This is a genomic window from Streptomyces sp. NPDC049040 (assembly GCF_043197715.1).
Classification (GTDB): Bacteria; Actinomycetota; Actinomycetes; order Streptomycetales; family Streptomycetaceae; genus Actinacidiphila.
Genome location: NZ_JBICTO010000004.1, coordinates 637,431 through 689,583, shown reverse-complemented (window position 1 = coordinate 689,583; position 52,153 = coordinate 637,431). Strand labels below are relative to the sequence as shown.

The following is a 52,153-nucleotide window of genomic DNA, read 5'->3' as shown; positions in this document are numbered from 1 at the left end:
ACGCTCCCGCTCCTCCAACAACCCCATCACCGACGGCACCCGGCACCTCCACCGAAGAGACGACACGACACGTCACTCCTGCCGCCGAACCACCGACATCACACCTGACCAGCGGAAACGCAGCGAGCACCATCGGAAAGACAACAGCTTCTGACGGTATGGGGCAGGCCGGCTCTGCGCCGTGCTCGGCAGAAGGTGCGGTCTGCGGACCACGAGGTCGGGGCGGAGGCGGCGTGGGGACGGGGATCGTGGTCGGGCCGGGTCTAGCTTGACTCTGTCGGTGATCTTGGAGTTGCCCGGTACGGCAGCATGGTCAACGGGCATGCTCGGGTGGTTCTGATGACTGGTCCAGCTGTCGAGGTACCCGTTGTCCCTGCGTCCCCGGTGGGTGCCGGATAATCATCCGGCCTGGTCAGGCCGCGTGGTGGTACTCGTGGAGGGTTCCTCCGAGTCGATCTCGCCGGGCGAGGAAGGCGGGCGGCCCTGGACGGACTTCAAATTCTATATCCGCAAAGACGGGGAGGATAAGTTCAAGCGTCAATCTCGACGAGCCGGACTGGATAGAGCTGCGGAGAGCGGCGGGTCAGATCAAGTGAGGCGAAAGGGGTCACGCCAGGCGAAAGGAGAACCCGTGATCGACGAGGAGGCGCTGCTCAGGGCACATTACCCGGACCTGGTCCCGGCCGGCGGGCTGGTGGCGGCCATGGCCGGCCTGGCCCGGGTGACCGGCGTGCCGCTGTCCAGCGTCGTGCCCGGCGGGCAGTCGTCAGGGGTCCGCTCGGCAACGGTGCGCAGCCCTACCGGCTACTTCGCCGTGTATCTGGACACCGAGGAGCGCGACTTCGTCGTGGTGTTCTGGGACCGGGGAGTCAAGATGGGCGGCGGCGCCACGGCGGATCTGGACGAGGTGGTCAGAGCTGCGTCCGCCTGGCAGCAGGGGCTGCCGCTGCGCGAGATGAAGGCGCGCGCCGGCTTCGTGTACTACGACGAGCTGGGCGAGGCGCACGAGGCGGGGGCGGCGCAGGCGGTTGCCGTCAAGTGGCGGATGCTGCGGGAGGGCCCGCAGGAGGACATCGGGGCGCTGGCCCGGGCGGCCGAGCCGGTGCCCGAAGTCGCTTGCTTGTTCCCGTACTTGAGTCACTCGGTGTTGCTGCTCAGCCGGTGCACGGGCTATCCGTACACCCACGACACCCCGTGCGTACGTCCGCCGGTCGGCAGCTTCGGCTTCCAGGTGCTGGCACCCGACGGCTCCCGGATGTTTGCCGAGACCGAGACCGCTGAGGAGGCCGTCCGCGCCCTGGCTGCCGCCCTCCCCCCGGACTGCGGTCCGGCCCGCCGGGGCACAGCGGAGGACACGGAGCAGCAGGAGGACTGACAGCCGTCGGGCCGTGCGACCGGCTGGCCCGCAGGCCAATGGGGTTCGGTGTTGTCCTTGCCGGAAACGTCATCCGTGCAGGTCAGGCTGCATGTCGGTATTCGTGGAGGATGCCGCCGAGGCGATCGTGTTTTCGTATGTCGAGGCGGTCGATCAGGCCTGTGTTGGTGATCGGTGGGGGCAACGGGTGCAGTGGTCGGGCGCTGGCGATGCCTTGGTGTGCCCGGTTCTCGTTGTGGAACTGTTCGAACTCGCGGAGCGCGTCGAGCAGGTGCCGGTGGTTCAAGATGAGTGCGGTCCAGGACTTCTCGTCGGCAGGTGTAGGCCCCGCGGGTGCCGAAAACCTCATCCGGGCAGGTCACGTGGCATGTTGGCGCTCGTAGGTGCTGTCGTCCTGGTCGCGAATCTGTACCGTGAGGCGGGCGACTTCGCTGGGGCGATTGGCGGCGGCAACCGGTGCAGTGGCCTCACGTCGGTGATGCTCGAGGTCGGGAGGTGCCCGTCGTAGAACTGTTCCGACTCGCTCGGGACATTGAGCGGGGTGACGCTGATCCCAGATATGGCTCCGGTCTGGTTGCAGGTGGGTCCCCGTGCGTACCCGGTGCAGTCGAACGAATGTCGGGGTTGTGTATTCCTGCCAACAGTGCAGCGCTGGAATAGCAGTGCTGAAGGAGGAGGATCCCGTGACCTGTCGGGGACCATCTGGGGACCACGCGGGGTGCGCGTTTGCAAGCGTTATTCGCGTAAGCGGTGATAATACCCGGAGAGTTAGTCCCGTTTGACGGGGAAATCACCTTGCTGGGGGTCAAGGGGTCGCAGGTTCAAATCCTGTCGTCCCGACCAGCGTTTTCGCAGGTCGGAGGCCGTTTCCGCAGAGATGCGGGGGCGGCCTTTTTCGCGTGCTCTCCAGCTGCTGTCGCCTGTTGTCGCACCGGCCGTGGCTTTTCCCGTCGGCCTGCCCGGGCGTGACCTGCGCTTTCGTGTTCCGCGTCGATGATGGGATGCCTGTGGGGCTCGAAAAGTCGTCGCTGCAGGTCAGGCTGCGTAGGGGTACTCGCTGATGGTACCGCCGAGGATTCGCGTACGGAGGAGGCGGCGTCTCTTGAGGTCGTGCGCAGTGACGGGCGGTTGGTTGGCGTTTGGCGGAAGTTGATTGCGGGCTCGATGGGGGCGGTGCTCGTTGTAGTGCCGTACGTAGGTGGCCAGTACTTGTCGGGCGTGGGCTTGGTTCACGATGAGGACGTGGTCGAGGGCTTCGCGGCGGATAGTTGTGGATGCCGAAAATGCCATCCACGCTGTTCAGCGGGCATTTCGGCGGTCTGCGGCCCTGGCGGACGACGGCCCTGTTTTTGAACTTGTTCATGCTGGGGCGGACCTTCCGTTGAACGTGTTCAGGTGAATCGCATTCGGCGCTCGCCCGGGGCGGGCTGAAAGTCGCGATGAGCTGCATGGATGAGGTTTTCGGCAGGGACACCGCTCGTTGGCCGGCACGGCAGTCCAAGGCGAGTCACCGGCCGAAGGGATCAGCCACCTCGTCGGCCAGGGCGCGCAGCCGCACGAGGTCGCCGACTCGGCTTCTTGCGGGGCTACTTGCTGCGGAAGCAGGGCGAGTAGACGTCGAACTGGATCAGCGGGTCGCCGTACTTGAGGTTCTTCTCCCAGGTCACGTCCATCTGGATCTTCGTCGCCAGGTGGGTGGCCAGGATCTCCTGGTTCTTGCTCATGCTGGAGTCCGGGCCGTTCCTGACGATCTTCCATCCTTGCCCGGGCAGACTCGCGGCCAGGTTGGCCATGCCCTTGCCCAGGGCGGTGTTGTCCTTCGAGTGCACGGTCCACATTTGGGACAGCACGCGGTCGGGGCTGTCGTCGTTGTCGTCGTCGCACGACATGTCGGCCGGGGTGCTCCGCGGCGGGAAGGCACCCACCTGCCGGCCGGTGACGCGGGCCGTGTCCATGACGACGGCGGACTGGGTCATGACCTCGCTCCTGACGGTCGCCGCGTCGCGCTCGGGCGTGCCGTCGCCCCCGCAACCCGCGGTCAGGGCGAGGACGCCCACGACGGCCGCACCCCGCCAGGCCACGGCGAGCCGCGTCACCGCCCGGACTCCTGTGTGGAGACGAAGAAGCGGGAGTAGAGGGAGAAGGAGATCAGCGGATCCCCGAGGTCCGTGTTCCGCTCGAAGGTCGCTTCGAGCTGGATGTGTGTCGCCAGGTGGGTGGCAAGGATCTCCTGGTTGCGGTTCCGGCTGGAGTCGTGACCGTTGCGCACTACGTGCCAGCCGTTCTCCGGCAGCCGTTGGGCGAGTGCGGCCATTCCCCCTTCCAACGCCGGCTCGTCCACGCCGTGCAGCGACCACAGGTGCGTGACGTTGTGGAATGCGTCGGGGTCCTGGCCCTGGTCCCAGGGCAATTCCATGGGGCCGCCCTCGGACACCCTTCCCCTGACCTGCACCATGTCGAGCACGGCGCTGGACAGTTCGGAGACCTGGACTTTCACGTCCCGGGCGGAAAGCAACTGCGGCTGGTAACCGAGACGGTCGGACGCGTCGTTCATTTTCCCCACTACCTCGGTGCTCCGTAGGGCGACTGGTGTGTCAGTTTAATGTTGTCGTACCGGCCGACGACGACCTCGGCCTGGTTCTTCAGGCTGACCGACGGCTGGCCGTTGTCCATGTTCCAGTACGCACTGTGGTTGTGCGCGTCCGACGCCATGATGTTGCCGCCGAACGCCGGGTCCGTCGGGATGTTCCCGCCGCCGCCCAGGCCCATGAAGCGTCCGCCGTCGCGGACGACGTGGTCGAGGCCGCCGCCACCCTCCGCCCACATGTGGGTGGGGTCCAGACCGAGGTCACCGGGGTGCTTGGCCTGCATACCCGGGCTGCCGACGGCGATCACGTCGTCGACGGGCAGCGGGTCGGCGACACCTACCTGGTGGTCGGGATAGTCGTACTTGGCGGTGTCGCCGATCAGCGTGCTGCCGTAGCTGTGGCCGATCAGCGTGGTGTGCGCGTGGCTTCCGGTGGCCGCCTGGTGGGCTGCCGCGTTGCCGTCGAGGAACTGGCGCAGTTCGGGCGCGCCAGCGTGCGCGTACTTGTCGTCGGTGGCTGCCGGGATGTCGTCGGGGGCGTTGTAGTCGAACCATGTGATGGTGGAGATGTTCGAGCCGGAGTCCTCCTGGTTGCTGGCCTGCCACAGGTTCACCCCCCGGTTGATGTCGCCGCCGATCTTGTCGAGCTTCGACGTCGTGCCGGGCACGTAGATGGCCGTGTGGTCCGCGGTGTCGGGGTTGCCGTTGGCCAGGATGACCTTGCCGTCGCCCTTGCCCTCGGGGTCGAAACCCAGGAGGTACGCCTCGGGCAGGCCGTTGGTGCCGGTGGCGTCGAAACGGGCCTGGATGGCGTCCATACCCTTGACCCGGCCCCTGATGTGGGACATGTCCCGGTACTTGTCGCCGTACATCGCGTTCCACACCGTCCATTCCGGGGTGTGGACCCCGCGTCCCGAGGGGTCCGCGATGTCGGCCCACACCTCCTTGGGCGGCGGGGGTATCGAGTCCAGCTGCGTCTGGTAGTTGCCGCGGGTCTCGGCGAGGACCGTGCGGTTGGCCTCGTCGCGTACGGTCGCGGGCAGGCCGTCGAGGGCGCCGATGCGGTCGGGGTATGCGGCCAGGTAGTCGGCTTGGTCCTTCGGGGACAGGCTCTTCCACCAGTCGGCGTTGTCCTGCGGCTTGCCGTGCTTCGGCGGCGGTTTGAGGTGGCTGAGGTAGGACGCGGCGTCCTTGTCGACGCCGGCCATGTCCTTCTGGGCGTCGGCCCAGTCCGCCGCGGAGACGGTGAGGTCGTCGTCGGCCATGAGCTTGCGCAGTTGCGGCGCCCACTTGTCGTCGGCCGCCGTGGCCTCGCGCAGGGCATCGGCAATGCGGTCGGCGATGTCCTGGGCCACGGCGTGGTGCGGGTTGGGGTCGAAATGGGCGGCCTGGTGGTCGATCGCGCGGACCGAGGCGTCGGCGGCGCCGGTGACCGTACCGCCGTGGACGGGCTTGCCCTTGTCCTGGCCGCCCTCGGGATAGGTGACCGAGCCGTCGTCGCCGACGGTGAACTTGTGGGCCGCCGCGTCCGCGACGGCCGCGTCGAACTTCGCCTTGGCCGGCGTGATGTCGGCGACGAAGGCCCGCAAGGCCGTACTGACCAGGCCGCATTCGACCTGGACGTAGTGGAAGTTCTCCGCGGCCTCACTGAGTTGGCGGTGCGCTGCGTCCGCGCCCACGCCGGCGAGCTTGGCGACGCGCATCTTCGCGCTGATGCCGTTCTCGATGTCGCCCTTGCCCTGGTCGGCCATGTCGCTGAGCGCGCGGTAGCCGTCGGCGAGGCCTTCGAACTGGGCGGTCTTGAGGAACTTCAGAGCGGGTAAGTCCACAGGTCAGCCCGCCTGGTTCTGACCGCCGACGGCCGGGGTGTCGTTGTAGCCGTCGTCGAGCGTGTCGAACTCGGCCCTGACCACCTCGTCGCTGGCGTGCAGGGTCGCGCCCGCCGCCTCGAGCTGCTTCTGCAGTGCCCCGCACCGGGTCAGCAGGCTGTTGACGTAGCCGCCCCAGGTGGGGTGCAACTCGGCCTGGGCCGTGAGGGTTTCGAAGGTGCAGTCGGAGAACTGGAGGCTGGTGTCCATGCCCTGCTGCGCCTCGTAGAGCTTGGTGCCGGCCTTCGACAGGTTGTCGGCCAGTGCGCCCACACCTTTGGCGGCGGCCTTCCACGCGGCGATGTCCGAGGCCGTGCCCGCGTCACCGCCCGTGGTGTCGGGAGTGCCCCCGCCGTCAGCGGCGGCGTCGGCGTGCGCCAGCGTCAGCACCGGCCTGTCGGCCACCTCCTGCTTGATCCCGGCCCATTCCGCTTCGAATGTCACGGCCCCCCACCCCTCCCCGATCACGTGCGTCACTTCAGGTGATCCTCGCCCCCACGCTACCGGGCGGCGCACGGGTCGGGGCATGAGTAGCCGTACTCAGTTCACCCCTCGGCCGAGGTCTTCGGTGCGTCGGGGGCGGACTCGCGGAGCACAGCGAGCAGGGCGAGCAGCAGGGCGCGTTGCCTGCCGGACAGCCCGCGGGTCGCCCGTTCCAGTGCGGCCCTGCGGCAGCTCCAGCGTGGCCGCCGACCCACCGGCGGCCCAACGCCCGCCGGTAACCCACCGGAGTCGGCGCAGTTCCATCGCGCCGCGAATGACCTGTTCCCCGCCATTATCAGGGATTCCCCACCGTCAAGTTCTGGTTGGTGTGCGGCGGGTGAGCGACCGCACCGGTTGCTCACCCGCTTGCACCGTCGCGCCGCTCACCGCCGTTCCATGGCTGTGACCTGCGGTAGTGATGTCGGTGGAACGCCTGCCGGGTACAACGGGACGGGGGTCCACCCGTGGAATCGACCTAGGTTGGAGGGATGTGCGACGACCAGGATCCGGAGCGTGGCGAGTGGCAGCCGGCTGCACTGCCGCAGGCCGACGGACCGCTGGTCGACGTCACCCTCCCGGACGGGCAGCACCTGTTCGCCTTCGTGATATCCCGCCGCAGGGAACCCGACGGCTGGTGGTATGACCTGCAGATTCACCTGCCCATCAAGGGCACCGACCGCGGCCGGCTCTTGGTCCTGCCTGCCCCGGTCGACTTCCGCACCCCGGACGCCCTCTGCACGCCCGTCGACGACCAGCCCCACGATCAAGTCCCCACCGAACGGCTCGGCACAATCCCAGCTTGGAAGATCGAAGAGCCGGTATACTTCAGCACCCGACGCGGCCCGGCCCGCATCGTGCACCGCGGCGACTGCCACGCGGCCCGAGACCTCGCCAGGCCCGCCAACACCGAGCAGGCCCGCGCCGTCCTGACACGCGAGGACGCCGACGCCCCCTGCCCGCTGTGCCGACCCGACCGGCCGCTGCACGCCGGCCGGGCTGCTTCTCACCCGATGTGAGGTTGGTAGTCGATTTCACCCGGACACGCCGAAGGGCCCGCACCCGTGAGCGCGGACCCTCCCGTGACGCCGTGGTCTGCACCCGCATTGGACCCGGAGATGCCGGTACCTCCGCCGCCGACCTCGCCGTAGGCACGTTCCTCGGCGCCGTCGCGGCGCTGGACAACGCGGCGACGGATGCCACGAGTCGGCGCGGCGGCCGGAATCGATGAGGAACGCGCCCTTCTTCGCCCGCACGGTGAACGCGATCTTCCCTCCCGCCCGCTCCAACCGGCAGAAGTCCGACCAGGACCCGGCCACCTGGATGCCATCGGCCCCCGAGGCCACCTGCCGCTACGTCGGTCGGCGACTGGATCAGCGTAAAGCTCACCTGGGGCCTGACCATCGACCCCGCCGAACGCGACGCCCTCACCCGCCTCGCCGACAACTGCCCCGACCAGGACATCCCCTACGCCCCCGCCTCCTGACCTCCAGGCAACCAACTGCCGAGCCTCCGGCAGTTGGCGGTCGGGCATCGGGCATGGCCAGGACGCGGGGCATCCGCCCGGCCGCCTCCTGACAACCCAGCGCTGACGCCCCATGGAAACAACGAAGTGAACGACCCCATGCACCCGCCCAGATGCGCACGCTCGCCGGCGCCACCACCGCCCTGGCCGCGGCACTCGCCGGCTTCGCGTCATTCCAGAGATCACGGATTCGGGGCTGCCCATGGGTCGTCGCACACGTGGCCGGCGTCGGTGGAGGCGAATTCCCGCCGCTTTGCCCGGTGCTGACGTGCCTCTTCGCGCTGGGCGGCCACGTGGTCCCGCTCGCCGAGGCGTGGGACAGCGGTGCCTACGGCTGGACGCCCGCCCGCCGCCAGGACTACGCCAATGACCTCGACTGGAGCCGTAGCTTGGTCGCGGTCACAGCGCGGACGAATCGTCAGAAGGCCGACCAGGACCCCAGTACCTGGACCCCCCCGGCCGAGGACGCCCAGTGCCACTACCTCGCGGACTGGGTGAGCGTGAAGACTCGGTGGCAGCTCAGCGTGGACCCCGCGGAGCAGCAGGTGCTGATCACGCTCGCCTCCGCGTGCGAAGACGAGGAACTGGCCGTGCCGCTGGCCTGAGCAGGACCTACACCACGCCCCCGCCGTGTCCTCCGGGACCGGGCGGGGCTTTCGTCGTCTCTGCTCCCGGCCGCCCAGGCTGGTACCCCGATCGGCGCTCACCGGCTGCGGCCCGGGCTGGTGGATCACACGATGGGCGCGAGGTCGCCGGCCGGTGGCCCGCTCGTCACCCAGCAAAGGGGATCCCGATGCCCATCCCAACCGCCCTCGCACTGGTCCTCACCGCTTCGGCCGGCACCGCAACCACCGCTGCTGCTGCCGACCGCCCCTCCGTGGAGATGTCCAGCTTTCTGTGCCCAGCAGAAGACGGCGTCATGGTGCAAGGCCCCGACGTGCCCCTCGTGGTGGTCGCCTGTCGCGGCGAGTAGACAACATTCTGGGCGGTGCGGGGACTGGGCCGGCCGGTTGCGCAGCCGGGCCTCACCCGTTGGCTCGACACCCCCGTCTTGATCGGGCAGCCCCTCAGCTCAGGTGCAGGACCGCGAGCGCGGTCGTCCAGTCGGCTGCGATCGCCCACTGGGCCTGAGCAAGGGTGACGGTGTTCGCGCAGACTGCGGCATGCAGCTTGTTCTCGACTTTGTCGTTGTCGTTGTTGGGGCCGGAGCCGGCCTTGTGCCCGGGAGCGGGCGGATGCGGAACTGTCCGGGGGTTCCTGAGTCGGGAATGAGCATTCCAGGCCACCAGTGAATGGCCTGCTGGCGCGATCGCCGTTGCCCGACTGGTGCCGTTCGTGCGGCACTACGTCAACATGCTCGGCCGGTACTCCTTCCAGCGCCCCGACCTGCCCCGGGCTCCGGCCGCTGCGCGACCCGGCCGCGGCCGACGAGGGATGAGCGGCATCAGCTGGCCGTGGCGGCGTTGGTGACAGCCACATCACTCCCAGCATCCGCCGCTTCGCCAGCGAACAGATCAAGTACGCGACCGGCTTCCTGCACTGGCTCGACGAGCGGAACACCATCCTTGCGTCATGCGGCCAGATCGACATCGATGCCTGGTTCGCTGAGAACCCCGAGCATGCCCGTACCCGCCTGAGAGGCTTCCTCAACTGTGCCGTGCAAGGCCGCCACTGCCCACGTTCCCTGGCCGTCGCCGCGATGAAGATCTCCCGCCGGCCCGCGCTGAGCGGGGACAAACGCCTCGCGCACTTGGGCGCCTACTGACCGATGGGGAGACACCGATGCGGCTCCGCGTCGCCGGCGTCATCGTTCTCCTCTACGCACAGCCTCTGAGCCGCGTCGTCCGGCTCACCGTGGACGACGTCGTCCACGACGGCGATGCCGTGCTACTCCGTCTTGGCGAGAGCCGCCCGCGCCGGTTCCCGCGCCGGTCGCCGCCCTGCTGCTGGAGCACATCGCTACCCGCGCCAACATGAACACCGCCACCAACCCGGCCGCGCGCTGGCTCTTCCCCGGCCGCCGGACCGGCCAGCCGCTCGGCCCGAATCACCTGTCCGCGCTCCTGAACGAGGCCGGCATCTCGATCGCCGCTGCCCGGGGCGCCGCCATCCGGCAGCAGCTCCTCGAACTCCCGGCACCCGTCGTCGCGGACGCCCTCGGCTACCACGACAAGACCACCGGCCGACTCCGCAACGAGACCGACGGAACCTGGAGCCGATACGCCCCAGGGGATCACACAGGGCCACCCGCGGGTTGGGTTCCTCGGGGAACCAGCGACAGTTGAATACGAGAGCACACCAGTAGAGCCCCGACAGACGCTCTTGGCTCCCCCGCGGGAGGCATCTGGACCTCAGCCGGTGAGCGCGCCGCCCACTGATGCGGCCGGCACGGCCAGTGCGTCCTTGGGAAGAGATACCGCGCCGAGAGGCCTGCCGTAGTCTGTCAGGTTCATCGTCGCTGTGACTTTGACACTGCCGAAGTCGCAGGCCAGGATGATACGGGTGATCTGTCCGCCCTTGGTGACCCATACGTCGGCGGTCGCCGGGAGCCGGTCACCGAGCTTCACCATCGCGGCTTCGACCTTCTCGCGTTTCTCCTTGACCAGCCGCAGAAGTAGGGACTTGTAATCCAGCTTGCCGGCGTAATGCACGGCCGGAACCCCGTTCACGTTCTCCTTGCCGACCTCGGTGTAGTCGTGCGCCATGGTCACCTGGCGCAGGACGTGTTCCGGATCGTTGAGGGGCGCGCGCAACAGAGCGTGGGCCTCGGCCTTGTCCCGGGACGTGGAACGCCACGCGGTGTCGCCGTTCGCTTCCTCGGGCATCCGGAAGTAGACGGTGGTGCCGTGGAAGATCTCGTCCAGGGGTACCGCACCATCGGTGGAGGCACCAGTCTTCGCCAGCGAGACCCTCAGCCGCCCGTTGTCGGCCTTCATGTCGAAGGTTCCCTTCACCGTGGTGGTGAAGTCCTGGCCCATGCCGGTCACCCTGATCCTGTCATCGATCCGGGCCGTGCTCTTTGTCGCGGCGTCAACTGCCGCCTTCACCACGGGGCCTGCGTCAACGCGCGTAGCCGGAGAAGCCCCCGCCGGTGTCGTCTCCCGGCGGGCGTTGGCCGCGTGCGGCTGCCCGTTGGAGGCTGAGGAGCACGCGGAGCCGAAGACGGCGATGGCGCTGATGCTGATGAGAGTGGCTGAACGCCGCATGGAGTCTCCGTAAGTGCTGGCAAGGCAGACCTCCCCCTTGCTGTAGAACTCGCATTCTATTGTCAGTAGCGCTGGACTGCGGCCCCAGTTTTGCGTCGCTCACGTCTGTGAACAGCAAGAGAAGCGAGCTGAGGGCTGCGGTCTCAGCCGGAAGGTCACACGCGGCGTCAAAGAGCGGCCGAGGCACTCGACGATCGGTCCGACTCAGAGACGGTCCTTCTGCCACTCCGTGACCCGCCCGCTCAGCGAGACGGGCGAGACGTGGAGCCGATACGCCGCTGGAGATCACACATGGTCACCAGCGGACTGCGGTCCTCGGGGAACTGGCGACAGTCGAATACGCGAGCCCACCAGTATCAACCCCCGATCCGCACCGCTTGCGGCCGGGGTGAGCCCAGGCCGCGAAGGGAGGGGCCAGCGCTCAGCCAATGACCGCAGTCCGTCGAGCAGTCCGCAGGCCACAACGCCGGTAAGCCCATCGGTCGGCAGCCTTGCGCCTGGCGGAGTGCACTTGTTCCGGAGCTGCGGTATTCCGGTGAAGAGCCGCCGCAGGAGCCCGTCCGCTTCTGCCCCTGGGCGGGCGCTCCTGGTCAACCGCACGGCCTACGGCAGCGAATGGCGATGCGGTGTGGCGGACAGACATCTCGGTCGCCCGGACGGCTTCGGCATGGGAGCCTCACACCCGTGGCTACTGAAGACGAGGTGGGGGCGCTCCATCGAGCGCGGCTACGACGACGACATCTACGAGTGCACCAACGACCTTTACTGCCGAAACTGGCTACACGAGGCGTGGCTTCTACTGGACGAGCACATCGTTCAGCTCTGGACCCAGCAGATCAGAGCTCTGGATGACCGGTACAGGGTCGCGACCGTCGATGATGACGGCCACGGACTCGGCCAGTTCCACAAACTTCCTGGCCCCGACCTGTGGTGGTGGCGACGATACCCCCGCGTCCTCACCGGGGACCTTGGGCGCTCGCTTCGCTCTGTGCAGGACGAAGAGCGGCCCGCCGCGGGGTGCGGCGGGCCGTGATGGGCGTGCTCAGGTCATCCTTTGAGCGGTTAGAGAGGGTGTAGTTGGCCGGGCCGGCGGGAGTACTCCTAGCTCTCGCTACTCCTCGCTGGAAGGAGGCCGGTCGACGAATACGCGCAGCTGGCGGCCTGCAGTCGTCTCGATGAGCCGGAGGACCCCAGGGTCCTTGGCTGAGAGGGCGTTCGTTGCTGTCTCGCACCAGTCGTCTCGCTCGAGAAGTGCCAGATAGTCGTCCCGATAGGACTGCCAGCGCTGAAACGGCCCGATCGAGCCTGAGTCACCGTGCTCACCCAGACTGTCCGCCAGCCACGCCGCGAGGCAAAAGCGGCTTGCCGTGGGCCTCAAGCGCTTGAGGCTGCCTAGGTGGGCAGCCACTACCTCCTCGGCATGTGGGTAGCGTGCCAGGGTCATGCCCATGCCGGCGCTGTAGGTCATCACCAGGAGCAGTCGACCGGTGTGGTCAGTGACGTCGGTGTCCACGCAGGGTTCGGTGATGGCTTCGTGGAGGCCGGTGGTCTGAGCGACTTTGCCGACGAAGTAGGCGTTGAGGAAGTCACCGTCGCATGCCCTGCGGAGGAGCCAGGGCTGAGCAACGGGATCGTCGAGTCGGCAGAGGGCCTCGACGACGTAGACGCGTCCCCACCCGGTGACTCGATCAGCGAGCCAGAGGAGAGCCTCGGTGCCTCCCGGCTGTCTTTCCAAGGCGTGCGCCGCGAGCGGACCGAACCGGTTGGACAGCAATCCGATCGTTTGGATCAGGGAAGTGTCGTCGACCGATCCGACGGCCGCGATCAGGGCGAGGCCCACGGCTGCTGAGCAGCGGTCGGCTGCGTGTCGGACCAGCCACCGACCCGTCTCGCGGACGCGTTCCGTGTCCGCCCGCTCAGCGGCGGCGGTGATGTGTTCGTTTGGGTGAATCGGGATGTAGATGTCGTGGAATGCGTCGGCCAATTTACTTGGAGGCGCGGTGGGACTGGCGAAATGCGTGTCCAGGATGAGCGCCGCGTCCTTGCCTGCCGCGCGTCGGTCCTTGGGCGGCTTCGGCCGAGGGTGACGACGGTGCAGCGCATCGTCGGGGTACGGTTCCCCGTCTCTCGGTAGCGGCTCTTCCGGGGTCAGCCGGTGGAGCTGCAGGGCGTACTCGAAGAGGGGTGTCCGTGAGTCGGGCTGTCGTGGCCCGATCGAGCTGCTCATCGGCGGGCGGAGGACTCGATTCTTTTGATCATGGCCCTCAGCATGCCACGACGGTCGTTTTCGCAACAGGCTCTCGACGCGGTGCGGCGTTGTAGCGAACACATCTCCGGCTCCGGCTCCGGCATCCGCAGCAAGCTCAGGCCTTGGGCTCGCGTCGGGCGGCGATGTAGTCCGTCCAGTCGCGCTTCGCCAGGGTGGCCCATCGGGTTGCGTTGTGGACGCTCGTACCGGTGACTTCCGCGAGGATGGACGCCGGGACGTCGTTGGCCAGGGCGAGGCGGGCTGCGTTGCGGCCGGCGAGTCCTGTCAGGTCGGCTTTCCGGAGTTGGATATGCATCGACTGCATTCACAGCGGCCGCGCCGGGTTGGAGCCTGGGAAGCGCCACGGGGTGGTCCTGGCGGAGCGGTTGTTCTGCCAGGCCGCTTCGGCCAACTCCAGTCGCTGGCCGACCAGAGCGGAGATGCGTGGTGGCAGGTCCACCTGGTGCCCGTTCAGGCGAAGGCGCACGGCCTTGCCCTCCCGTACGACATCGCTGGTGGTGAATCGGAGGATCCTGCTGATCTGCAGGCCCAGGAGCAGGACCAAACTGCCGACCACGCGTGTCGCCAGTGAGAGGGTCTCGTCCTCGACGCAGCGCCGCAGTTGCTGCAGCCGCTCTTCGTCCTCGATGAAGACGCTGGGCTCTTCCACCCGTCGCCGCGGAACGTCGAAGTCGCGGGCGGTGAGCTTGTGGCGCTCCGCCCACTGCAGAAACACACGGATGTCCCTGCGATGACGCTTGCCCTGGGACAGCCACCGGTCGAGCGAATGAGTCCGGTCAACGACTCGGTGCCGGCCGCCGGAGCAGCCGACCGCGATCGTCACGTCGAAGTCCTTGGTGAGCTCCAGGTGCGCGTGGAGGGCCAGATCGGTGATCTGCATCGGCGATGCCGGGGGTGCGCAGCACGGTGTCGACGACTGCCTGGTCGCGGGCGGTCATCTCGCGCTTCTCCGGGTCGATGTGCGGGTCTCGGAAGGGGCGCAGGTCGATGAGCAGCCCGACGCCGAAGCGGTCAACGCCCAGATGCGGCAGTGTCCTGGACGCGTTGGAGGGCAAGTTCCCCAAGGCCCCACCTCGACGCCGCGCAGGGCGACCTGCTGGCGTTCACCGCGTTCCCCCGGGAGATCTGGCGGCAGATCTGGTCCAACAACCCCCAGGAACGGCTGAACAAGGAGATCCGCCGCCGCACCGACGTCGTCGGGATCTTCCCCGACCGCACCGCCGTCAACCGCCTGATCGGCGCCGTCCTGGCCGAGCAGAACGACGAATGGACCGAAGCACGCCGCTACATGAGCCGCAAACTCCTCACCAAAACCCGCATCCACCCGGAACGAGTCAGAAACCACCGAATCCGACCTGCCCACAGCACTCACCGCATAACATCAAAACAAGATCACCGAGTGGCCGTCGATACACCACTCCAGCGGACGTGACCCTGTGGCTGCCAGGCATCCTCTGAGGTGGGTTGCGGGAACTCAGTCGGCCCAGGACCAACATGAACCTCGGCAGCGCCGCGGGGGGGAAGGCGCCCCCGAGGGATACACTCCGCCCACCAGGACCGGACGGATCTTCGAATGGATCCGGTTTCAGCGGTTCGGGGTTCACTGCTTGAGATCCCATGGGGGGATTAGTGTCAGAATCCAAACCGACTCGGCCCACGGGCCGCCGGCGTCTTGTCGCCGCCTGCACGGCCGGCATCCTTTCCCTCGGCGCCTTCGCGCTGAGCACGGGCGCACAGGCCTCAGAGCCCGGTACGCACCAGACCCTGAAGCGGCCCACCGCAACCGACGCGCACGTTCCGCACATCGCCGCACCCACCACGTCGGTGAAGAAGTCGAAGCTGGCGGCGGACGCCGCAGCTCAGACCCCGGCGCCCGTCCGCTACGACATCGACGGTGACGGTGCCAGCGACCAGCTCTACCGGGACGTGCGCTTCGAGTGGCACGACTCGCCGGTCGGCGAGGATCGGTACCTGGGCATGTCCGCCGAGCAATACAAGGACGTGGTCACCCCGGGCAACATCGATGGGACGACCGGCCCTGACGTCCTGGGTCTGACCGCCGGTGGCAAGCTGGAGATGTTCAGCGGGTCGAACTTCCCGAAGTCCTCGTCGTGGACCAGCACGGGCTGGGCCGTGTACAACAAGGTCTTCGCGGTCGACGACGTGACCGGTGACGGCATCCCCGACATCGCCGCGCGGACCTTCGACGGGCACCTGTACCTCTTCCCGGGCAACGGGAACGGTGGGGCACCGTTCACGACGCGGCTGCTGATCGGTGGCGGCTGGGCGGTGTACGACCAGCTGACCAGCCCGGGCGACCTCGACGGTGACGGCATCAGCGACCTGGTCGCCCGCGACACCTCGGGGAACCTGTACCTCTACAAGGCCACCGGCAACGCTTCCGCGCCCTACAGAGGCAAGGTGCTCATCGGCACCGGCTGGAACACGTACAACCAGATCATCGGCCTAGGGAACAGCGACTCCGGCGTCGGCTACCTGGTTGGACGTGCCTTCAACGGCGACCTGTTCCGCTACTCGGTGAACGGCGCGGGTGGCTTCGAGTCCCGCGTGCCGGCTGGCGGCGGCGCCGACTACATCGACGTCATGGCCGGTATGGGCGGCATTCCGGACTGGGGAAAGAAGGGGCTCTTCGCGCTGACCCCGTCGGGGACGGTGTACGGCTTCGTCCCAGACAACAAGGGTGGGTTTTTCTCGCGGCAAATGGCGTCCGACCCGGAGTGGTACGCCGGTATCTCGGACTTCGTCCTGGGCGTCTCGCCGACGGACGCCGGCAACCCGGAGATGCTGCTCAGCGACGGTGGCACCCTCTACAACGAGGCCCGTCGCATGCCCATCACCACCGGCTGGTCGTACGGCCTGATGGTCGGCCCCGGTGACCTCAGCGGTGACGGCAAGAGTGATCTGCTGGCCCGGAACTCCTCGGGGCAGCTGTACCTGTTCAAGGGCACGGGCACCGGCACGGGTTACACCGGCCGCACGCTCGTCAGCTCCGGCTGGAACGCCTACAACGCCATCATCGGCGCCGGCGACATGAGCGGCGACGGCCGGACCGACATCCTGGCCCGCAGCACCGACGGAACGCTCTACCTGTTCAAGGGCACCGGCAACGCCAAGGCGCCGTTCGCGGGCCGGGTCAAGCTCAGCTCGGGCTTCGGCGGGTACAACAAGATTGCCACCGCCGGCGACATCGACGGCAACGGCCTGGCAGACCTGCTCGCGGTCAAGGCCTCGACAGGCACGCTCTACCGCTTCAGCGCCTACGGCACCGGGCAGTTCGCAGCCGGCGTCCCGCTGGGCAACGGCTGGAACACCTACAGCAAGCTGTTCTGACCGCCCCAGGTGAGACCCGCCGTAGGCACGACCCGCAGCAACGAAGGCGCCCCGTACCCCTCGTGGGTGCGGGCGCCTTCCGCCGCGACACCGCTCCGAAGCCATGATCAAGCTGGCGACAGCCGACCTGATGAGCCGTCGACTGACAGTGATGATGTTCGTGGTGACGCTGCGGGTGGGTCTGACCCTCCGACTGACTGACGTCTCGACTGTCCTGTTTGGGATTGTCGGCCCGCCGGGCGTCACCCCGCACACGGCCGGGCGGGCGTTTGTGACCTTATAGGAGCTTGGTCCAGAAGCCCCGTCACTGTCTTGTCCACCCGCTCGACCGGCGCGTGCCGCCCTCGGAACGGACACGCCACAAGGACGGACATGACCAGCATGACGCACGACGGCCCGCAGGTCACCGGCGGAGTCGACACCCACGGCCTGACCCACCACGCCGCCGTGATCGACCAGGTCGGCCGGCACCTGGCCGACCGGAAGTTCCCCGCCACGATCCGCGGCTACCGCGACCTGCTGGAGTGGATGCGCTCGCACGGCGCACTCGCGGGGGTCGGGGTCGAGGGCACCGGCGCCTACGGAGCCGAACTCGCCCGGGTGCTGACCGCCGCCGGAGTCGTCGTCGTCGACGGCGACCGCCCGGACCGCAAGATGCGGCGGATGAGGGGCAAGTCGGACCCGATCGACGCCTATGCCGCCGCGAGGGCTGTGCTGTCCGGCCGGGCCACCGGCGTCCCCAAGAGCCGGGACGGCGTGGTCGAGGCGGTGCGGGTGCTGCGGATCGCCCGCCGCAGCGCGGTCAAGGCCCGCACGCAGGCGATGAACCAGATCCGTGGCCTGCTGGTCTCGGCCCCGGCGGTACTGCGCGGGCAAGTCGGCGGCCTGGAGCGGGCCGCGCTGATACGGACCCTGGCCCGGCTGCGGCCCGGTCACGACCTCTCCCGCCCGCTGGCCGCGACGAGGGCGGCGCTGCGGCGCCTCGCCCGCCGTCACCAGGCACTGGACGAGGAGATCGCCGAGCTGGACACGGAGATCGGCCCACTCGTCAAGCAAGCCGCCCCGCAGTTGCCGGAGCTGTTCGGCCTCGGGCCGGAAACCGCCGGCCAACTGCCGGCCTCGGCTGGCGACAACCCGGAACGGATGCGGTCCGAGGCAGCATTCGCGCACCTGGCCGGTGTCGCGCCGATCCCCGCGTCTTCCGGCCGCACCCACCGCCACCGCCTCAACCGCGGCGGCGACCGGGCTGCGAACAACGCGCTGCGAACAACGCGCTGCACACCATCGTGCTCACCCGCATGCGCTTCGACGAGCGCACCCGCGCCTACGTCGACGCCGCACCAAGGAGGGACTGAACAAGAAGGACATCATGCGCTGCCTCAAGCGATTCGTCGCCCGAGAGGTCTACCGCGCGCTGACCAGCACACCAACCGAACGAGTCACCCAAACCGACCCAGCACCAACGGCTTGACAGCCATAGGAGCATCCGCGGAATCTACCCCGAATTGCTGGTCACAGGACTCTCCTCAGGTGATGAAGACGAACGGAGGCGGTTCGGCGCAGTGCCGTGACCGAGCGGGCTGTTCACGAATACCCCTGACCAGGCATCCCAGAGGCGTACGAAGATCGCTTCCCGTATCGGCGGAGATCGTTTCCCACCCGCCTGGGGCCGGGTCCTCCGCTGTCAGACGCAGGGGCAAGGATGGGCGGCATGACGAAGACCGCAGCGGACTACGCGTGGTTCGAGAACGACTTTCCAGACATCGCCGAGGCGTACTGCTTCACCCTCGTGCGGGGCCTGTCCCCCGCTGAGCTGATATCTCGGCTGGACGGACGACCGGAGGCCCCCTTGCAAGGCATAGCCGAAGTCGTCGACACTGCCTTCGCCCAGTACAACCTGGAGGATGGCGCCCGCCAGCTGATCGGCATGACGACTGTCGGCGCCTGGACGCTGCTGATCGAGCCGAACGGCTACCTCGGGGTCACCGAAGAGCGAGTCCTGCCTGCCTCCGCCGGGGCGAGCTGGGTCTCCCACTTCCTCAACGTCAACGCCCTCGGCACGTTCCTCTGGGCCGAGGACCAGGTCCTGCGGCTGTGCTTCGACCCCATGTTCCCGGAAGACCGCTGGGGCACCGCGCCCGACGTACTCCTCGACGCCATGGAGCGGATCGGCTTCCATCTCGAGGAGGAGGCCCCCGAAACGGATCTCTCCTCACCGGCAGCGTTCGCTCTGGCAGAGCACCTGACCGGCGTCGCCATCACTCCGGCGCTGCTCCAGGACACGACGTTCAACTGCGCCACCGTCCGGTTCCGGTGACTCCCAAGCCCGGGGCCGTGAAGGCGGCATGGAAGATGGCGCGGTGACGACCGTCAGTGACAATCACGTCAAGGTCCACTTCCGGATGGACATAGACAAGGACGGCTGGCCGCCAGCGAGCGTCGAAAGCCTGTGGGCGGTGGACTCGGCGACGGCACGGGCGGTTGGACAACTGCTGTGATCACCTCCCGGCACATCTTCACAACGGGTACGGTCCTGAAGAACTGCTCGTCGTGCGGTTCATGGACAACCCGTCGGAGTAGTGGCCCGCTCCGATCGACCGAAGCGGCCGGAGTGCCTTCTCGGGCACTCGCGCAGTGAAGGCGTCGTGTGCTGAAGCTCCTGTAGATCGTCAAGCCCGTGGGCGGGGTCCATAGGATGCGTTCGTGGCGCGATTTGATGAGGTCAAGGCGACGTTCTGGGGCGAGGGCCGGTATGGGATTCAGCCACCGCTGACCGACGCGGTCGTTCAGGAAGCCGAGCGTCGGCTCGGTGTCCGTCTGCCGACTTCGTTGGTGGAGATCCTGCGGGTCCAGAACGGCGGTGCGGTGGCGGAGCTGTGGAACGCGTTCCCGACCGATGTGCCGACGTCGTGGAGCGAGAATCACGTTCCGCTCGACGACGTGATGGGCATCGGCCCTCACGACGGTCAGTTGTCCTTGCTGGACACGGCCTATCTGGTCGAGGAGTGGGGTCTTCCGTCCCCTCTGGTTCTGTTGTCCGGTGATGGCCACTGCTGGATCGCTCTCGACTATCGGGGGTGCGGGAAGCGCGGGGAGCCGTCCGTGACGTGGTTCGACGTGGACGACGGCATGGAGCTCCCGCTGGCCGCGGACTTCCAAGCGTTCGTTGAGCGTCTGGTTGCGGCCACGTCGCTCGATTCCGATGACTCGGACGGTAGTTGGTCGGCGTCATGATCCGGTTCTGGCCGAGCCTGTCGCGTTCAGGGTGTTGGTGCTCACGAGGTGCCGGTAGATCTCGCGGGCGACGAACCTTTTGAGACACTGCATGATGTCCTTGGTGGAATGCCCTCGGCAGTGCGTCTGGCCACGTGGTTCCGTGTCCGTTCGTCGTGCCGCATGCGGACCAGGACGATGGTGTAGAGGGCGCTGTTGGCGTGTCGGTCTCCGCCGCGGTTGATGCGGTGGCGGTTGGTGCGGCCCGATGAGGCCGGTACCGGGGCCGCGGCGCACAGGTGGGCGAAGGACGCTTCGGATCTGAGCAGGTCGGGGTTGTCTCCCGCGGTGATCAGCAGTTGGCCGGCCGTCTCGGTCCCGACTCCGGGCAAGGCGACGAGACTGGGTGCCGCCCGGGATACCAGCGGAGCGAGGTCCGCGTCGGCCTCTTTGATCTCCTGTTGAAGGGTCTGGTAGCGCCTGGCCAGGCGACGAAGTGCCGTCTTGGCCGCGCAGGACGGATCCGCGAGATCACCGGTTGGCCGGGTCCGGGCGAGGGTGTCGATCAGCAGGCTGGTGGGCAGGCCACGCAGCTTGTCTCGCAGGGCGGAGGGAGCGGTGACGACCAGAGCGCGGATCTGGTTGATGGTCTGCGTCCTGGCCATGACTGCGCTCTTGCGGACCACGCGCAGGGCACGGATCGCTTCCACTTGATTTATCGGCACGCGCGGTGTCGGTGAAGGCGGGCTTGCCCTGGCCTTGCAGAACGAGCAGTTGGGGTCGGAGCGCAAGGATCTCGATGTCCTTGTCCCGGTTGCTCACCGGCAACAGGCACAGGAAGGCGTAGGCGTTGGTCGCGGTGAGGTAGGCCCGACGCAGCAGCACGACCGATCATGATGCCTTCATGGCCGGCGCATGTGAAAACGTCGTGGGTGAGGATTACGCACAGTCGGAGACGGGCGATCCAGACCGTGACCTGGCCGGATGATTTATCGGCACCCGCAGAGTCGAGGGCACCACGTCCCAGGCGGTCCAACGTTGCGGCCTATGCGGATACCGCTACTGCGGCCTGGCCAAGACCAGCCTTCAGCACCAGCGAACCGGCGCTGCGATCAACCTCGCCCGCATCGACGCTCACATCACCCAGACACCCGGGCACGCACCAGCCACTTCGCAGCACTTCGCCCTCGAGCTCATCCTCGGTGGGGCGAAATAACCCCAGGTCCGTCCCGAATAAGCCAACTGCGTCCACAGTGCGGGGCTGACGGAGTCAGAGCACGATGCCGGACGGCGCCGGACTTTACCGGCCTACGCGCTCGCACAGCGCGGCCAGGTCCGGCTGGACCCGGCGGTAGTCCCGTGTCGCGGGGTCCCAGTGCAGGACGGCGCCGTACAGGTCCCCCTGTTCCTGGCACAGCAGGAGTTCGTCGCCGTCCTGCGAGACCGCGAAAGGCAGCCATGAGGCGGGGGCGGAGGGTGTGCCGGCAGGCGCCGAAGGCGTCTCGGCGTGGGCGCCCCGGTGGGCCTCCGCGGACCCTACGGCGCTCTGGTGGGCGCCGAGCGTCTTCGACGCGGTGAGTTTCCGTACGGTGATCCGGCTCGACGGCTCCGCCGCCTTCACTCGGACCCGCGCCTCGGTCAACTCCGCGCTTCCGTAAGGTCGGTAGCCCCCGGGGAAGACCTGGAAGCCGTCCGGCTCGTCGGCTCCGTCGTGCAGCAGGAGGAAGGCGAGCAGATGCGGGTGCAGCGTGGTGGGCACCGCCCGGGCGTCCTGTGGCCGGGCGGGTGGGCGCAGGGCCGCCTGGGCGGCCGGCGCAGTGCGCAGCAGGCGCTGCTCGGCGTGCCGCCACACCTCGCGCAGCCATGCCGCGGGCAGTTCCGGCGACGGGACGAGGCTCCACTCCAACCTCCGTCCTGCGCACGGTCGGTGGGCGGCCTGTCCTAGCATCCGCAGCGGCTCGCCGGACTCCAGTACGTCCGCGAGTTCGGTGACCAGGGCCAGGAGGTCAGGCCAGCAGTGCTCGCCCCCGTCGCCGGACTCGGGGTCGAATCGCAACACGGCTCCGTAATCCGGTCCTTCGCGGTGGTCGACCACCAGGTACTCGCCGGTCGAGGTAGCGGCGAACGGCACCCACCAATCGGCCCCCGGCCCGGCGCCCGCTGCCCGCCACCCGGTCATCCTGGCGGCGGACAACAGACCAAACCTCGGCAAGAGTTCAGCCCCGGACGACCACTCGATGCCATCATGAGCGGACAACAACGCGACCAGGAAGGGATGCAACGCGAGCGCACCGCGTACCGCGGCGATCTCCTTCCCGGACGCGGGCGCCCGCAGCGCCGCGAAGTCCTCCGGCACGTTCGACCGCAGCCAGCATTCCACCCGAGTCCACGCCTCCGTGAACTCGACGACGCTCTCGTCCACGACATCGCTACCACCCACAGCCGAAACCCTACTGCCGGCAGGGCGGCCCGGGTACTCAGGCGGTGGTCGGGGTGGTGAGCTTGTAGGTGCCGAGAACCGCGTCCGTGCGGGTCAAGCGGCGTGATGGTACTCGTGGATGATGCCGTTGAGGCGGTCGTGTCTGCGGACGTCGAGGTGGGTGTTCCGGTCGGATGTGAGGGGTCCTGGGAGAGGGCGTAGGGGGGCGGCACCCGCGAGGGTCCGGTGGGGTCTGTTTTCGTTGTGGAACTGCTCGTACTCGCGCAGGGTGTGCGTGAGGTGGGTTTGGCCCCAGATGAGGGTGCGGTCGAGCAGTTCTGCTCGGCAGGAGCGGATCCAGCGTTCCATGAGCGCGTTCATGCGGGGCATTCTCACCCCGGTTTTGACGACCTCGACGCCCTGATCGGCGAGCACGGTGTCGAAGGAGGTCGGGTAGCGCAGGTCGCGGTCGCGGACCAGGTAGGTGATCCGCGCTCCGGAGTCTTGGATGTCCATGGCCAGGTTGCGTGCAAGCTGAGTGACCCAGGCGGCGGTCGGCTGCGTCGTGACGCCAAGGATGCTGACGCCTCGGGTGGCGTGTTCGATCACCGCAAGGACGGTCAGGGTCGCGCCGGTGAGGGTCTTGGTCTCGAAGAAGTCGGCCGCGAGGATGGCTTCGGTTTGGGAGCGGAGGGAGGTTGCCCAGGTGGTGTGCTGCCGGTCGGGTGCGGGTGGGATGCCGTGTTCTTTGAGGATGGTCCACACGGTGGAGGCGGCGACCTTGATGCCGAGCGGCGAGTTCGCCGTGTATGCGCCTGTAGCCCCAGCTGGGGTTCTCTCGCACGAGGCGCAGGACCAGGACGCGGATGGATCGCACAGTGCGGGGCCGGCCCGGGTGCTTGGGGCGGGAGGCTTTCGCGTGGCGGCGTCGGAGCAACTCGCGGTGCCAGCGAGCAGGGTGTCCGGGGAGACGATCAGATGTAGTCGACGAAGCCGTTCCCGGGGAAGGCGGTGGAGCAGGGCCGAGAGGAGTGCCCGGTCGGACCAGGTGAGTTGGGGCTTGCCTATCTGGCTCTGCAGTACCACCAGTTGGTGGCGCAGGACCAGGATTTCGAGGTATTTCTCGCGGCTGCTCATTGGCAGCAGTCGTATGAAGCTGACGGCGGTCGACAGGGTGACGTACGGCAGTCGCAGCACCACCGTCGAGCATCCTCGCAGCCGGCTGAGTCGGCTCCACGAGCAGCCTTCCCTACATCGGACACCCAACTGCCACCAGGCACCGCTGACCCCGGACACCAGGGCTGTGACCAGCACGGATGCAATATCCGGCACCTACACCGCTACCGCTCCGCTGGGCGCGCGTCCGGCGCTCGGCCGCGCCGTCGCTCCTGTCTCCGCCCCGCTCGGCACGGCCCGCGCCGCGCGCGCCCACGAGGGTAGGCCCAGGGGCATGAGGTGATCCCGCACAGCCGAGGTCACAACTATGCCTCCGGCGGGGGCGCTCAGGCTCCGAGATGGCCCCAACTCGCCGGCGTCTGCACGTTCATCGTGGTGAGTGGGGGTGCTCCCATCCCGACTGCCATCGACCCGGGCAAGCCGAGCAGTCGCGGCCCGGGGCATCAAGGTCGTTCGTACAGTGGCGCGCTCCACCTTGACGCCCTGAACCACGCCCGCTCCACATACGTGCGGGCCGACGGCAGACGGGATGGGAGAAAGGCCAGGCTAGGGCCGGTGCAGAGCATCGCACAGCGTCCTGTCAGTCTCTCCGCATGAACGATGTGTGGGAGACAGTTACCCCGGTAGAGCATGCGCTGTTGATCTGCGCGCAAGAGGCGTCCGGCATTCTCGCTTACGTCGAGGCCGACATAGATGATGGCGAGGACTACGAGCCAGTCGACCTAGTGAGCGGTGTACTCAGCCTGGTCGATCGCGGGTGGGTGCATGTGCACCGCATCGAACCCTGGACTGCACCGGACGGGCGCAGAGGAGCCGACTACGGCCCACCGATCCCTCGCGCCGAGATTCCCTCAGTTCTTGAGGATCCAGCGACCTGGGACGAGCCCCACGACTCAAGCTGGCTCGGTGCGATCACGCTCTCTTTCACCGACGCCTGGCGGGAACTTCACCGTCGGCGCTGATCCTCCCCAGGTGGACGGCCGGCAGCTTGGGCCCAATCTCGCCCTATTACTCTCCGCTCACGGGCACACACACTCGAACGTATGGGCAGAGACGGCACCAACCAGGACCTTGTGTGCGAGGAGTGCCGCGACCCTGTGGGGCTCACATATAGGAATCGGTCTCTGGTCAGCGGCTTCGTAGCGATGTCAGCTGGCGATCTGGTACTCGTTGATGAGTCCGTCGAGGACCGGTGTGCGGTGGACGCGGTGCTTCGCGAGGTCGATGGGGCCTGGGGGCGCGGATTCAGCCTGCGATGGACAGAGCTGGCTCAAGGAGCGGTGGGGGCGGTGTTCGTTGTAATGTCCCAGGTACCTGGTGGATGGCGCGATCGAATGCCCCAACCTGGCCGGATCACCCTGGATCCGCCGGTGGCCCCACCGCGGGTTCTCCTGCGCCAGACGCAGCACCAGCTTCTTGAGCGCGGCAGCCGTCGGTGGGCGGTCGGTGCGCCGACGTCGGTCGGAGTAGGCCCACCGTTTCGCGATCAGCCTGCGGTGCCAGGCCAGCAGCGTCCCCGGGGTGACCGGGAACACCCGCGCCCAGTCGGACCGCGGAATCAGCGACTACAGCGCGGCCAGCCAGAACCGGTCCGCGCGCTCGTAACGGACCGGACCAGCGAGTTGCCGTCGCAGCACCGCGTTCTCATGCCGCAGCACCAGCAGTTCGGCGTCCTTGGCCGTGTTGCGGCGCATCAGGACGCCCGGCACGGATAGCAACGCACGGGTGATCCGATACATCGGCGAGATGATCACCCGCGTAGCATCCCAGCCGCCAGCGAACGCCTCTCACGCGGACCCCACCTGCCGCGACGACTCCACGAACCCCACAGGTTGTCCGGGGGCCGGATCCGCGAGGTGTCCCGCTGCAACTCCGCGAACCCCGCGCAGCTTTAGGGCTCCGCCGGCAAGGGCTGACGGCGCCTCCACCCCCGTCTGCGCATCTCCCCGTGTCTTGCTTCATTTTTGCTCCACCCGCAGTCGCAGTAGCGTGCAGACCGCTGTACGGATGCCGCGGCGCGCGCCACGCGAAGGCGGGCCTGCACCTGCGGATTTCCCCGACCGCACATGCCGGCTCCTGACCGCAACGCAACTCGCGGGGCGACACGCCTCCTTGTGCCCAGATTGCCCGTCACCGAGCATCGACTCCGTATCTCGTCGTGCGCCGAGGAAGGGTGGCTCCCATGCTGGAGGAGTACATGGACCGCGCCGCGGTCGTGGATGTCGCCGTCGCGTACGCGATCGCCCTGGACTCCCGGGACTGGAAGTCGCTGGGCATGCTGTTCACCGAGGACGCCTCCTGGGCGTACAGCGGTTCGGGTGAGCCCCTCCTCGGGCGGGACGCGATCGTCGCGCGGCTCAGCGCCGGCGGCGATCGCTACGACGCCACCCACCATCTGAACGGAAACCATGTCGTGGTCGTGCACGGGGAAGAGGCCGAGCACACCTGCTACTTCCAGGCCCGGCACATCCGCCGTGGCCTGCCCGGCGGGGAGAGCCTTCACGTGGGGGGCCGCTACGAGGACCGGCTACGGCGGACCCCGGATGGCTGGCAGATCACCCACCGCGAGGTCACGAAGGTGTGGAGCGAGGGCAACCCCGCGGTGACCTCCGCCTGACTCTGAGCAGCAGCCTTCTGACGTTGTAGGTGCCGAGAATTATGTCCGTGCAGCTCAAGCGGCGTGATGGTACTCGTGGATGATGCCGTTGAGGCGGTCGTGTCTGCGGACGTCGAGGTGAGTGATCCGCTCGGATGTGAGGAGTTCCGGGAGAGGGCTTAGGGAAGCGGCGCCCGCGAGGGTCCAGTGGGGTCTGTGTCGTTGTGGAACTGCTCGTACTCGCGCAGGGTGTGCGTGAGGTGGGTTTGGCCCCAGATGAGGGTGCGGTCGAGCAGTTCGGCTCGGCAGGAGCGGATCCAGCGTTCCATGAGCGCGTTCATGCGGGGCATTCTCACCCCGGTCTTGACGACCTCGACGCCCTGATCGGCGAGCACGGTGTCGAAGAGGGCCGGGTAGCGCACGTCGCGGTCGCGGACCAGGTAGGTGATCCGCGCTCCGGAGTCTTGGATGTCCATGGCCAGGTTGCGTGCAAGCTGAGTGACCCCTGTGAGGCTCAAATATAGGATCTGGCCTCTGAGCTGCGGGTTCTTGGTGGTGTCAGCTGGCGATCTGGTACTCGTTGATGAGTCCGCTGAGGGCTGCCGTGCGGTGGACTCGGTGCTCGGCGAGGTCGATGGGGCGTGGTGGTCCGGTTTCGGCTTGTGATGGGCTGGCTCAGGGCGCGGTGGGGCCGGTGCTCGTTGTAGTGCTCCAGGTAGTTGGTGAGGGTTCGGCGCAGGTGCTGCTCGTCGAGGATGAGCGTTTGGTTGAGGAGTTCGCGGCGTAGGGTGCCGTTGAACCGTTCGCAGTGTGCGTTCGCTTTGGGGGCCTGGGGCGGGCTTTTCGGAACGCGCAGGTCGGCGTCGGTGAAGACGGCGTCGAAGGCGTCGGTTAACGGGCTGCAGCGGTCGCGGATCAGGAATTTCCGGTTCTGGGTGTCCGTGTCGGTGTCCATGAGGAAGTTGCGGGCGGCCTGGGTGGTCCATGGGCCGGTGGGGTTGGCGGTGACGCCGAGCAGGTGGGTACGTCGGCTGCCGTTTTCGAGCAGGATCAGGGCGTAGACGCGTGTGAGGTTGATGGTGTCGACGTGCAGGAAGTCGACGGAGACGATGTGCTCGGCCTGAACTGTGAGGAACTGTTTCCAGGTTGGTCCAGAACGCCGTGGGGCTGGGCCGATGCCGGCCTCGTTCAGGATGTTCCACACGGTCGAGGCAGCCATTTTGTGGCCGAGGCGGGTGAGTTCGCCGTGGATGCGCCGGTGGCCCCATTTCGGGTTGTCGGCAGCCAGTCGGCTGGTTCGTAGTGCACGCGCGGACCTGTCGGCGCAGGACCGCGTTCTCGTGCCGCAGCATCAGCAACTCCGCGTCCTTGGCCACGTCACACCGCAGCAGCAACGCCGGCGCGACAGCAGGCGGCGGCGTACACCGTGGACAAGGTCACGAAACATGGTCCAGACGAGGAAGGGCCGCAGCTCAGGGACCTTGGCCGGGTTCCTCACTGCGACGGTGTTCCGGCCGGAGCAGGGCCACTCCTCCAAGCTGCGTCGACGCCTGTCGACGGATAAGAGCGGAAGTAGGGTGCGGGAAACAGGGAGCCGTACACCCACTCAGGCTCCGTCAGCCGTTCCATGCCTCATCCACCTTTCTGCGGGGCGCCAAAATTCGGCCGGACCTGGAGCCGAGGGGGGAGGAATAAGTCATTCCGGGATTCATTCTACCGACCGGCCCGGTCGCTCCCTTATGATGAGTGGCCGGATTACCCTCCGGTTACGAAGTATGAGAACATGCGCAGAACGGTGACCGCCTTATTGGCGGTTTGCACGGTCCTGCTACTCGGCATATCTCCTGCAAAGGCGACCGGTGACGACAGCGACAACAAAGTCTTGGTGAAACGCGTTTCCGTCCTACCCGTGGAGTCGGAACCACCCCTGCAGCCGCGCACCATGACGAAGTATGATCGCCCGGTATTCGCCGAGACGCCGCAGGAGATCCAGCAGCGCTCGAAAATCTCGGCGAACACCGCGCACGAAAGGTCGGCAGGAAAGGCCGTCGGCCTTTCCGACTGCGCCGCCGACAGCCAGAGCGGCCAGCCGGGCGGTCACACCGTCGACCATCTCCTCTACTGCGAGGCGGCGCGGGTCAGCGCGGAATACCAGGTATACGACCCGGAAACCGAAGTGTATACCACGATCGGGGGCTACATTTTCGATCTCGACACAGTGGGGACGCCTGGCAGCGGGCGTTCTGTAGCCTTCCAGACACGCTTGAGCAACTTCGTTCCCTATGGCGAGAACATCGCGGAGATGCCGCTCTTCCTCACCATCGACTGCAAGCCCCGGTTCGGGGAGACATGCACACCGAGCAAGCCGACCCAGCGCACCGGCACGATCGCGAGCTGGATAGCGGACGGAAACGCATCCATCTCCTTCACCTCACCGGTCACAGGAGCGACGACCGGCGACGAGAAGCTCTCCTGGTATGACTTCCACACGAGGGTCGGGCTGGTCGGCGGCTACCGGGAGGCCGACGTCGTAGGTGAGGGCTTCCGCTGCGACTCCGCTGCTTATCTGGCGACACCGGGCTGCGTGTTCGATTCGGTGACCGAGGTGTGGAGCCTCACGATGGACAGTTCGGTGCAGGAGACGTCCGAGCACATATTTCGAGCGCAGACCTACCCCACGCTGACACTCCCGCTGTCGGATGACGGATCGGCCAAAAGCATTCCCGGATCGCCGGCAAGCGGGCGGCCGTTGAGCAGGCTGAAGTCCACCGACCCCATGTACGGGCGCAACCGGGGCGCCGCCCAACGCGCCTGCCGGCGCTACTGGGGCGGAAACTACTCGGCCGGCAACACCTACCAGTGCGACGAGTATCCGTTCGCCTCGACCTATCAGGGCGGGTCGAACGGTCCCAACACCTTCTCGGTCCAGGTAGTCAAGGCCGACGACAACACCACGGCGGGGAACAGGCTGGGGACCTTCTACAAGGAACAGCGCATCATCGACTCCGACCCCTTCTACGTCCAGGTGGTCGACGCCTCAGGGAATCCCATCACCTATGCCCCGGATCCCCCGGCGCCACCTCAGCACCCCTCGCTCGGCGGGGACATGAACGGCGACGGTAACAGCGACCTGGTGGCGGTCGACACCGCGGGCCTGCTCTGGTTCTACCCGGGCAACGGCGATGGAACGCTGGGCTCACGGGTCGAGATCGGCACGGGGGGTTGGAAGCAGGCGATCGTCAGCCATCGTGGTGACTGGACAGGTGACGGCAAGGAAGACCTGCTGGCCTATTTCCCCTCGACCCAACTCGCGTGGGTGTACCCGGGAGACGGGACCGGACGCATAGGCGCGAGAATCGCGCTCAACACGGATGCCGCGACAGCCAGTTGGTTCCGCTACGCCTTTCTCGGGATCGGTGACCTGACAGGGGACGGATATCCCGACCTCCTCGACAACCAGTATCTGAACGGCAACTCGATACTCGGGCTGGGCCGGGGTGACCCGAGCCATGCGGCACACCTCGTCAGTCCCGAGGTCAACCTGGGCAGCGGCTGGGACCTGTTCACCCTCGCGGCTCCGGGGAACGCCGACGACGCGGGACGGGTGGACCTCCTGGCCAGGGACGTCGTCTCCGGGGTGCTGTACATGTACTACGGGAGCACGGCGTCGAAGCTCACCTCGCGGACGGTCTACGGCTCCGGTGGGTGGTCACTGGCCAACAGACCTCTGATCACCTCGGGCAACGACGCGGACTGCGACGGGATACAGGATCTGTGGGCGACCGACGCGGCGGGAAAGCTGCTCTTCTACCGGGGCAGCCAGGACAGCACGGGACACCCGATCGACGGCCCCTCGACCGTGGTCGGCAACGGGGGCTGGGGAAGCATGACGGACATCAACTGAGCTGTATGCGCCTTGCCTGAGCCGTACCGGGCCCTTCGGCTGAAGCAGTACGATGGCGCCCGGTACGGCGCCGCCCCCGGCACGTGGCCGAGGCGGCTCGGACCGACGTGGCCTTTCGCAAGCGGCGCTCCGGTGCCTGCCGTAAATAGAGCGACCTGACCGAGGTGTTCAGACGTGACCGCGTTACAGATGTCCGTTCAGGGTCGCCCGATCGTCATGCGCCGGCTGTTCGTGGTGGCGGGCGATGCCACACCGCATCCGATCCAGGAAGTGGCGAGGGTGCCGTTCGACCTCGGCAGGCCCGTCTGGGCGACCGCTCACGGCTTGGTGCTGGTCTCGGCGGGCAACGACTTCTACCCGAGGGTGACCCTGGAGTCGTGGACGGGCCCGGCGGTGGAGCCGCCGGCGGACCGGACGTGGGAGGACCTCGGCCGGTTCGAGGTGGGGGTGCCCGCCGGCAGCATGTGGATCGAGCATGCCGACGGCCCCAGGGTGGGCGGGCCGCTCCTGCTGGCTCCGGGGGACTACGGTGGCTGTGTGTTCCGGTGGGCAGACGACCTCGTGCCCTACGAGGACGATCTGGACGAGGAGGCTCCGGAGCAGGTCATGGAGGAATGGCTGATCCGTTTCTGGCACCGGGGCCGCCCCGCCGCGTAGCGATAGATCGCACCCTGTGGGGCTCGAAGAGTCATCGCTACAGCTCAAGCCACGTACTGGTCTGGTTGATGACTTCGCCGAGGATCCGCGTCCGTAGGAGTTTGCCCGGTGTACCCACGGACCGGTCCGGCTGTTGGTGTGCGGCTTCGGGTGGCCGTTGGTCTCGTGATCGGTGCGGTCGGTGGGCGTTGTTGTGGTGGTGGTACTCGGCGAGTACGCGTCGGGCGTGGGCCTCGTTCATGACCAGAACGTGGTGGAGCACCTCTCGGCGGATCGTGCTGATGACGCGCTCGCACTGGGCGTTCATCCGCGGCGCTCGGGGTGCGCTGAGCAGCACGTGGATGCCTTCGGCCTCGAAGACGGCGTCGAAGGGCTCGGTGTGCTTGCTGTCGCGGTCGCGCAGCAGGAATCGGACCGGCCCGACGCGGGTGCCGAGGTCGGCGGTGAGGTTGTGGGCCTGCTGGACCGCCGACTTGGCGGTCGGGTGCGCGGTCATGCCGGTGATGTGCAGCCTGCGCGTGCCGTGTTCACGGAACGCCAGGGCATACAGCCGCTTGCCGGTGATCGTGTCGATGTGGAAGAAGTCCGCCGCGACGATCCCCTCGGCCTGGGCGGTCAGGAATTCCCGCCAGTTCGGGCCGGTGCGACGCGGGGCCGGGTCGACGCCAGGCGCGTGCAGGATCTGCCAGATCGTGGACGGCGCGATCGAATGCCCCAACCTGGCCGGTTCACTCTGGATCCGCCGGTGACCCCACCGCGGGTTCTCCTGCGCCAGACGGAGCACCAGCTTCTTGAGCGCGGCAGCCGTCGGTGGGCGGTCGGTGCGCCGACGTCGGTCGGAGTAGGCCCACCGTTTCGCGATCAGCCTGCGGTGCCAGGCCAGCAGCGTCCCCCGGGGTGACCGGGAACACCCGCGCCCAGTCGCACCGCGGTCCGCCCAGTCGGACCGCGGTATCAGCGACTACAGCGCGGCCAGCCAGAACCGGTCCGCGGGCTCGTAACGGACCGGACCGGCGAGTTGCCGTCGCAGCACCGCGTTCTCATGCCGCAGCACCGGCAGTTCGGCGTCGTTGGCCGTCTTGCGGCGCAGCAGGACGCCCGGCACGGATAGCAACGCACGGGTGTTCCGATACATCGGCGAGATGATCACCCGCGTTGCATCCCAGCCGCCAGCGAACGCCTCTCACGCGGGCCCCACCTGCCGCGACGACTTTACGAGCCCCACAGGGGGACGAGGAATGTGCGCGTTCACTCCGCTATTTCTGTTAGCGCTAACGCACAGATCGGTACGACACACGTCCTCGCGGGGTGGGGGAGTATGTGTCGTACTGGCGACGGCGGCAGCGTGCATCACCCCGCGATCCGTGTCAACCCTTCCCGCGACGCGTCACGCGGAACATGCCGGTATCCGCAGGCCGTTCGGCGCCCTCTCCGACCCTGCGAGCAGGCCGCCCCGCGGCCACCGAGCCGGCGCCCTCTCGCAGCCCGGATGGCCGGAACGCAAAAGAACCCCACACGAGTCAACAAGAAGCCGGACAGAAACATTGACGACCGGTCAGCCTCTTCCTAGGCTCACAGGCGCTGAAGTGTGAGCGTTCTCATGGACCGGGCCAGCCGCGCAACCGTGTCCTCGCGCCGTCTCCCGCGTTCAGTCCCTCCCCCCACACCGGAGGTCATCATGACCGACTCCCACCGGCGCTCCGTGGCCGTACCCCGCCGCCGCCGAACCCTGCGTCCCCGTTGGCGACGGGCCGCCGGCGCCTTGGCCGCCGCCGCCGCGCTGGCCCTCTCCGCCCTCACCGGAGTGCAGACCGCCCAGGCCGCGAACGCCGGGCCACCGCAGCGCCCCGCGCACGTGACGGCCGCGGCGAGTGCCCCCGCCGCGGGCTCGTCGGCCGCCCGGCCCTCGGTGGCGTCGCTCACCGCGCCGCCCATGGGATGGGCCTCGTGGAACTCGTTCGCCGCGAAGATCAACTACGGCGTGATCAAGGCGCAGGCCGACGCCCTGGTCTCCTCCGGCATGAAGGACGCCGGATACCAGTACGTGAACATCGACGAGGGCTGGTGGCAGGGCACCCGCGACTCCGCCGGCAACATCACCGTCGACCCCGCCGACTGGCCGGGCGGCATGAAGGCCATCGCGGACTACCTGCACAGCAAGGGCCTGAAGGCGGGCATCTACACCGACGCGGGCAGGAACGGCTGCGGCTACTACTACCCGACCGGCCGCCCCGCGGCGCCGGGCAGCGGCAGCGAGGGCCACTACGACCAGGACTTCCTGCAGTTCTCCCAGTGGGGCTTCGACTACGTCAAGGTCGACTGGTGCGGCGGCAACGCCGAGGGGCTCGACCCCGCGAGCAGCTACTCGGCGATCAGCGCGGCGATCGGCCGGGCCACCGCGGAGACCGGCCGGCCCATGGTGCTCTCGGTGTGCGACTGGGGCAACGGCTCCCCGTGGAACTGGGCGCCGGGCATCTCCAACCTCTGGCGGACCAGCCAGGACATCATCTACTACGGGGAGAGCCCGTCGATGAGCCGGGTCCTGGCCAACTTCGACGCGGCGCAGCACCCCTCCGCGCAGAGTCCCGGCCACTCCAACGACCCGGACATGCTCGTCGTCGGGATGTCCGGCTTCAGCGGAGCGCAGAACCGCACCCACATGGCGCTGTGGGCGATCTCCGGCGCCCCGCTGCTGGCGGGGAACGACCTGGCCGTCATGAGCAGTGACACCAGGGCGGTCCTGACCAACCGCGAGGTCGTCGCCATCGACCAGGACGCGCTGGGGAAGCAGGGCACCAAGGTGGCCGAGGACTCCTCCGGCCTGCAGGTCTACAGCAAGGTACTCTCCGGCGGCGGCCGCCGGGCCGTCGTGCTGCTCAACCGCACCGGCGCGGCCGCCGCCGTCACCGTGCGCTGGTCGTCCCTCGGCCTGACCGGCTCCGCCGCTGTGCACGACCCCTGGACGGCCACGGACCTGGGCAGCTCCGCCACCGGCTACACCACCAGCGTCCCGGCGAACCAGGCGGTGCTGCTCACCGTCACGGGTACCGACGGCGGCCAGCCGGCGCAGGGGAAGCAGATCGTCGGCGGACAGTCCGGCCGCTGCGTGGACGTGCCGAACGCCGGCACGGCCAACGGCACCCAGGCCCAGCTCTGGGACTGCAACGGCCAGGCCAACCAGTCCTGGACCTACACCGCGGGAAAGCAGCTCACCGTCTACGGGAACAAGTGCCTGGACGCCGACAACCGCGGAACGGCCCCCGGGACGGCCGCCATCATCTGGGACTGCAACGGCCAGACCAACCAGCAGTGGAACGTCAACTCCGACGGCACCATCACCGGCGTGCAGTCGGGCCTGTGCCTGGACGCGTCCGCCCAGGGCAGGGCCAACGGCACGAAGCTCGACCTGTGGACCTGCAACGGACAGGCCAACCAGCGGTGGAGCCTGCGCAGCTCCTCCTGACCGGGCAGGTGCCGCCGCCCCCGGAGCGACCCGACCGACGCCGTCCCGACGGCCGGCGGTCCCGTGACATCCCGACAGAAGGGAAGGACCCAGCAATGATCCGAACATGGCTGCGCAGATTCAGGCGCAGCGTCCTGAGCGGCGGTGCCGCGGTGGCACTGGCCGCCGGTGTCCTGGCCGGGACGGCCGCGCCGTCGCACGCCGCAGGACAGGGGCCGTGCGACATCTACGCCGCCGGCGGCACGCCCTGCGTGGCCGCGCACAGCACCGTCCGCGCGCTGTACGCCTCCTTCGGCGGCAGCCTCTACCAGGTGCGGCGGTCGTCCGACAACACGACCCGCGACATCGGCGTGGTGGCGGTCGGCGGCCGCGCCGACGCGGCAGCCCAGGACTCCTTCTGCACCGGAACGTCCTGCGTGATCACCACCGTCTACGACCAGTCCGGCCACGGCAACGACCTGAAGTACCAGGGCCCGGGCGGTGCGGGCGGCTCGGACACCCCGGCCAGCGCGACGACGCAGTCGCTGACCGTGGCCGGTGGCAAGGCGTACCCGCTCTACATCAAACCGGGCAACAGCTACTGGCGTGACGGCCACCAAACCGGTGTACCGACCGGCAGCGCGCCCGAGGGCGAGTACATGGTGACCAGCGGCACCCACGTGAACAGCGGCTGCTGCTTCGACTACGGCAACAGCGAGACCGACCGCAGGGCAGACGGCGCCGGTGCCATGGACGCCATCTACTTCGGGACCAGCTGCTGGTTCGGCGGATGCTCCGGCAGCGGGCCCTGGGTCGAGGCCGATCTCGAATACGGCCTGTACTCGGGCGGCAGCCAGTCCTGGAACAGCAATCAGAAGGCGTTCACCAATCCGTACGTCACCGCGATGCTCAAGAACAACGGCACCTCCAGATTCGCGATCAAGGGGGCCAACGCCCAGTCAGGGGGCCTGAGTACACTGTGGGACGGCGCCCTGCCACCGGGCTACAGCCCGATGAAGAAGCAGGGCGCGATCATCCTCGGCAGCGGGGGCGACTGCTGCAACGGCAACACCAACCAGTCCCAGGGCACCTTCTACGAGGGCGCCATGACCTCCGGCTATCCGTCGGACGCCACGGAGAACGCGGTGCAGGCGAACATCGCGGCCGCCGGATACGGGGGCTCGTCGACCGGCACCGGCGGCACTTCGGGGGCGTTGCACGCCGTGGGTGCGAACAAGTGCCTCGATGTGCCCAACTCGTCGACGGCCACGGGCACGCAGCTGCAGATCTGGGACTGCAGTGGCGGCGCCAACCAGCAGTTCACCCGTACCTCCAGCGGGCAGTTGACCGTCTACAGCGGCGGCAGCCAGCTCTGCCTGGACGCCAGCGGGCAGGGCACGGCCAACGGCACCAAGGTCGTCACCTGGACGTGCAACGGCCAGAGCAACCAGCAGTGGAACGTCAGCTCCGACGGGTCGGTCACCGGGGCGCAGTCGGGCCTGTGCCTTGACGTCACCGGCGCCTCCAGCGCGAACGGCGCGCTGGTCGAGCTGTGGGCCTGCAACGGCGGCTCCAATCAGCGGTGGTCCCTGTCCTGACCGCCGCGCCGCGACCGCCGGGGGGGGGGGGCCCCCCCCCCCCGCGGCGGCGGGGGGGGGGGGGGGGGGGGGGGCGGGGCCCCCACCACCCACCCCCCCCCCCCCCCCCCCCCCCCCCCCCCCCCCCCCCCGGGCCGGCCCCCCCCCCCCCCCGCGGTCGGAGAGCCTTCCGCATCGCACCGCACCGCACCGATCCGCACCTCGGGCCGCACCGAGCCGGGACCGCCGGCAGGCGGGCGGACCGGTGAACGCCCCCGCTCCAGGGCGGGGGCAGTCCATCCCACTCGCTGCGGTCCGGTGAGCGGCTGCGCAGGAGGCCGGTCGCCGCAGCCGACCACTCCTCAGCGGTCCGCTCGACGTCGGCTCCGACGGGCAGCACGGTGTGGGGCGCCTCGTCGGCCGGCAGGCTGTCCGCCGGCAGGCGGCCGAGCCCTGTCCTTGCCGATGACCTCGTCCGTGCAGGTCGGGCGGCATGTTGGTACTCGCGGAGAATGCCTGTGGGGTGTCAAAAGTCCTGCATGCGCTCTGAACTGGTCTTTTGTGGCAGTAGCGATCCTCGTCAAGTGGCCTGATGGTACTCGTGGATGAGTCTCTCGAGGACGCTGTGGCGCTGGATGCGATGTGCCGGGAAGGGGATGACGTTGCGGTCGTCAGCGGGAGCGCGGACCATGGCTCTCGCCTCAAGGTGACGTGCTGGTGGGGCGGATGACGTCCCCCTAGGGGAAAAGCCATTAGCGAGTTCGGGCCGTCACGGACGACTATGCAGCGCATGAGTGATCAACCCACGCGATGGACCCCTGCAACCGTCTACCCCGACATGTGGGTCGACCCGGACGACGACCCCCGCACCCGAGACGAGGCGAGTCCGGAGGGTGAGCTGGCCACGCTTCAGGGCTTCCTGACGGACTACCGCCTGACGCTGCGGATGAAGTGCGAGGGCCTGGATGCGGAGCAACTGGCTCGTCGGTCGGTTCCCCCGTCGACGATGTCGCTGCTCGGCCTGGTCCGGCACCTCGCCGAGGTGGAACGGGACTGGCGCAACTGGATCACCGACGGTGACCCGCTGCCGAGGCTGTACGGCGAGAAGGACGCGGACTTTCACGGAGCGGTCGCCGAGCAGGCCGTTGTCGACGACGCATTCTCCGACATGGAGCGGGAGCAGGCCGCGACCGACGCTGCGCTGGTCGAGCATCCGGATCTGAATGAGCGGGTGGGAAAGGACAAAATCGCCGTTCGGGAGCTGATGGTGCACAGGATCGAGGAGTATGCCCGCCACTGCGGGCACGCCGACCTGTTGCGCGAGTGCGTTGACGGAAGAGTGGGCCAGTGACGAACACGGGGTTCGCCCCCGCCTGCACTTACGTGACCACCCGTCGGACATCCCCATCTCGCAAAAGTCCGAGGTTGGTACTCCAGCAGGACCGCTGGCTGATCGACCTGGCTCCGTCCGGCACCAGTTCATGGACTGTGGACCACGGGCAGGCGGACGTCGCCTTCCACGGCCACTCCGACGGGGACGGGCTCCTCATCCTCCCCGCCGAAGCCTTTGGGCACGACCTGGAGGAGTCCTTCGTGGAAGGAGCGGCGTGTACCTGACCGAGGACACGGCCATCGTCACCCTGGGCGGTGAGTATGAGGACGAGGAGGAGTGGTTCGGTCACCACCTGGTCGACGTACGCACGGGCACCCTCAGGGGCGAGTTCACCGTTGAGGCGAGCAACCCGTACGAACTGGTGCCCTTGGGCGACGGTTCCTGGCTCACCGGCGACCCCGGCGGCAACCCCGTCCGTTGGTCCAGCGCTCCGCAGCCGTCGGCACCGCCGCATCCGGCCGCGCCAACCTCTCCGTACGAGAGGCAACAACAGTGACGACAGACCCCCGAGTGCCGCTGATTCCTCAGGCGCCTGAAGGCTTGAGCCGGCGAGCTCGTTACTTCGTCGAGGGACACGGGCTGCGTGTTCCAAGCCGCGACCTCAAGCCTTTCCGGGAGGCATGGCTCAGGCAAGGGATTCCGGATGCCGGGATCGACCGGGCTATCGCCTTCCAGGAGCGCTGGGGCGGTCTCGCCCTGCCCCCGGCCCCTGAATACGAGGGCGGCCCGCGCGTTCTGGAAGCCGATGCCCCCGAGGGCTCGGCCGCGAACGGATGGCGGTTCCCGGCCGGTGGCTGTCGCGTCTCCATGGCCCACGGATTCATGATCGGGCCAGGAGGTGAGTTCGGGATCGATGCTGACCACTGGACGCCGCTGCACGCCAGCACAGAGGGATGGGTGGAAGCCCTGGCACTGGCCAGCCACGCGGGCTACTGGGCCGAGACCATCACGAAGATCAAAGGCAGCGCCGTCGAGGACCTGAACCTCGACGGATTCGAGCCGGTACCCGAAGTCCAGGGACTCGCTGACACCTGGTGGCGGGGCAAGGACTCGCTCATCGCCATCTACCGCGGCGAAGCCTCAGGCTTCAGCGCCCCCCACTGCCTGAGGGCCCATATCTACGGCGGGCTCGATGCCTGGGGCCTGGCCGGCAACTGACTCCCGGAGGCCGAGCCCTCTGTCGCCTCCCAGCGGTTCGCCGATCTCCAGGTCGCCATCTTCCTGACCCAGGCGGGCTGGCCCCGTATCGGCCGAGCACGCCGCCGCCGCGACCCGCGCCATTCTGGAAGCGCATCTCGCACCGCAGCAGCAGGATGGTCACGGCTCTGGCCCAGCGGCCGAAAGCACCGGCACTCCACCCGCAGCCGTCTGGAGCGCACCGCCGGGGAGAGCATCGCGACCGCCGGTCTCCTCATTGCGGCCTACCACCTGCTCGCTCAGGATTCATCCGATCCGCGCAGCGCGCTGCCCCAGTTGCTGCAGTGCTCTGCACGACTACCTCCGCTGGCGGAACACCAATGCCCGCCACCTCGATGTACTGGCCGCGCAACGCAGGGGAAGCGCCCGCATCCGCAGCGAGAAAGGAATCCGCTGGGGGCGGACGTCCACTGACCCGAGCTGCTCGATCGTGCTGGTGGATACGACCAGGGCCAGTACCGTGCGGGCATGGCAAGCAAGCAGCAGCCGTACTGGCGCAGGTCACGTGCGCTGACCCAGCTGGGGCGGGCGCTCCGTTCGTACCACCGGGGCGGGGTGGCACCTCCTTGGCAGCCCATGAGCGCTCTGGTCAGTGCCGAACGCGCCAAGTACGCCCGAGTCCTTCTCGACCACGGCAGCCGGGGCTGCTGACCAGGTTGGGCCCCACCATGCGGTGGAAGTCTCCTGTGCTCGAGGTCGAGTACCACCTTCACCGTGACATCTGCCTGGCCGGGCATGGCCAAGCTCCTCGGGCCGACCCGAGCGGCCTGCCTGCACGTGATCGCCGAGGGCTGCACGACGGGAGAGCTGGCCAGGCGCACCCACACCACCGCGCCGACAGCCAGCCACCATGCCTCGACCCTGCGCGACGGGCCTGACCACCTCGAACCGCCTCGGCAATCTCACTCTCGGCACCCTTACCCAGCTCGGGAGAGCCCTCCTCGACCAGACCGCGCGCGTCTGACCTGGCTCTGCCGGGCGCCACCGTCCAGCTCGACCTCACCATGGCCGGCAACGGCCCCCGCGACGGTCTTCGACCGCGCCGGTGGCTTTTCGGTCGGGTTCGCCCGCGAGCGCGATTCCCTGCTCCTACGATGTGATCTGACACCATCCGGTCGTCGAGGGGGAAACGGTGCGGCAAGCGGTTCAGTTGGAGATGCCGGACGGTCACCTGCTGTGGGCGACGGTGGACGAGCAGGGGCCCACCGACTCGGGCCTGCGGGACGATCTGGTGGACAAGCTGCAGGGCTTCCAGGAGTCGGTGCGCGCGGTCGCGATGAACACCCGGCGCGCGGTCGCGGCCGCCCGCCCGGACGAGGTGAGCATCGAGTTCGGCATGGAGCTGGCGGCGGGCAAGGACGGCCTCGTCGCGGCCATCGTCGGGGCCGGCGGCACGGCGGCGTTCAACGTCACGCTGACCTGGACGTCCCGGGAGGGTGCCGCCGGCGCCCCGCAGCCGCAGACCGAAGCAGACGCCTGACACCGGGCCGGCGCGGGGACGTAGGGATCGCCCATGGGCCGAAGCGACTGCCTGGAGCTGCTGCACGACCTGCTCGCGCGCTGCCGCGTCGCCGTCACGGGCGCGTCGCAGGGCGCCGGCTTCTTCGTGGCACCCGGCTACGTGGTCACGTGCGCGCACGTGGCGGGTGCCGAGCCCGGAGGGCAGGTGAGGGTGGGCTGGGACGCTGCCGAGCACGCCGGGGTGGTGCTCGCCGCCTCGCCCGCCCCGCGGGGTGTCAAGGAGCTGTGGCCGTATCCCGACCTCGCCGTCGTCCACGTGCCCGACGCGCCCGCCGTGCACCCCTGCGTATGGCTGGACGACCTGACGCCGCGGCGGGGGGCGCCGCTGACCGCTGCCGGGTTCAGCGCCGTCTACGAACCCCGGGACTTCAGCGGGCGCATCGCCGCCTTCACCCGCGGTGGCACCCTGCTGTTCCAGGACGGCCCGATGATCGAGCTGGTCGACGGCGAGGTCAACTCGGGGCTGTCGGGCGGTCCGGTGCTCAACGACCGGTCCGGGGGCGTCTGCGCGGTCACCAAGGCCTCCCGCCAGACGGGTACGGACCTGGGCGGTCTGGCCACACCGGTCAGCGCGCTGCGGCTGCTCGACCCGGACGTCTATCGCGCCCTCGTCCGCGCCCACGACCGCCACCACGCGGACAGCGAGGAGTGGACCCGGCTGTCGGACCTGATCACCGCACACGACGCGGAGGACGGCGGGGCCGACCTGGCGCCTGGGGAGGACCGCCGGCTGCTGGCGCTCATGGCGGACCTGCCCGCAGGGGCCGCCGTCCCGCACTCGGCCGCGTTCGTCGCCGCGGCCGCCCCCGGTACCGACCCCCCGCGGCACTACCCGCAACTCGACCACCGCGACGTCTATCGGGACCTGGCCGCGCAACTGCGCCCCGAACCCGGTCGCCTGCCCTACGAGCTGGCCTTCGCGGCCGACCTCGTACGCGCCTCGGCCCGGCGGGCGTGGTCCGCCGCCGACCGGGCGCGCGTCCAGGCGATGAAGGAGGAGATCCTGGTCACCGCGGGCCGACTGAAGGTCGCGGAACCGGCGCGGCGGCGGCTCGCCGCCGGGCCAGGGACGGAAGGCACGCCCTCGATCATCGCCCGGATCCGCCACTCGTTCCGCAACCGCTCGCTCTACCACGTCATGGCCTGGCGCTATCAGTCGCCCAGCGACATCGTGCCCGTGGGGGCCGAGTCCCCCGCCATGCCGCTGGACGAGGCGACGCGGTATCTGGCGGGGCTGCTGCCCGAGCAGATCGACCTCATGGGCGGCGTCAGCAAGCCCGGTCTGATCGAGCTGATCGTGCCGCGCGAAGCACTGGACGAGGCGTTCGCGGACTGGACGCTGTGGCCGGAACAGCCCTGGTTCGCCCTCGGCCGCAAACACTACGTGGTGGTGCGGCCGCTGGAGCGGCACGACGCCCCAGGGCTGCACGCGGCCTGGGAGGAGCGCTGGGAGAACCTGGAGGACAAGCCGGTCGGGGAGTCCCTGGTGTGCGTGTGCGGCCGCTTCGGACAGCACCAGGCGGCGCTGGGCGCCGCCCTCGACTCCGATCCGGGGCTGTCGGCCCTCGCACTGGCCGGCTCACCGAGGTCCGGACCGGTCGCGGACGCGTACCAGGTCGCCGTCGCCTCCGGGATACCCGCCATGGTGTGGCGGCGCGACACCGCACCCTGCGGGCGCGGCGCGGAGGACCCGTGCGTGGCGCCCGGCGGTCCGGTCTGCGGGGGTGACGCGTTCCTGCCCGCCGTCCGCGCGGCCCTGGCGCGCACGCCCCGCGACGAACTTCCGCGCCGCGTACGCGAGTTGCGCAACGCGGCGACGGCCCACGGCGGCAGCTCCCATGTCGGCCGCGACCTCGTCGTCCTGTGGGACGACCCGCGGCGGCGGATTCCCCACCTGATCCTGACCACGAGCGAGGAAGGCCCCGCCCGATGAGCGAGTGGCGCATCTACCAGGGTGTACGCGAGCCCCACGACGGCATCGAGCGGCTGCCCCCACCGCCACCGTGGCGCGTGTTCGACGAGACCGCCGAGCCGACGCCGTTCGACCGCACGGCCGGCGTCGGGTCCGGCCGCCGGCTCCCGCAGCTCGGCGCCTACCGCGCCGGAAGCGACACCCTCGACGCCGTCAACACCGCCCTGTACCTGCGCCGCCCGCTGCTGGTGACCGGCGACCCCGGCGTCGGGAAGTCCACCCTGGCCTACGCCGTCGCGCACGAACTGAAGCTGGGTCCGGTGCTGCGCTGGCCCATCAACAGCAGGTCCGTGCTCCGCGACGGCCTGTACCGCTACGACTCGCTCGGCCGCCTGGAGGAGGCCGGCGTCGCCCGGGAACGGGGCGGGAAGGTGCCGCCCCTCGACGTGGGCCGCTTCGTCCGCCTGGGTCCGCTGGGCACGGCGCTGGCCCCCTACGAACTGCCGCGCGTGCTGCTGGTCGACGAGATCGACAAGAGCGACATCGACCTGCCCAACGACCTGCTCGACGTCTTCGAGCAGGGCACGTTCGAGATCCCGGAGCTGTCGCGGGTGGCGGACCAGCAGCCGGTGGTGAAGGTGCGGCCCGCCGACTCCGGGAAGCCGGTGACCGTGCGGGACGGGACCGTAAGCTGCCGGACCTTCCCCGTCACCGTTTTGACCAGCAACGGGGAACGGGAGTTCCCGCCGGCCTTCCTGCGCCGGTGCGTACGCCTGCACCTGCCGGCCGTCAGCGACGACGGGCACCTGCGGGACATCGTCGAGGCCCACCTCGACAGCGCCTCGGCCGATGCCGACGAGCTGATCACCCGCTTCCTGGAGCACGCCGAGTCCGGCGAACTCGCCACCGACCAGCTCCTCAACGCCCTGTACCTGGTCGGCCGCACGACCGGCCACGGCGCGCCGAGCATCGACCAGCTCGTCCAGCTGGTGTTCCAGCACCTCAACGAGACCGTGCCCACCCGGTCGGGGCCGGACCCGTCGTGACGGGTCCGGGGACCGGTCATGGCCAGGAGACCGGCCGGGGGACCGACCAGGGTCCGGAGGCGGACCCGTGCGCCGGTTCCGGTACGGGTGCCGCCGTCGCGTCGCTGGCGTCGCTGCTCGGCGACCTCGGCGGCGACGGGAACGCGACGGCCGGGCCGCCCACGCCCCGTGAGGTCGCCGACTTCATCTGGCTGGCACGGCAGTTGCCGCGCACCAGCGGCGCCGCGGCCGCGGGCGGGGGTATGCCCGTGCCTGCCCGGCCCGCCGGCGAAGCCCCGCTCCCGCCCGACGGCGGCGCCGCCGCCGGCATCTCCCCCCGGCAGCCCGACGCGCGTGCCCGGCTCTACCTGCCGCACCAGGGGGCGCAGGGCGAGGCGGGCGTGGTCCGCGTCCGGCCGGTGCGCCTGCCGGGGCTCGCCGCACTGCCCGAACGGCGGGCGGTCCTGCGGGCACTTCGCCCCCTCAAGCGCCGCGTCCCGGACCCGTGGCGGACCACCTTCGACGAGGAGGCGACCGCCGAGTACGTCGCCGAGCACCTGCGATGGCTGCCCGTCCTACGGCCGGCCGCCGACCGCTGGCTGAGCGTCGCCCTCGTCCTGGACACGTACAGCGAAGGGGCGGTCTTCTGGGAGCCGCTCGCCCGCGAGGTGCACACCCTGCTGCACCAGCTCGGCGCCTTCCGCGACGTCCGGCTGCACCACCTGCGGGCCAGACCCGATGGCAGCCCCGGACTGGCCGCCGGCCCCCGCACGCCGCCCCATCTGCTGCGGCCGGCGGCCGGCACCGCCGATCCCGCACACCGCACCTTGACCCTGCTGCTCACCGACGGGGTCGCCCCTGAGTGGCAGGGCGGCGCCCTGCGTGCGGTCCTGCGGAAGTGGGCCGCGCAGGGGCCCACCGCGATCGTCCAGACGCTTCCCGAGCACGCCTGGGGCCGGACCATCCTGGCCCCCGCGGCTGTCCGCTTCCGCTCGGCGGAGGCCGGCAGCCCCACTGCGTCCCTGGCCTACACCTCGTACGGACTTGCCGCGACGCCGCCCGCGCGGCACGACGTCGCCGTACCGGTTCTGGCCGCCTCCTCCGACTGGCTCGGGCCGTGGGCACGGCTGGTGGCCGGTGCGACGGCGATGGACGGCGCGGCGGTGATCCTCGGGGCGCCGGGTACGGGCGGGCCGTCCGCCAGCGCCGAGGCGGCCGGAGGCGTCGCGCACTCCGGGAGGAGCGTCGGCTTCGAGGAGTTCCGGGCGGCCGCCCAGCCCCAGGTCTTCAAACTGGCCGCCTACCTGTCCGTCGCGCCGCTCAATCTGCCCGTGATGCGCGCCGTCCAGGCCGCGATGCTGCCGGGGAGCCCCCCGGCCGACCTCGCGGAGATCGTTTTCAGCGGAATCCTGGAGCACGTGCGGACCCCCCACGGGCACGACGCCGCCCACCGCGCCTACGACTTCGTCCCCGGCATGCGGGACCGCCTCCTCAGCACGCTGCGCCGGGACGAGGCCGAGGAGGTCGTCGACGCGGTCTCCTCCCACGTCGAACGGCATGCGGCGACGGGCCCCCGCTTCACCGCGGCGGTGGCCGACCCCGACGGTCCGGCCCTTCTGCCGGCCGACGCGGCGCACTGGGCCGAGTTGCGGCAGGCCGTCCGCCGGCGGCAGGGGCGGATGCCGGCCGCGGAGTCGCCGCAGGCCCCCCTTTCCGTGCCGGTCGCAGCCCCGGCACCCGAGCCCCGCCCCGCGGCCGCACCCGCCGAGCTCGAGGGCGTTGCCCTCCCCGCCATGGGCCGGCGCTTCCTCATCACGCTGTCCGCCGACACCCGCTGGGACGGCACGTCCACCGCACATGCGGCCGCCCATCAAATGGCCGCCGACGCCCGTGACTTCTTCCTGCCCCTGGGCTACGCCGCCGTCGATGTGCGCCCCCGCGGCCCTGCCGCCGCGGTTCTCGAATCCCTTGACCGATGGGCCCGTGAGGCAGCGTTCCGCCAGGACGACGTGCTCGTGCTCTATTACGCCGGGCCGGCGGACACCGGCGAGAGGACTTCACTGGGTTACCGGTTGTCGATCGCTGGCGGGCGTACGACCGCTGACGTCCTGACGACCGCGTCGGTCGACGCGGTGCTGGCCGGCCACGGCCTCCGCCACGTCATGCATCTGCTCGACGGACTGATCGAGCCGCCGGACGGGGAGCCGGAGGCAGTGGTGTCGCGGCCAGGACCCCCCGACGAGTTGATCAGCATGCACACGCTGCGCGCGACGACGAAGGAGGAACAATGGCTGGCCGGGTTCCCGGGTGTTGCCGGGACCCTCAAAGACGAGGTTCTGCCCCTCCTGCTCGATGAAACGAACTTCTTCTCACGCGAGGAGGAGAACGTCTTCAACTACGTCGCGGACCGGCTCGGGGATCGACCGCACAGCAACCGGTCCGTCGTCGGTCACAGCCACGGTTCGAGGGGCGGGCCGCCCGTCCCCTTCTTCGCGAATCCCGTCAGCCCGCTCAACGCGCGCGCCGGCCTCTTCGCGGATCGCACCGCGCTGGTCACCGCATTGTTCGACTGGCTGCTCGGGGCCTCCGACGACCGGAGGACACGCGTCATCAAGGGCTCCGCGGCCAGTGGGAAGACCACTCTCGTCCATCGGTTGGCCGCCGGCACCCGCGGTACGCCTCCGGTGCATCCGACGGGTCTGCTGGTCTGCGGAGGTGTGGAACAACCGCCCACCATGGGCGTCTACGCCGCTGTGGCGGATTACCTGGGGCTGAGCGCCCGGCAGCCGCGGGAGATCCTCGACGCGATCGCGCGACGGGGGATGCCGCTGCCGATCGTGGTGGACGCGGACACGGCACCGGGAGGCGAGCGCGCCATCTGGGAACTGCTGCGGCCGCTGGCGAACCATCCGATGGTCAGGCTCGTCGTGGTGACGGCGAAGAACGCTGGCGACGGGTTGGCGCGCGGCGGCGCCGTGGTCATCGACCTCGACTCCGTCCCGAAGGACCCGGCGGGCGCCCGCCTGACCGCTCCGGGCGAGGGGGCTCTGACGCGCCCGATGGCGTCTGTCGACAAGCTGGTGAGAGCGATCGGCAGGAGCCGGACCGCTGTCGCATCCCGGACCGACTCGCCTCCGCACGCCGCCGGGATGCTCGTCGATCTGGCCAATCGCCGTGCGGCTGCGGGGGATCCGGTGCGGGGCCTGGCCGACGCCAGGGACGCGGCGGAGTTGTACAGGACGCTGTCAGCCGACGGCTCCGCTCAGTACCGGGACCACCTCGCGTATGCGGAGGCCACGGTCGCCGTGTGCGCACGAGCGATCCCCGCGACCGCACCGCCGGCACCGGACGGGGCAGGCGAGGCGCCCCTCCCCAACCCCTACCACCAGGTGGGACGGGTCGTGTCGGGCGAGGACTTCGTCGGACGGCGACCGCTGGTGCGGGAGATCGAGTCCCTGTGGCGTTCTCCCCGCGCCCCTGCCAGCCTGGCTGTCATCGGCCATCACCGCACCGGCAGGACCAGCCTGGTCCGCCGCTCTCTGAGCGGCCTGCCGCGGGCGCGGCCCGACGTGGTCCCCGTCTGGATCAGCCTGAGCGTGCATGAGACCGGAAGGACCGTCTTCCGGTCGCTCACGAACACCACGCTTGCGGAGTTGGCGTCCGCGGGTGACGAGAGCTTGGGCCGCCTGGTCGAGGAGTTGAGGCCGCTGAACGATGCCGCGCAGCGGGCCCGAACCCGGTCCGACCTGCACGACGTGGTGCAACGCTTCTTCGCGGTGATGTACGCCGCGGGACGCTACGTGCTTCTGGTGCTGGACGAATTCGACGCGGCCGCATCCGTCTTCGAGCAGTACGCGGACTTCCAGTTCCTGCGGACCCTGGTGAGCGACGCCGGCAGCGCGATGGGCCTGATCACCATCTCCCGCGGCGAGGTCGAGGAGATCGAGGACCGGTCCCCTCGCATGTCACCTTTCAGCGGCGTCATCGCCAGGAGGCTCTACGTCGGCATGTTCAGCGACGCCGAAACCGACCTGGTGCTCGCACGTGCCGGTTCGGCGGGGGTCGATCTGACGGGACTGCGGGGTGGCATCGTGCGGCGCGCCGGCTCCCACCCCTTCCTCCTCGGCGTCCTGTGCCACGCTCTTGTCGAGCAGCACCAGACCACCGGTAGCCTCGACCTCTATGCCGCGTACGGGAAGGTCAACGAGATCTTTCTCGCGGAGTTCGAACGGCTGATGCGTGACATCGCCGACGATTCACCCGAGAGCGCCAGGGTCCTCGTCCGGATGGCCTCGGGCCTTCCTGCGGGCGGGGACGTGGCGCGGCTGCGCCGCATGGGAATCGTGTACGAGGGCGCCGGCGGCCGTCCGCGGATGTTCTCCGAGTCCTTCGCCCGCTACGTGCACTCCACGCGCGGGCGTTGACGCCGTGGCCAAGCCCGAAGGTTCCACCGGGATCGGCCTGCCGCCCGGGTGCGGCCTGCGCCAGGCTCGCCGGCGCGAGACCGAAGCAGGGGCGTCCGTTACGGGCCGCCGGTCATCGGCAGCCGCCTCGAAGACCTACGCGTGTCGTCGCACGAAGACCTACGCGTGTCGTCGCACGAAGACCTCACTTCCCAGGGGATCGGCCACCCGCTCGCCGCCTACGGCTGGACCGCGGAGCCGGCAGTGGACGTCGCGCCCCTCGCCGAGGTAGGGCTCGTCCCCGGCCGCGTCGTCCGGGTCGATCCGGGCCGCTGCGACGTCCTCGTCGCGGAGGACTCGGGCGCCGGGGTGCGGACCGTCCGGGCCGAGACCGGGCCGGTGCTGGACCCTGATCCGGTCAACTGCCCCTGCACTGGCAACTGGGCCGCGGTCGACCTCGTCGCGCCGTCGCGGTACGCCGTCGCGTAGCCGGGCTCGCTGCGGCTTCTTCGATCAAGCGGCCGGCCTCAGTGTCTGCATCCCAAGCCGGCCGCGGCCATGCAGAAGGGCCGGCGGGCTCAGCCCTGCGCCACGTTCGGGGCCGAACCGTCTCCCAGCGTCAGACTCTGCGGGTGCCCATATCATCTGGCCTGTTCAGGTGGCCTGCTGCTGTGTCGCTCGGCGAGGAGTTTCATGTTCAGCAGCTGTCGTCGGGCCATGACCAGATCACCGACGGACAGGGCGGCAGCTGCCCAGCGGTTCGTCTGCATCACGACTTTGAGCAGCAGGCGGGTCGTGCCGGCCTCTTCCGGTACGAGGACGTAGGACATGAAGGCGCCCGTGATGACGCCGGTCAGATCTCTGCCCGGGCTCACTGCGACGATCCGGCCGAGCTCGCGCCCGCCGGCGGTGGTGAACCTGTCTCCGACGCGCGGTTCAGGAAGTCCGGCCGGTTCGCGGGGTGAGCGCCGTCCGAGGTTGTCGATCCAGTCGTACGAGTACGGGGCGAGCCGTATCTGCGCGACCCATGGCCACACCGCGTCGGCAGGAGCCTGGACACTCACGCCGCGCCACGCCTGCAGCGCGGGTGAGGTGACGAACTCGTCGCACGGATAGGAACGTGAGGTCTCACTGCTGCTCACACCCCATCGGTCACCGATCATGCCTTATCCTCCACCCCCGCCCCTGTCGGCCGGCGACCGGGCTCGGGACGTACGGCCGATCCGCTGCCCTCACGGAGGCCGTCACAGCGCTGTGCGCGGACGCCGCCGCCGGTCGTGGCGGCGTCCGAGCGTCCGAGCCTCGTCTCTCGCCGAGCGTGGCCGAAGGGGTTACGACAGGACTCTCCGCTCGAGGAGATCGTGTTCAGTCATCGCGGCGAGGGTGTCCATCACGCCCGGCAACTTCGCTCACGCGCTGCTGGACGAGGTCGAAGTCCCGACCCTGCACCGGACCCACGCGGGGGTGTCCGCCGTATGACCGACACGATCCACGACAACCCGACCCCCTGGGTCGCCGACCACATCCGCCGCTTCGAGGAGACCGGCGGCCGCCCCCGGCCCGGGGTGGCCGACCTGCTCCTGACCACCCGGGGCCGCAGGTCCGGCCTGCTGCGCCGCACGGCACGACCCGGGAGATCCCCCTGGTCCTGGTCACCCCGGCGAGACGAGCGAGCTGACCATCACCCGAACGATTTCTGCCCACCGATACCCCGCACCCAGAAAGTGCCTTCTGGCGGGGCCGACAGAAACCCTCGACAAGGTCCATCGTTCCAGCTCAGAAGGCACTTTCACCTTACCGCTCATGATCCGAACACAGACCCGAGTGAAACGCGCGGGCCAGGTTGCGGGCGCCTCGCGATCCGGGGAGGTGCCCGCCTCGACTTCCCGCCCGCGTTTACCAGGCGCTTGCTCCGCCGTCGACGGCGTAGTTCGCGCCGGTGATGTAGGAGGCCCGGTCCGAGGCGAGGAAGGCCGCCAGCTCGACGATCTCCTCGGGGCGGGCGAATCGCTTGAGTAGCGTCTTGCTGGTGATCGCGTCTCGGGCGGCCTGGTTGTCGCCGAGGTCGCGGTCACTGGCCGGGGTCAGGACCGGACCCGGGCTGATCGCCACCGCACGGATTCCCTGGGGCGCGCCCTCCAGTGCCATTTGGCGTGTCATGCCGATGACGCCGGCGTTGGCGGCAGTGTGGGCGACCATCGGCGGATTGTGGCCGGCGATGAGGCCCGCCTCCGAAGCGATGTTGATGATCACGCCGCCGCCGCGCCGGACGAGATGGGGCCACGCGTATTTCGACACGAGGAAGGGGATGTCGAGTTCGCCGGCCAGCGTCGCGCGCCAGTCCTCGAAGGAGAAGTCCGGCATGTGGCCGAAGCGCTGCATGGCCGCGTTGTTGTAGACGACGTCGAGCCCGCCGTAGGCGGCCGCGGCCCGCTCGACGAAGCGACGCACCTCGTTCTCGTCGGTGAGGTCGACCGGGGCGATCCCCGTCATCTCCCCGCCCGCCCTCCGCACGAGCTCGACCGTCTCCGCGTTGCCGGCCTCCTGGATGTCGGCGCCGATGATCCGTGCGCCCTCCCGGGCGAAGACCAGCGAGGCGACTCGGCCCTGACCACCACCGGTCCCCGTGATGAGCACTGCTTTCCCGTTGAGCGTTCCCATGGCTCTTTCTCCTGCCGATGACTCTCGGTGACTCCTCCGCTGCGGTACCGGCGTGAAGCGCCGGCGGCGTGTGTGCCACCGGATACGTGGGCGGGCGCAGCGCGCGGGACAAGGACGACCCTCCGGCCCGGCGCACCTGGGATAATGCTTGACGTGTCAAATATATTTCGGACGAACGGGCCGATTACGGGAAATAGACATCATTGCGCGGACGCCGAGCCTCTCCAGGGTGAGCTGACCTGCAACGACGGGTGAGCTGCTGCTGGGTGCCCGCGAGGGCCGCCGGGTCGGCCTGCGCCGCGCGCAGCTGGTCGGCTTCGCAGGTCAGGTCGGTGATACGCCGTTCCAGCTTGCCGAGCATCGGCAGCAGGACCATGACGAGTTTCGTGGAGTTCCCGGCTGCCTCGTGCAACTGATTCTGCCGCTCCAGCGCCCGGGTCAGCCGTTCGTAGGTCTCGACCCGCTCAGCCCGAACGGCAGCCAGCTCCACGGCCAGAGAGCTCGGCGGTGGGGGTGCGGGGGAAGGGGGCGGCATGCCGAAGTGCTGCAGCTTCGGTTAATCGGCGCTCCCGGAACTGCGGCTCGCGGGCAGTGGTAGCGCGCACGAGGGCAGTCATGAACGCCGCGTCAGGAATCTTGCCCGCCAGGAACACCCCGATCTGGGACCTGGAGTAATTGGTCTCCTCTTCCAGTATGGCCGGCGTCCTACCGCCTCCATCGACCTGCGCTCGCAGGAACCGGGCCAGCACCGCGCCCTCGTCACTCTCGGCACGGATCGGCCCGCGGGGCCTTCCGCAACGTGAGGTCCTCGCCATGACGAATGCCGTCCCTTTCCGGCCGCGCCCGTCCCGGAGTTGTCCGCCTGTCCCGGGACAATCACCCCGTTTTCCGGACCTTGCCTGCATCAACCTCCCGGACGAACGCGAACAACCCAACCAGGCGGCACCCTCTCCCTCACCACGCACCCCCCACCGAGGAGACCCGCATGCTGCCGCGCTGGCCCCCCGCCCCCCGCACCCTCGGCGCCTTCCAGCGCGTCCTGAGGATCGCCCTGCTCACCCCCGCGGTACTCATCCGCGCTCACCGCACACAGCCCTGCCGGCCCTGATCGTGCTGCCGTTCCTGCCCGGTGGCACCGACCGCGCCATCAAACTACTGGCCGCACAACCCGCTACCTGACGACCTTGCTCACCAACAGCCGCCCCGCCCCGTGAACACCCGTCCCGGACCGAGTTCCGAGCCGTCGGCGGACCGACGTGACCCGCGGGCTCGGCACGGCGGTGGTCGACGAACTGCGTGCCCTGTTCCGCCGCGCCGCGCCGAGGTCGCGATCCGCGCCGCCCGACACAGAGCGATTTGCCCGGCACCTGGAACACGACCTTGACGCCGTCACCGCCGGAATCTCGCAGCCGTGGAACTCCGGAGTCGTCGAAGGTCATGTCAAACGGATCAAGATGCTGAAGCGCCAGATGTTCAGCCGCGCAGGCTTTGAACTCCTCCGCAAGCGCGTCCTGCTCTGCTCCTGAGCTTGCGTTTCAACCTCCGGCGCCCAGCGAAGGCGGTTCGCCATCGGTGGCGAGAGTGACTTGGGCGATCCAGGACCAGGGCTCCTGGGGCGGACCCCAGCTCACCTCCACGTCGATGTCATGGAAGTCGCGGGCGAGTTCGGTCACCATCACCGCCGCTGCGGCCCGCGCGTCTTGCGGGTCGGTGTTGATTGGCACATCCAGCCGCCCGCAGAGATTTCCGCTTTCGGTGAGGATGCTGGTGCGCCAGCCCTCCGGCATCGCCAGCAGGACGATCCCCTTCGGAATGCCCCAGGCCGGCCGCTTTTTCTTCTCCTCCCTGCGTCGCACCATGCCACTATCCAACATCGTCGAGTTCATGGTGATGAGTCTGGGGGGAGGCCGAGCCGCTGCGGCACGGTTCGGTGCCTTCCCGGCACGGCAACCTGAAATCCTTCAGGGCAGATCGTCGATGAGCCCGAAGCCTTCTGGGAACTCCTCCAGGAACTCACGGCGAGCGGGGTTGGTCTCGGCAGCTGCCATCTCCCCAAGCAGGGCGATCAGCTCCTGCTGCTGATCACTCGACAGCGTGCTGACCACTTGGGCGACGCCCTCCATCACCTTGACCGCGTCGTCCTGATCCATCTGCCCGTCCTCGCTGCCGTCGAAGAACCACAGGACATCGACCAACGCCTCGGCCAAGGCACGAGCCAGGGATGGATACGAAGACGTCACTACGGTCTCCCAGCAGGCCAACGGCAGATTCCGGCCATCTCACCACACACCACTGACATCACGACCCGTGAGCCTCCACAGAAAGCGGACCAGAGCCCCTGGAAGTGAACGAAGCCAGTCGTCATCGAATCACTGCTGCCAGGGACGTGGTGATGG

Annotated in this window: 50 protein-coding genes and 6 pseudogenes; 32 read left to right on the top strand and 24 right to left on the bottom strand. The window is 69.0% G+C overall.

Features of this window, described 5'->3' with window-relative positions:
- Positions 1 to 631: 631 nt before the first annotated feature.
- On the top strand, positions 632 to 1,375 hold the full coding sequence (locus ACGFMP_RS15500; protein ID WP_393672793.1) for a DUF6193 family natural product biosynthesis protein: 744 nt from the start codon (positions 632 to 634) through the stop codon (positions 1,373 to 1,375).
- Between the two features lie 82 nt (positions 1,376 to 1,457).
- Here ACGFMP_RS15500 and ACGFMP_RS15495 read toward each other — a convergent pair whose 3' ends face one another.
- From ACGFMP_RS15495 to ACGFMP_RS15465, 7 genes are all read right to left on the bottom strand, one after another.
- Positions 1,458 to 1,724, bottom strand: a complete 267-nt coding sequence (locus tag ACGFMP_RS15495) for an integrase (protein ID WP_393672792.1) — start codon at positions 1,722 to 1,724, stop codon at positions 1,458 to 1,460.
- Between the two features lie 686 nt (positions 1,725 to 2,410).
- A complete protein-coding gene (locus tag ACGFMP_RS15490; protein ID WP_393672791.1) occupies positions 2,411 to 2,665 on the bottom strand; it encodes an integrase core domain-containing protein in 255 nt (84 codons plus the stop codon).
- 296 nt (positions 2,666 to 2,961) lie between these two features.
- Positions 2,962 to 3,471, bottom strand: coding sequence for a hypothetical protein (locus ACGFMP_RS15485; protein WP_393672790.1), 510 nt, complete (start codon positions 3,469 to 3,471; stop codon positions 2,962 to 2,964).
- Complete coding sequence (locus ACGFMP_RS15480) at positions 3,468 to 3,929, bottom strand: hypothetical protein (RefSeq protein WP_393672789.1); 462 nt, start codon at positions 3,927 to 3,929, stop codon at positions 3,468 to 3,470. The genes ACGFMP_RS15485 and ACGFMP_RS15480 overlap by 4 nt, the downstream gene beginning before the upstream one ends.
- 8 nt (positions 3,930 to 3,937) lie before the next feature.
- A complete protein-coding gene (locus ACGFMP_RS15475; protein WP_393672788.1) occupies positions 3,938 to 5,791 on the bottom strand; it encodes an alpha/beta hydrolase in 1,854 nt (617 codons plus the stop codon).
- Positions 5,792 to 5,794: 3 nt separating this feature from the next.
- Positions 5,795 to 6,274 carry a hypothetical protein gene (locus tag ACGFMP_RS15470; RefSeq protein ID WP_393672786.1) on the bottom strand — a complete coding sequence of 160 codons (480 nt, stop codon included), beginning with the start codon at positions 6,272 to 6,274 and terminating at the stop codon, positions 5,795 to 5,797.
- A 101-nt stretch (positions 6,275 to 6,375) separates the two neighbouring features.
- Positions 6,376 to 6,528: a hypothetical protein gene (locus ACGFMP_RS15465; protein ID WP_393672785.1), complete on the bottom strand. Its 153-nt coding sequence runs from the start codon at positions 6,526 to 6,528 to the stop codon at positions 6,376 to 6,378.
- A gap of 273 nt (positions 6,529 to 6,801) precedes the next feature.
- On the opposite strand from ACGFMP_RS15465, the gene ACGFMP_RS15460 reads away from it, so the two are divergent.
- The 4 genes from ACGFMP_RS15460 (at position 6,802) to ACGFMP_RS15445 (ending at position 10,120) form a co-directional block, all read left to right on the top strand.
- Positions 6,802 to 7,329 (top strand): DUF6233 domain-containing protein, encoded by a 528-nt coding sequence (locus ACGFMP_RS15460; protein ID WP_393672783.1) that lies wholly within the window; start codon positions 6,802 to 6,804, stop codon positions 7,327 to 7,329.
- 619 nt (positions 7,330 to 7,948) lie between these two features.
- Entirely contained in the window at positions 7,949 to 8,440 is a 492-nt protein-coding gene (locus ACGFMP_RS15455; protein ID WP_393672782.1) for an HNH endonuclease family protein, read from the top strand.
- Positions 8,441 to 8,628: 188 nt separating this feature from the next.
- Positions 8,629 to 8,808, top strand: coding sequence for a hypothetical protein (locus ACGFMP_RS15450; protein WP_393672781.1), 180 nt, complete (start codon positions 8,629 to 8,631; stop codon positions 8,806 to 8,808).
- A 1,000-nt stretch (positions 8,809 to 9,808) separates the two neighbouring features.
- On the top strand, positions 9,809 to 10,120 hold the full coding sequence (locus ACGFMP_RS15445) for a hypothetical protein (protein ID WP_393672779.1): 312 nt from the start codon (positions 9,809 to 9,811) through the stop codon (positions 10,118 to 10,120).
- A gap of 66 nt (positions 10,121 to 10,186) precedes the next feature.
- Here ACGFMP_RS15445 and ACGFMP_RS15440 read toward each other — a convergent pair whose 3' ends face one another.
- Positions 10,187 to 11,041: a hypothetical protein gene (locus tag ACGFMP_RS15440; RefSeq protein WP_393672778.1), complete on the bottom strand. Its 855-nt coding sequence runs from the start codon at positions 11,039 to 11,041 to the stop codon at positions 10,187 to 10,189.
- Between the two features lie 628 nt (positions 11,042 to 11,669).
- On the opposite strand from ACGFMP_RS15440, the gene ACGFMP_RS15435 reads away from it, so the two are divergent.
- On the top strand, positions 11,670 to 12,074 hold the full coding sequence (locus ACGFMP_RS15435; protein WP_393672777.1) for a hypothetical protein: 405 nt from the start codon (positions 11,670 to 11,672) through the stop codon (positions 12,072 to 12,074).
- Positions 12,075 to 12,152: 78 nt separating this feature from the next.
- Here ACGFMP_RS15435 and ACGFMP_RS15430 read toward each other — a convergent pair whose 3' ends face one another.
- The 3 genes from ACGFMP_RS15430 to ACGFMP_RS15420 form a co-directional block, all read right to left on the bottom strand.
- Positions 12,153 to 13,268 carry a hypothetical protein gene (locus tag ACGFMP_RS15430; protein ID WP_393672775.1) on the bottom strand — a complete coding sequence of 372 codons (1,116 nt, stop codon included), beginning with the start codon at positions 13,266 to 13,268 and terminating at the stop codon, positions 12,153 to 12,155.
- A gap of 136 nt (positions 13,269 to 13,404) precedes the next feature.
- Positions 13,405 to 13,605 (bottom strand): hypothetical protein, encoded by a 201-nt coding sequence (locus ACGFMP_RS15425; protein WP_393672774.1) that lies wholly within the window; start codon positions 13,603 to 13,605, stop codon positions 13,405 to 13,407.
- A 9-nt stretch (positions 13,606 to 13,614) separates the two neighbouring features.
- Positions 13,615 to 14,190, bottom strand: a complete 576-nt coding sequence (locus ACGFMP_RS15420) for a hypothetical protein (protein WP_393672773.1) — start codon at positions 14,188 to 14,190, stop codon at positions 13,615 to 13,617.
- A gap of 109 nt (positions 14,191 to 14,299) precedes the next feature.
- Here ACGFMP_RS15420 and ACGFMP_RS15415 point away from each other — a divergent pair.
- The 7 genes and pseudogenes from ACGFMP_RS15415 to ACGFMP_RS15385 form a co-directional block, all read left to right on the top strand.
- Positions 14,300 to 14,689, top strand: a pseudogene (locus ACGFMP_RS15415) (transposase); the annotation flags it as partial.
- Between the two features lie 250 nt (positions 14,690 to 14,939).
- Positions 14,940 to 16,661: an FG-GAP repeat domain-containing protein gene (locus tag ACGFMP_RS15410; protein ID WP_393672772.1), complete on the top strand. Its 1,722-nt coding sequence runs from the start codon at positions 14,940 to 14,942 to the stop codon at positions 16,659 to 16,661.
- 103 nt (positions 16,662 to 16,764) lie between these two features.
- Positions 16,765 to 16,944: a hypothetical protein gene (locus ACGFMP_RS15405; protein ID WP_393672771.1), complete on the top strand. Its 180-nt coding sequence runs from the start codon at positions 16,765 to 16,767 to the stop codon at positions 16,942 to 16,944.
- An 89-nt stretch (positions 16,945 to 17,033) separates the two neighbouring features.
- Positions 17,034 to 18,132 (top strand): annotated as a pseudogene (locus ACGFMP_RS15400) (IS110 family transposase).
- 240 nt (positions 18,133 to 18,372) lie between these two features.
- Positions 18,373 to 18,978, top strand: coding sequence for a DUF6461 domain-containing protein (locus ACGFMP_RS15395; protein ID WP_393672770.1), 606 nt, complete (start codon positions 18,373 to 18,375; stop codon positions 18,976 to 18,978).
- Between the two features lie 43 nt (positions 18,979 to 19,021).
- Positions 19,022 to 19,159 carry a hypothetical protein gene (locus tag ACGFMP_RS15390; protein WP_393672768.1) on the top strand — a complete coding sequence of 46 codons (138 nt, stop codon included), beginning with the start codon at positions 19,022 to 19,024 and terminating at the stop codon, positions 19,157 to 19,159.
- A gap of 205 nt (positions 19,160 to 19,364) precedes the next feature.
- Positions 19,365 to 19,895, top strand: a complete 531-nt coding sequence (locus ACGFMP_RS15385) for an SMI1/KNR4 family protein (RefSeq protein ID WP_393672766.1) — start codon at positions 19,365 to 19,367, stop codon at positions 19,893 to 19,895.
- A 41-nt stretch (positions 19,896 to 19,936) separates the two neighbouring features.
- Here the strand turns inward: ACGFMP_RS15385 and ACGFMP_RS15380 are convergent, their stop codons facing one another.
- A complete protein-coding gene (locus tag ACGFMP_RS15380) occupies positions 19,937 to 20,584 on the bottom strand; it encodes a transposase (protein ID WP_393672764.1) in 648 nt (215 codons plus the stop codon).
- Between the two features lie 228 nt (positions 20,585 to 20,812).
- Between ACGFMP_RS15380 and ACGFMP_RS15375 the strand changes: the two are divergent.
- Positions 20,813 to 21,062 (top strand): annotated as a pseudogene (locus ACGFMP_RS15375) (IS5/IS1182 family transposase); the annotation flags it as partial.
- Positions 21,063 to 21,174: 112 nt separating this feature from the next.
- Here ACGFMP_RS15375 and ACGFMP_RS15370 read toward each other — a convergent pair.
- Positions 21,175 to 22,314 (bottom strand): hypothetical protein, encoded by a 1,140-nt coding sequence (locus ACGFMP_RS15370; RefSeq protein WP_393672763.1) that lies wholly within the window; start codon positions 22,312 to 22,314, stop codon positions 21,175 to 21,177.
- 93 nt (positions 22,315 to 22,407) lie between these two features.
- Positions 22,408 to 23,493 (bottom strand): annotated as a pseudogene (locus tag ACGFMP_RS15365) (integrase core domain-containing protein).
- Positions 23,494 to 24,062: 569 nt separating this feature from the next.
- Here ACGFMP_RS15365 and ACGFMP_RS15360 point away from each other — a divergent pair.
- Positions 24,063 to 24,431, top strand: a complete 369-nt coding sequence (locus tag ACGFMP_RS15360) for a hypothetical protein (RefSeq protein ID WP_393672762.1) — start codon at positions 24,063 to 24,065, stop codon at positions 24,429 to 24,431.
- A 354-nt stretch (positions 24,432 to 24,785) separates the two neighbouring features.
- On the opposite strand, the pseudogene ACGFMP_RS15355 reads toward ACGFMP_RS15360, so the two are convergent.
- Positions 24,786 to 25,163: pseudogene (locus tag ACGFMP_RS15355) on the bottom strand (integrase); the annotation flags it as partial.
- 488 nt (positions 25,164 to 25,651) lie between these two features.
- Here ACGFMP_RS15355 and ACGFMP_RS15350 point away from each other — a divergent pair.
- Positions 25,652 to 26,086 (top strand): nuclear transport factor 2 family protein, encoded by a 435-nt coding sequence (locus ACGFMP_RS15350; RefSeq protein ID WP_393672760.1) that lies wholly within the window; start codon positions 25,652 to 25,654, stop codon positions 26,084 to 26,086.
- A 158-nt stretch (positions 26,087 to 26,244) separates the two neighbouring features.
- On the opposite strand, the gene ACGFMP_RS15345 is transcribed toward ACGFMP_RS15350, so the two are convergent.
- A complete protein-coding gene (locus tag ACGFMP_RS15345; protein ID WP_393672759.1) occupies positions 26,245 to 26,541 on the bottom strand; it encodes a hypothetical protein in 297 nt (98 codons plus the stop codon).
- A 38-nt stretch (positions 26,542 to 26,579) separates the two neighbouring features.
- Positions 26,580 to 27,269, bottom strand: a complete 690-nt coding sequence (locus tag ACGFMP_RS15340) for a transposase (RefSeq protein WP_393672758.1) — start codon at positions 27,267 to 27,269, stop codon at positions 26,580 to 26,582.
- Positions 27,270 to 27,848: 579 nt separating this feature from the next.
- Here ACGFMP_RS15340 and ACGFMP_RS15335 point away from each other — a divergent pair.
- Positions 27,849 to 29,969 carry an FG-GAP-like repeat-containing protein gene (locus ACGFMP_RS15335; RefSeq protein ID WP_393672757.1) on the top strand — a complete coding sequence of 707 codons (2,121 nt, stop codon included), beginning with the start codon at positions 27,849 to 27,851 and terminating at the stop codon, positions 29,967 to 29,969.
- Positions 29,970 to 30,158: 189 nt separating this feature from the next.
- The gene (locus ACGFMP_RS15330) at positions 30,159 to 30,626 is read left to right on the top strand and encodes a hypothetical protein (RefSeq protein WP_393672756.1); all 468 of its coding nucleotides are present in this window, start codon (positions 30,159 to 30,161) and stop codon (positions 30,624 to 30,626) included.
- 37 nt (positions 30,627 to 30,663) lie between these two features.
- Here the strand turns inward: ACGFMP_RS15330 and ACGFMP_RS15325 are convergent, their stop codons facing one another.
- Together ACGFMP_RS15325 and ACGFMP_RS15320 are read right to left on the bottom strand one after the other, a co-directional pair.
- Entirely contained in the window at positions 30,664 to 31,344 is a 681-nt protein-coding gene (locus ACGFMP_RS15325) for an integrase core domain-containing protein (RefSeq protein WP_393672754.1), read from the bottom strand.
- 243 nt (positions 31,345 to 31,587) lie between these two features.
- Positions 31,588 to 31,761: a hypothetical protein gene (locus ACGFMP_RS15320; RefSeq protein WP_393672753.1), complete on the bottom strand. Its 174-nt coding sequence runs from the start codon at positions 31,759 to 31,761 to the stop codon at positions 31,588 to 31,590.
- Positions 31,762 to 32,304: 543 nt separating this feature from the next.
- Between ACGFMP_RS15320 and ACGFMP_RS15315 the strand changes: the two genes are divergently transcribed.
- The 13 genes and pseudogenes from ACGFMP_RS15315 (at position 32,305) to ACGFMP_RS15255 (ending at position 47,585) form a co-directional block, all read left to right on the top strand.
- On the top strand, positions 32,305 to 34,089 hold the full coding sequence (locus ACGFMP_RS15315; RefSeq protein WP_393672752.1) for a glycoside hydrolase family 27 protein: 1,785 nt from the start codon (positions 32,305 to 32,307) through the stop codon (positions 34,087 to 34,089).
- Between the two features lie 95 nt (positions 34,090 to 34,184).
- Positions 34,185 to 35,666, top strand: a complete 1,482-nt coding sequence (locus ACGFMP_RS15310; RefSeq protein WP_393672751.1) for an arabinofuranosidase catalytic domain-containing protein — start codon at positions 34,185 to 34,187, stop codon at positions 35,664 to 35,666.
- Between the two features lie 760 nt (positions 35,667 to 36,426).
- Positions 36,427 to 36,996, top strand: a complete 570-nt coding sequence (locus tag ACGFMP_RS15305) for a DinB family protein (RefSeq protein WP_393672750.1) — start codon at positions 36,427 to 36,429, stop codon at positions 36,994 to 36,996.
- Positions 36,997 to 37,070: 74 nt separating this feature from the next.
- Positions 37,071 to 37,262: a hypothetical protein gene (locus ACGFMP_RS15300; protein ID WP_393672749.1), complete on the top strand. Its 192-nt coding sequence runs from the start codon at positions 37,071 to 37,073 to the stop codon at positions 37,260 to 37,262.
- Entirely contained in the window at positions 37,253 to 37,534 is a 282-nt protein-coding gene (locus tag ACGFMP_RS15295) for a hypothetical protein (protein ID WP_393672748.1), read from the top strand. The genes ACGFMP_RS15300 and ACGFMP_RS15295 overlap by 10 nt, the downstream gene beginning before the upstream one ends.
- A gap of 14 nt (positions 37,535 to 37,548) precedes the next feature.
- Positions 37,549 to 38,196: a hypothetical protein gene (locus ACGFMP_RS15290; RefSeq protein ID WP_393672747.1), complete on the top strand. Its 648-nt coding sequence runs from the start codon at positions 37,549 to 37,551 to the stop codon at positions 38,194 to 38,196.
- 322 nt (positions 38,197 to 38,518) lie between these two features.
- Positions 38,519 to 38,660 (top strand): annotated as a pseudogene (locus ACGFMP_RS15285) (IS630 family transposase); the annotation flags it as partial.
- 43 nt (positions 38,661 to 38,703) lie between these two features.
- Positions 38,704 to 38,886 (top strand): hypothetical protein, encoded by a 183-nt coding sequence (locus ACGFMP_RS15280; protein WP_393672837.1) that lies wholly within the window; start codon positions 38,704 to 38,706, stop codon positions 38,884 to 38,886.
- A gap of 481 nt (positions 38,887 to 39,367) precedes the next feature.
- On the top strand, positions 39,368 to 39,715 hold the full coding sequence (locus ACGFMP_RS15275) for a CU044_2847 family protein (protein WP_393672746.1): 348 nt from the start codon (positions 39,368 to 39,370) through the stop codon (positions 39,713 to 39,715).
- 33 nt (positions 39,716 to 39,748) lie between these two features.
- The gene (locus ACGFMP_RS15270) at positions 39,749 to 41,689 is read left to right on the top strand and encodes a trypsin-like peptidase domain-containing protein (protein WP_393672745.1); all 1,941 of its coding nucleotides are present in this window, start codon (positions 39,749 to 39,751) and stop codon (positions 41,687 to 41,689) included.
- The gene (locus ACGFMP_RS15265; protein ID WP_393672744.1) at positions 41,686 to 42,714 is read left to right on the top strand and encodes an AAA family ATPase; all 1,029 of its coding nucleotides are present in this window, start codon (positions 41,686 to 41,688) and stop codon (positions 42,712 to 42,714) included. Before ACGFMP_RS15270 ends, ACGFMP_RS15265 begins: the two co-directional genes overlap by 4 nt.
- Positions 42,711 to 47,117, top strand: coding sequence for an SAV_2336 N-terminal domain-related protein (locus ACGFMP_RS15260; protein WP_393672743.1), 4,407 nt, complete (start codon positions 42,711 to 42,713; stop codon positions 47,115 to 47,117). The genes ACGFMP_RS15265 and ACGFMP_RS15260 overlap by 4 nt, the downstream gene beginning before the upstream one ends.
- Before the next feature lie 165 nt (positions 47,118 to 47,282).
- The gene (locus ACGFMP_RS15255; protein WP_393672742.1) at positions 47,283 to 47,585 is read left to right on the top strand and encodes a hypothetical protein; all 303 of its coding nucleotides are present in this window, start codon (positions 47,283 to 47,285) and stop codon (positions 47,583 to 47,585) included.
- A 152-nt stretch (positions 47,586 to 47,737) separates the two neighbouring features.
- Here the strand turns inward: ACGFMP_RS15255 and ACGFMP_RS15250 are convergent, their stop codons facing one another.
- The 3 genes from ACGFMP_RS15250 to ACGFMP_RS15240 all read right to left on the bottom strand — a co-directional run bounded on the left by ACGFMP_RS15250 (position 47,738) and on the right by ACGFMP_RS15240 (position 50,292).
- On the bottom strand, positions 47,738 to 48,259 hold the full coding sequence (locus ACGFMP_RS15250) for a hypothetical protein (protein ID WP_393672741.1): 522 nt from the start codon (positions 48,257 to 48,259) through the stop codon (positions 47,738 to 47,740).
- Between the two features lie 733 nt (positions 48,260 to 48,992).
- On the bottom strand, positions 48,993 to 49,757 hold the full coding sequence (locus tag ACGFMP_RS15245) for an SDR family NAD(P)-dependent oxidoreductase (protein WP_393672739.1): 765 nt from the start codon (positions 49,755 to 49,757) through the stop codon (positions 48,993 to 48,995).
- 184 nt (positions 49,758 to 49,941) lie between these two features.
- Positions 49,942 to 50,292: a hypothetical protein gene (locus ACGFMP_RS15240; protein ID WP_393672738.1), complete on the bottom strand. Its 351-nt coding sequence runs from the start codon at positions 50,290 to 50,292 to the stop codon at positions 49,942 to 49,944.
- A gap of 721 nt (positions 50,293 to 51,013) precedes the next feature.
- Here ACGFMP_RS15240 and ACGFMP_RS15235 point away from each other — a divergent pair.
- A complete protein-coding gene (locus ACGFMP_RS15235) occupies positions 51,014 to 51,283 on the top strand; it encodes a hypothetical protein (protein WP_393672836.1) in 270 nt (89 codons plus the stop codon).
- A 9-nt stretch (positions 51,284 to 51,292) separates the two neighbouring features.
- On the opposite strand, the gene ACGFMP_RS15230 is transcribed toward ACGFMP_RS15235, so the two are convergent.
- Together ACGFMP_RS15230 and ACGFMP_RS15225 are read right to left on the bottom strand one after the other, a co-directional pair.
- The gene (locus tag ACGFMP_RS15230) at positions 51,293 to 51,643 is read right to left on the bottom strand and encodes a hypothetical protein (RefSeq protein ID WP_393672737.1); all 351 of its coding nucleotides are present in this window, start codon (positions 51,641 to 51,643) and stop codon (positions 51,293 to 51,295) included.
- Positions 51,644 to 51,718: 75 nt separating this feature from the next.
- Entirely contained in the window at positions 51,719 to 51,997 is a 279-nt protein-coding gene (locus ACGFMP_RS15225; protein ID WP_393672736.1) for a hypothetical protein, read from the bottom strand.
- Positions 51,998 to 52,153: the final 156 nt, after the last annotated feature.

Coding starts and splice junctions, on each gene's coding strand:
- ACGFMP_RS15420 (WP_393672773.1), bottom strand. CDS start 14,190: ATGCAGATCACCGATCTGGCCCTCCACGCGCACCTGGAGCTCACCAAG.
- ACGFMP_RS15240 (WP_393672738.1), bottom strand. CDS start 50,292: ATGCCGCCCCCTTCCCCCGCACCCCCACCGCCGAGCTCTCTGGCCGTG.
- ACGFMP_RS15405 (WP_393672771.1), top strand. CDS start 16,765: ATGATCAAGCTGGCGACAGCCGACCTGATGAGCCGTCGACTGACAGTG.
- ACGFMP_RS15440 (WP_393672778.1), bottom strand. CDS start 11,041: ATGCGGCGTTCAGCCACTCTCATCAGCATCAGCGCCATCGCCGTCTTC.
- ACGFMP_RS15315 (WP_393672752.1), top strand. CDS start 32,305: ATGACCGACTCCCACCGGCGCTCCGTGGCCGTACCCCGCCGCCGCCGA.
- ACGFMP_RS15395 (WP_393672770.1), top strand. CDS start 18,373: ATGACGAAGACCGCAGCGGACTACGCGTGGTTCGAGAACGACTTTCCA.
- ACGFMP_RS15335 (WP_393672757.1), top strand. CDS start 27,849: ATGCGCAGAACGGTGACCGCCTTATTGGCGGTTTGCACGGTCCTGCTA.
- ACGFMP_RS15245 (WP_393672739.1), bottom strand. CDS start 49,757: ATGGGAACGCTCAACGGGAAAGCAGTGCTCATCACGGGGACCGGTGGT.
- ACGFMP_RS15305 (WP_393672750.1), top strand. CDS start 36,427: ATGCAGCGCATGAGTGATCAACCCACGCGATGGACCCCTGCAACCGTC.
- ACGFMP_RS15425 (WP_393672774.1), bottom strand. CDS start 13,605: ATGCATATCCAACTCCGGAAAGCCGACCTGACAGGACTCGCCGGCCGC.
- ACGFMP_RS15230 (WP_393672737.1), bottom strand. CDS start 51,643: ATGAACTCGACGATGTTGGATAGTGGCATGGTGCGACGCAGGGAGGAG.
- ACGFMP_RS15345 (WP_393672759.1), bottom strand. CDS start 26,541: ATGGACATCCAAGACTCCGGAGCGCGGATCACCTACCTGGTCCGCGAC.
- ACGFMP_RS15265 (WP_393672744.1), top strand. CDS start 41,686: ATGAGCGAGTGGCGCATCTACCAGGGTGTACGCGAGCCCCACGACGGC.
- ACGFMP_RS15330 (WP_393672756.1), top strand. CDS start 30,159: ATGTCCGTTCAGGGTCGCCCGATCGTCATGCGCCGGCTGTTCGTGGTG.
- ACGFMP_RS15310 (WP_393672751.1), top strand. CDS start 34,185: ATGATCCGAACATGGCTGCGCAGATTCAGGCGCAGCGTCCTGAGCGGC.
- ACGFMP_RS15430 (WP_393672775.1), bottom strand. CDS start 13,268: ATGAGCAGCTCGATCGGGCCACGACAGCCCGACTCACGGACACCCCTC.
- ACGFMP_RS15250 (WP_393672741.1), bottom strand. CDS start 48,259: ATGATCGGTGACCGATGGGGTGTGAGCAGCAGTGAGACCTCACGTTCC.
- ACGFMP_RS15450 (WP_393672781.1), top strand. CDS start 8,629: ATGCCCATCCCAACCGCCCTCGCACTGGTCCTCACCGCTTCGGCCGGC.
- ACGFMP_RS15350 (WP_393672760.1), top strand. CDS start 25,652: ATGCTGGAGGAGTACATGGACCGCGCCGCGGTCGTGGATGTCGCCGTC.
- ACGFMP_RS15495 (WP_393672792.1), bottom strand. CDS start 1,724: ATGAGGTTTTCGGCACCCGCGGGGCCTACACCTGCCGACGAGAAGTCC.
- ACGFMP_RS15445 (WP_393672779.1), top strand. CDS start 9,809: ATGAACACCGCCACCAACCCGGCCGCGCGCTGGCTCTTCCCCGGCCGC.
- ACGFMP_RS15320 (WP_393672753.1), bottom strand. CDS start 31,761: ATGTATCGGAACACCCGTGCGTTGCTATCCGTGCCGGGCGTCCTGCTG.
- ACGFMP_RS15460 (WP_393672783.1), top strand. CDS start 6,802: ATGTGCGACGACCAGGATCCGGAGCGTGGCGAGTGGCAGCCGGCTGCA.
- ACGFMP_RS15280 (WP_393672837.1), top strand. CDS start 38,704: ATGGCAAGCAAGCAGCAGCCGTACTGGCGCAGGTCACGTGCGCTGACC.
- ACGFMP_RS15360 (WP_393672762.1), top strand. CDS start 24,063: ATGAACGATGTGTGGGAGACAGTTACCCCGGTAGAGCATGCGCTGTTG.
- ACGFMP_RS15270 (WP_393672745.1), top strand. CDS start 39,749: ATGGGCCGAAGCGACTGCCTGGAGCTGCTGCACGACCTGCTCGCGCGC.
- ACGFMP_RS15455 (WP_393672782.1), top strand. CDS start 7,949: ATGCGCACGCTCGCCGGCGCCACCACCGCCCTGGCCGCGGCACTCGCC.
- ACGFMP_RS15480 (WP_393672789.1), bottom strand. CDS start 3,929: ATGAACGACGCGTCCGACCGTCTCGGTTACCAGCCGCAGTTGCTTTCC.
- ACGFMP_RS15490 (WP_393672791.1), bottom strand. CDS start 2,665: ATGGCATTTTCGGCATCCACAACTATCCGCCGCGAAGCCCTCGACCAC.